Origin of the sequence: Syntrophomonas zehnderi OL-4, from assembly GCF_000983115.1 — a bacterium.
Classification (GTDB): domain Bacteria; phylum Bacillota; class Syntrophomonadia; order Syntrophomonadales; family Syntrophomonadaceae; genus Syntrophomonas_B; species Syntrophomonas_B zehnderi.
Genome location: NZ_CGIH01000039.1, coordinates 1 through 57,671 on the forward strand (window position 1 = coordinate 1; position 57,671 = coordinate 57,671).

Below are 57,671 nucleotides of genomic sequence, written 5' to 3' on the forward strand. Positions count from 1 at the left end.
GGTATTTATACACTGTTGTTCGGGATAGATCCAAACGCCGGGATATCTGACTTATGTTAAAATGTTTGGCTTTTAGGTCCTGGATATCTAAATACATATTCCACCCTTCTGCTACGTTCATTTCTTCCTCCTCTGCTATGATCAAAGCTGTTTTTATTTCCAGCTCAATCATAGCCTTTTTGGAGGATTGTGGTAAATACTGTTCATTCTTATTTGTTGTTTTCTGTCCAATTTAGTTTAGCGGTTACACGGGGAGCATTAAAGATCGGATTGCCATAAAAATGATTGAACAGGCGGAAGAAAACGGTACCCTCACTCCCGGAAAAACAATTATCGAGCCCACCTCCGGCAATACGGGGATAGGACTGGCCATGATAGGCGCCGTAAAAGGATATGAGGTGGAAATTGTCATGAGCGAAGCGGTCTCCGTGGAACGCCGTCAGATGATTGAAGCTTTCGGAGCCAGGACTACGCTTACGGATGCTTCCCAAGGCACGGACGGAGCCATCAGGAAAGCCCATGAGCTGTGCCTAAGCCATCCTGATAAATACTTTATGCCCAACCAGTTTTCCAATGAATACAACAAACTGGCCCATTATGAAACGACTGCCAATGAAATTTGGGAAGACACCGGCGGCCAGGTTACCCATTTCGTTTCCGCCCTGGGCACTTCCGGAACCATTATGGGAGTAGGAATGGGGCTGAAAGCCAAAAACCCCGCTATTCAGATCGTGGAAGCCCATCCTGTACAAGGCCATTACATCCAAGGCCTCAAAAATATGCAGGAGGCCATCGTCCCGGAAATCTACGACCCTTCCCAGATCGACAGAAGGGTCATGATCGAATCCGAGGATGCTTTTGCGATGGCCCGTAAGATCGTAGCGCAGGAAGGCATCTTTGTAGGTATGAGCAGCGGCGCAGCCATGATGGCTGCACTGGAATGTATCAAAGACATGGAAGAAGGCTTTGTCGTAGTAGTGTTTCCCGACCGGGGAGAAAAGTACTTAAGTATGGGTCTGTTTCAACAGCCTCCCGTTGATTAGCGAACCTTAAAAGTTCTCCGGCAGATTTCTGGGTTAATTTATTTTCGTTGAATAGGCCTGTTTTCGTTCCCGACGTTTACGATCAAGGCCAAAGCAATGGTTCCGTATGCCACGAAACTGCGGAAGTATTCGCCCAGAGCGGCATTGCGAAATAGATGCTGTCCAGCCTGGGGCGAGACGATAAACAGCGTGTGGAATAAAAAAATGCCCAGCAGCGCTTGTCTTACCTTGGCGCTCTTGATGCTTGCGCCGCCGGCCAAAAGCGCCGCGCAGGAGATTATGCCCGTGTTCAGATGAGCGGTGTAGACATCGAACATGCCGATATTCTGTAGGTATATGAATTGTCCCAGCGCCGCCAGCACAGTCGACAGGATCATAACCTTGATCCTGACCCTGTCCGTATCGATGCCTAGAACGGCGCAGGTCTCAGCGGCGGAACCCACTGCCTGAACCTGCCGGCCGAAGCGGGTATGCAAAATATAATAAATCCCCCCGGCGAACAAGAGCACTATCAGGATCATGAACAAGGGGATCTGAATTTCTCCGATGCTAAACAGCCAGAGCTTGTCGATGGTGTTTCGGTACATGCCCAGGTCAACCGTATTTCTCACTCCGATGCCTCGGGTGAGAATGATTTCCTGGTTGAAGACTGGAATGACCGTACCGAAACCCACCAGAAATATGAGCTGGTAGATGCTGTTGACAAAGAAACCGATTATGATCGTGGTGATCATTTCCTTCCCCTTGACCCGGTTCAGTATCCGGCCCAGAACATAGCCCAGCAGGACAGATAAAAATATGCCGATCACCATGACCAGCAAGATCCCCGGAACGCCTTCAATGTTGTAAGCGATCACCAGCAGTAACGAGGTCTGAATCGCCATGGCCCCCACCGTAATGGAAAAATTTAGGCCCATGCCGGCTACCACCGGGATAATTAGGGCCAGCACCAGCAGCCCGTCTCTGATAAACCTGGTGATCACCTGGTTCAAAACGAAGCTGCCGGTAAGCCCGGAAATTTGCCAGGCCAAGAAGGACAGTACCAAGAAAACGGCCGGAACGATACGTTCGTGGTTAAAATAGCAATTGAGCGGTGCTTTTGCTTTCAACGACAATCCCTCCGTGTTTCCCTTACCAACAAAGCATAAAGAATAATGCCGTAAGTAATAAAACTCCTTAGTATTTCGGTCAATTCAGGAATTAGAAGTTGGTTAGCAACGGGCACGGTCAAAAGGTATATGGACTGTAGCAGATAAGTGCCCAATACCGCCTCGAAGACAAAAGCCCTTTTGCCGGTGCTGCCGCCGATTAATATGGCAGAAATTGCTGGAAAAGCCATGGACAATGGCTCATCATAAAGCTGGATAAAGCCGTAGCTTTGTGTGTAAACGCAAATACCGACCCCGGCTATTACTGTGGAAATAATGACAGCTGTCAAGCGGGTTCTGGATATGTTTATCCCCGACAATTTTGAAAAAGCCTCGTTTTCCCCCGTGGCAATGATAGCGCGCCCGACTTTGGTGTGGAAATACCAATAAAGGAACAAACCAAGCAGCGCAAAAAAAGCGAGCAAGCCTGCCGGAATTTCCAAATCCCCTAACCTGATTACGCAGAAGTTGTCCAAAATATGATTAAAATAATTCTCCAGGCTGATTTTGGGTCTTAATCCCTGACCTCCGATGGGATAAAGCATTTCCCGGTTCTGAAAGGGCACCAGTGTCCAAAAAAAGTTCATAAATGGTATAAAGGAAAAGCCGATAAAAGTGCCGGCGATTTCTTCCCGGCCTTTAACTCGGTTTAAGATCAGTCCGTATATGAACCCTAGTGCCGCGCATATTGCCAGGCTAAACAGCAGCGCCATGCAAAAACCGTAAAACCCGGTCATCCTGAAATTCACCGCCAGGCACATGCCCAGCAGCCCACCGATGATCCCCACTGGAAGGCCAAAATTCAGCCCAACACCCGCATTCAGCATAGGGATAAGCGACATCACCAGCACGCCGTTCATGACCAGCTTCACCAGGGACTCGTTGAATAAGGTCGCCATATCCATCTGCAGCAGCCAAGCAACGGCGATCAAGACCAGTAAAAAGACGCTGATGATGAGCTGCGGCAGTTTTATCAGGTTATTAAACATCATCGTCCATCCCTGTTTCCCCTGACAGCGCCAGGGCAAAATCTACCTCCGGCGAGTCCGGAGAGAGGATTTTAAAAATCTTCCCCTGCACCATCACCGCAATCCGGTCGCATACCCGCTGCAATTCATCCAATTCGCTGGAAGCGAACACAATGGTCATATTCCGGGTGCGATTTATCTCGATCAGCATGCTCAGTATTTTCTCCCGGGCGGATATGTCCACCCCCCTGGTGGGTTCGGCCACAAACAGAAGCCGGGGCTCCGCCGTTAAAGCTCTGGCAATGCATACCTTCTGCTGGTTGCCTCCGCTTAGTTCTCTCACCTTTTGTTTAAAGGAGGCGCATTTTATGTCAAAATCCTGAACCATTTTTTCAACGTGCGGGACTGTCCGACGATGATCCAGCATGCTCAAAAAAGGGAAAAGGGATGACCGACTGAACATATTTTTAGCCTGGTTAGCAGTAAAGACGATATTGTTTTCCAGGGACTGATCCGCCAGGATGCCCAGACCCTGCCTGTCATCGGGCAATGCGTATATACCTTTGACAATATTGTCCATGGCATCCATACGGACTATTCTTTCATTGTTAAACCAGACTTCACCTGCGACCGGATACAGACCCATCATACCGTAGCCCAGGGCCAGCTTCCCATGTCCGGGCAAACTGGTCAGACCGATTATTTCACCTTCGTATACGTTCAAGTCCAGGTTTTTGATCTCTTCCCCCGGCATAGCCACGGAAAACTTCCGGAAAGTAATAAGAGGGCGTGCCTCGATTTTCCTCTTTCCGGCCGCTGCTTTTATAACGCTGTGACCGATCATATCCCGGGCAAGTTGGTTTATATGGATGTGATTCTTCTCATACCGGGCAACCAGCTCCCCGTCCCGCAGCACGCTTACCCGATCACAAACCGCCTGTATTTCTTCCAAACGGTGGGAAATAAACAGAATCCCAATCCCCCGCCCGGACATTTCCCGCAATATTTCCAATAACATCCAGCTATTGTCTTGGCTAAGAACCGCAGTGGGCTCGTCCAGAATCAGTAGCCGCAGATCAGTCCGGTCTATCTCCCGGGCAATTTCCACAAATTGCTTTAAGTTAATGGATAGATCCATGATCTTTATATCTGGATCAAGCTCAATACCGAGTTTCCTTAAGGCCTGCAACGAGCTGGCTCGGTCATGCCGGTTGTCTATATAGGAAAATTGACGACCCAGCAAACGATCCGTAAAGGCCAGGGTATGTTCACGTCCCAATTTGATATTTTCGGCCACTGTCAAATCAGGGATCAGGGCAAACTCCTGATGAACCATACCGATACCGCAGGAGATCGCCTGCGAACAGTTTTTGAACTCTATCCTGCGACCGGCAAAAGCAATTTCACCTTGATACCCGCCCGTCTCATGTATTACCGGTTGTCCGAACAAGATATTCATCAGGGTGGTTTTGCCTGAGCCGTTGGCCCCCACCAGACCGTGTATTTCCCCGGCCCTGACCGACAGGTTGACGTTTTTTAAAGCGGGAATACCATTATAGCTTTTATTCAGATGGCTGATTTGCAAAATGTTTTCCATTGCCTGCTCCATATCTCATTCAGGCAGTTCGCACAAGACAGCCTAAATGATCCGCGGGGAATATCTAATATAAAATCGTATCCATTATCATGACCGCATAATTGTCAAACTCAGACCCGTCCGCTTTGGCCTTAAATTTGCTGAAGCTAACCCCGCAGCCGAAGGTATCCTGGGCAAACTTGTTCAGGTTGTCAACCTTCTTGTAATCGAAGCCGGGATCTTCAATCATTTTCCTGGCCAGCTCGACCGCGTATTGCGGCATGAAAACCGTGGCTGGCATGGGCCATCCGCCCAGTCTGCCGGCCATGCCTTTTTCGGCAGCTTTTTTCGATATCATTCCGTTGACTTTGTCAAAATTCCAGGCGTCCGCTTCGGAAATTTCCAGGCCCAGTACCGTTGGGTACGCTTGCAAAGGCGTGGGACAACATTGTTCCGCTACCATATATTTTAATTTGAAAGCTTCATCAATGATGACATCGTACATAGGACAATTACTGCCAAATATATTTGTATCAGGCCCGTATTTACCGATCTGGCGGGGAATGTCCTCTCTCAGGAACTGTAGCATCGGTCCGGTACCATTGCCGGTCTGCGGATCAGGCGTAACCACCTCGACCCACTGCATGCCCAGTTCTTTACATGTCTTCTGCATGGCGTCTTTTCTCTGGGCAATGACTTCCTTAGCCAAATGGGTGGGGAACGAATAGTGAATCATGGTTTTGGCGCCCATGGCGTGCGCCTGGGTGGCGATGGCCTGACCTCTTTTTACCCAATCTGTATCCAGGTTGAAGTCAACGTATTTCGACATCAACGCCGGATCGTCCCAGATCGGGGCAGTCATGGTAATAATATCAGGTCTGGTTTCCTCCACCTTTTGCAGCGCCGGTAACAAGCCCGCCTGCCCGGATACCACAATAATAGCCTTCATTTGCGGATCATCCGCTAGGGAGGTAATCTGACTCAGCCCGGTTTCAATCTCGGTGGCAAAATTCTCCGGCAGGGTAATATGCTTGACCACCCCCGGGTACTGCTTGACCATCTTTTCCGCAGCTCTAAATTCATCTTCGCTGGTGGACAACGTTGGGGTCACGATGCCGATCTTGTAAATTTCAGCCTTATCCGAGGACTTCTTGCCCGAAGTAGCCTGACTCCCACAACCGCTTACACAGCCGGCCGTTAATATGACCGCCAGTAGCAATAAAATATACCTTTTCAATACAAATGCCTCCTCATCAACTTTAAATAATCTCTACTGATTTTTTCTTTTCTCCTCCTCCTGAGCTAACCTTTTCCATATTCCCCATATAAAATCAATTATATATTTATTTTTTTCATCCGTCTAATTACAAAATGTTATATATTAACAAGTTAATTTCCCTGAATTACCGCATTTTAAACGGGCAGTTAGAATTAGCGTTTAAAAAAACAGCACACATCACCTCTGTTCAAGATGATACAATTACCAGAACAAAAAACAAGGAGATGTTCAAGTGTTATCTAATCTGTCAACTCAACCCTATCACTTTCAGGGCATTGGATATCTTACCGCAAACAAAAAAAAGGGTTTCCCGACATTAACATCCTCGGCAAAGTAGCCGTGAGAAAAGTTCAATGTCAGGAAACCCTTTATTTATCAGTGTTTTGAATAGCCCTATTTCTCCACCCTTGACATCAATACCACGCACTCCACGTGGCACGAGCCGCTCGGATTGATGTCTTGGGCTGATTTTTTGCACCTTTCGTTTACGGGAACATGTCAATGGATTTTTAGCATTTTTTCTGAAAACCAACGTTCGCGGAAACATATCAATTTATTATCATAATGAACATTTTTATAAATACTCACTAGCAGTTTATTGTAAGAAAAGGAAAGTACACTGTCAAATCAGCGTACTCATAAATAAAATAGCCACTCTGTTTTTCAAAAGAAATCATCAACAAAATCATTCTTCAACCAATGCTTCTACGCTTAAACCCAATAACCCCTAACCATGTAAGTGCTGCTGCAATAACTGTTAACACAATCAGTGGTACGATTGATAGCTCATGGATTGGGATACTGTAATGGGCATAGGCAAAATATGTCCATTGCATTGCAGACCATCCAACGATTCCGACTTCCCAAAGCATTTCAATGAAGATAAATATACCCAATATAAGCCAATTGAGAATTGAACCGATACGAGGTATCCAACCGTATAGCAAAGCAGCAATGCCGATAATTGTCCAGACGGGAGGAATTTTTGAAAGACTCATACCTAACACGCGGAGAAAATGACTGAACTCTCCCGAGGCAACGCTCCATCCTAGTCCAGAAACCAAACCAAGGACAAGAAGTATTAATGCACTGCCTGCGAAAGCAACTGCCAGATAGCTTACCATCCAATTGGAACAGCTTACGGGTCTTGATAACACCATCTCGGCATAGTGCTCTTTTTCTTCCCGCCGCAGACGCTGTACCACCGTAATTGCAAAAACGGACAAGCCACCCATCAATCCCAACATGTAGATTAGAATGGCCATGAAACCTTCCTGATTTCCTAACTTTACTATAGCAGATGCCCATTCTGTATCCATATGAGCAAAGGAAGAACTGATAGCTTCGGATACATTAGGCGTACCCATACCCATAATTCCTCCAAGCCAAGCCATACCGATTGCCCAGACCAGAATACTGCCTTTTTGCTGCCGCCAGGCCAAGGCCATGGGAGAGTTGAAACGAGGAGGTGCGTCAGCCGAACCTTCTTTCCGTACGATAAGTCCGGCACCCATATCACGGCGAACAAGCAGCATATAGGAAAGCACCATCGGCAGAGCGGAGAGCACGATAAAAATCAACAATTTCCACGCATGATTTCCCCCAAAGGGAAGAGTGATACGGAACCATGCTTCGGGGGCAAACCAAGCCCAGCCGGTGTAACCGCCACCTATATTATTAAGAACCATGGCAACCATGGTCAACATATATACACCAAATACGCACCCTCTTGCGCTTCCACTGTGCTCAAAAATCTGTGAGCATAATCCGCCGATTCCGGCAAAGAAACATCCGGAGGCGGCAAGGGTCAGTCCAGCCAGTAGCGAACCGCTCCCTGCGAAGCCGTTACTCATCAAGAATACGGCAGTCAGTAAGCCAGCCAATAGACTTCCCCCACAGGAAAGAATCAGAGCTGCCGATAGATTGGCGTATCTTCCTACCGGTCTTCCAAGGATCAATTCATTTCTTCCAGATGCTTCCTCCGTACGGGTATGTCGAATCACCGTAAGCGACGCTCCGAACATAACTGTTATGATAGCCTGCAGCAGACCCCGCCACAGGATGGCACCTTCTATGCTTAAAGGAACAATAGGTCCAAGTATAGCAGAGGTAATGGGGCTTGCGGACAGTTCGTTGATAAACATCTGCCAATCCGGCATAGCTTTCGTAAAAGACACCTGACCGTTAATCAACATCAAGGCAAGCAATATCCATATAGGCAGAATAATTCTGTCTCGTCGCAGATAAAGCTTAAGCAGCTTGCCTGTACCGGCAAAATGATTTTGTTTCATGTCATTTCAACTCCTTTCCCTCAAACTTATCTCCGTAGTGACGCATGAACAGTTCTTCAAGGGTGGGAGGTTCCGCAGTAAGCGACTTGATACCCATTGGTGCAAGGGCATTCATCACTGTCTCCATAGCATTAGCATCAACCGAGAAGCGCCACTTGCCTTCTTTTTGAGATATATCGTGAACACCCTGAAGTTGGTCTAAGTTTACTGGCTTCGCAAGCTCTACGGTCACGGTTGTGCGTGTCAAATGACGCAGTTCTTCAAGAGTTCCCGATTCAACGATTTTCCCCTGCCTAATAATCCCAACCCGGTCACAGAGTGCTTCTACCTCAGCAAGAATATGGCTGGAAATAAAAACAGTTTTCCCCTGCTTCTTTGCTTCGAAAATACATTCCTGGAAAGTAAGCTCCATCAAAGGATCGAGGCCACTTGTAGGTTCGTCTAAAATCAACAGTTCCGCATCGGAAAGAAAGGCTGAGATCAAAGCCACCTTCTGACGGTTTCCTTTGGAATAATCGCGGCATTTTTTCTTCGGGTCAAGCTGAAATCTATCTAATAGTTCTTTGCGGCGTGCAGGATTTATTTTACCGTGCAAGCGGCCTAAAAAATCAATTACCTCACCGCCGGTTAAGTTAGACCACAAATTTACATCTCCCGGCACATAAGCAAGCCTCTTATGAAGAGCAACAGCATCCTGCCAAGGGTCACCACCCAGAAGTTTTACATCTCCGCCACTTTTACGCAGCATCCCTAAAAGAATTCGGATGGTTGTGGATTTTCCTGCTCCATTGGGGCCGATAAATCCATACACCTCGCCTTGTCTTACAGTCAAATCAACTCCGTGTAAAGCTTCCTGCTTGCCGTAGGACTTCGTAAGTTTTCTTGTTTCAATTACATTCATCACAATACCCTCCAATCATTTATAATAGGTTTTTCGTAACTCGTTAAGATAATCGTCAAACTCAGCACGAATTTTTTCAAAATCATAAGCGGGAGCATCGTTACTTCGAAACTGCTCAAGTATTTCACCCGCATATCCGCTTACTGCCCAGAAGATCAGTTGCTTTGCTTTCTCTACATCCAGCTCGCTGCGGAAGCGTGATGTATCTATATCACCATAAAACCGTTCAAAAATGCTGGCTTCTACCATTTTACGCCTTTTCTTCAGCTCATCCTTTACCTCATCGGAATCAGTAAAAACCACAACCCTTATAAAATCAAAAATCCACGGATATTTTTGCATTACCTGAATTTTAAGCAGACAAGTTTGCCGCAGCCGTTCAAAAATATCCTTCTCGTGCAAGTCAATCCGATCAAAATATTCTCTCTCCAGAATGTCCAAACAATAATCGTAAAGAAAGAGAAAGAAATCTTTTTTATTGTTTACATAATGGAACATTAACGGTTTCGAGATGCCAGACTCCTTAGCTATTACATTGGTCGACGCATCATCAAAACCCTTGCTGGCGAATTCCCTCAACGCTGCGTTTAAAATTGCGTTCCGCCTTTCAGGTTCTAAACTTAAAAATTTTGAAAACATTTCAATCACCTTCTTAATATTCTTTTGTCAGGTCATTTACCTATTAGGTCAATTTCATTATACACTTATTTACCTGATAGGTCAACACTCATTTGAAAAAACACCATCTCAAACCTAAAAAGAAAACCTGCCGTTTCTATAAAAATGGCAGGTTATACATATCAATATTATGACTATGCAGGAGTATAAAGACTTTTCTATTCCATCCCAACCTTCAACGCTTCACTCATTGGAATACGAGCAACTTTTTTTCTACACATTAGCTTTGCAACCTCATACGTTAGCATCACGATAACAAAACCTAAAAGCATATACCAGAAGTTAAGCTTAACAGGCAATACGACTTGCAGAGTGTCGGCGAGGGAGTTATACAGTGCTCCTACGGTTCCCAGCAAAGCAGGTATGCCAAGCAAATAACCTAATATTACAATAATTGTATTGCTGCTTAATATTAATCTGTTGATTTCCTTTTTCCTATAGCCAAATACTTTCATTAAAGAGATGTTGGCTCGGCTTTCTTCCACCACCAAGCCGGTCACAATGTATATGATAATCAGACCGACGATAAAAGCAGCGAAGATTAAGCCGTAAATCATCGGACCCATTTGGTCAATCAGGTGTCCAAAGCCTGCAACAATAGCATCTATAGATTTTGTACTCTGTACTTCTCCCTGTGGAAATGTCAGCGGTTCGTCACTCCAAATGCCGATGTAAGCATTCGTTGGTAGCCCAAACTCGGTATTAAATCGGTCTAGAGGCATAAACAAAAACTCACCGGCGTAAGTATCCGCCACTTGTTCAACGATAAACGTACGTTCTTTGCCGTCTTCGGTGTTAAATACCGTCACCCTATCGCCCGGTTTTAAATTTAACTTTTGCGCCAGCGGCAGAGTAACAATGTTTTGTTCCGGTTTGATTGGCCGTCCTGATGAGTCTTTCAGTCTTATCCTTTCCGTATCAGGTAATGTACCGACAACATAAAAGCTTGTATCATCGTTTTCCACAAGGCTCACATAGGCCGCATTAAACTGCTCGGTTCCTGTAGGCGGCACGCCGGTTTTGACCGACGTAAAAACGTATTCATATTTGAGATTGTACATCTCCTTTATGCCCTTATGGAGCATATAGTCCACAGAGCTTTTCATTGTAAAACCGTATAAAATAAGCATTGTGGCTACAACAACCCCAAACAACAGAAAGAAACTTCTGGATAAACTGCGGACCTGTTCCCTGATTTGAAATTTTGTATTAAATTTCAGTCGCTCAAGCCGCAGTTTCCGCTCGATGAGATTTATCTTCTTTTGGCTTTCTCTGCCTTTCATCAGGATTGCCGCAGGGATTCTCAATACTTTACTTATAATACCTAAAGTAACGCCACAAAGAACTGTAATTGGAAAGAGAACTGCGAATACAATCAGCCAATTATTGTATATCGTTTCCTGAACTGGCATTGGGAAAGCCGTCAGTAAAAATTTAAACATCAAGTCCGTCAGGAGTATCCCCAATACGGAACCGACCACTGCACCGATGGCAGATACTAAGAGTGGAAACATTAAATAATGGCGGCGTAAAGCCTTTCGACGATAGCCAAGTGCATAAAATGTCCCGATAAGAACCGATTCACCCTTGATCATTCGCCACATTAGCATCCCAAGTAAAACACAGGTAAGTAAAAGCATAACTAAAGGGACAGCGACGCTCACCTTGGAGAGTACACCGACTTCCATGGGCACGTAAGATACATTTATTTTTTTGTCGGTGCTCTGCCAACTGGTTATTGTTATTCCCTGGGAACGCAATTCGGTTTTTACTGCCGTTTCCTGAGTTTGAATATTATCTCTTTCGTTAAAACGAAGGGCATAAACATAATGGCGATCCGGCAAGGTATTGAATTCCGCTTTGCTGATTACACCTACGCCGAAGGTGCTGGGATCGTTCATCATAACTTCCTTTGATTCAACCACATAGATGAAATTAGGCAAAAGGCAGTAGCCCGAAACAGTAAATTCTTTACCCGCAACAGTAATGGTGTCGCCGATCCCATAACCGTTTGTTTCAGCAAATAAGCGGTTCAGCATGATTTCTGAAGCACCGGATAAAGACCCCTCTTCTACTGCGGGGATATTAACTTCATTCATCATAGCAAATACCCGTAGTTTTTGACCCGGTTTTACCTCACAATCCGCTGTACCTCCAAGTTCAACCTTCGCGTTGAATTTCTCACCGATCGCATTAGTGTCAATTTCGGTATCGACAGAGAATTCCGCATCGGATAAAACATTCTGTTCAGAAAATGTCTTAAACGCTTTTTCCAAATTAATAGACGTATTGCTCGCCATGACGAACATCATACTGCTGATCATAAGCAAAAGCATGGAGCCAATGTAACGTGCCTTATGCTCCAGCATAGATCGTATTACTTTTTTAAACAGCGCCATTACCATTCAATCCTTTCTGCTGCGACCGTCTCATCATGCCGGATGGTTTCTACGATCTCTCCGTCACGCAGCTTATAAACTTTGTTCGCCATGCCTGAGATGGCGGTATTGTGGGTGACCATCAGGATTGTCGTTCCAAAATCACTGTTTATTTTTTGCAGAAGGGAAAGCATACCGCGCGCCGTTTCATAATCCAACGCTCCGGTCGGCTCATCGCACAGCAGAAGCTTCGGATTTTTCACGATGGCTCGAGCGATAGATACGCGCTGCTGCTCTCCTCCGGAAAGCTGTTTGGGGAAGCTTCTTTTTTTCTCCTCCAGACCAACGGCCTCCAACACTGTATCTGTATTTAGCGCAGATTTTGATATGTTGGAAACCACCTCGATATTTTCCGCCACCGTCAGATTGGGAATGAGATTATAAAACTGAAAGACAAAACCAACCGAATTCCTACGGTAATCCGTCAGTGCATCGTCATCAAGAGCAGTAATCTCCACACCGTCCACATGGACACTGCCGCTGTCCGCATGGTCAACACCGCCGATAATGTTCATCAGCGTAGACTTCCCCGAACCTGACGGGCCGAGAATCACCCCGATTTCTCCTTTTTCAAGCGTAAGGCTGACACCCTTTAACACCTCGTTTTTGCTTTCGCCCATCAGATAACTTTTTTTCAGGTTTTCAACTGTAATAAACATTGTCAATTCCTCCCCATACCTTGTTTTAATAACAGAACCATGCTCTCAATCAGGCCTTTCATTTCCAAAAGCTGTTCTTCAGTAGGTTCATACTTAAAATTCTTAGCCATCTCCATAACACGCATGGTAAATTTCTCTGTTACCCCTTGAAAGAACAGCAAAAGCAATTTGTCGTCCATGTCGTCCCGAATCGTTCTTCTTTTTTTACCGTTTGCAATCAATTTAAGCTCATATTGCTCACCAACCTGTTTTAATTCCCTGCTTATTTCTTCAGCCAGACCGCCATACTTGCCTTGGGTAAAGTCAATGGCGAATGAAACCAATAAAGGTTCTTTTCTTATCATTTCAAAACGTTCGCGGCTCCCCGAAAGAAAATATTCATAGATATCCATGTCCTTAAGCGGAGTTTGCCTGTCGATCATCTTCATAAAATACTCTATCGTCCATGTCACGGAATATAAAAATAAATCTTTTTTGTCTTCGAAGTACTGATAAATGCTACCTTTAGCAACTCCTGCATTTTGCGCGATATCTTCTATTTTCGCATCTTCATAGCCTCGAGCTTGGAATTCCCCAATTGCTGCACGCATCACCCTTTCTTTTTTATCTTCGTCCAGACGGATAAAGGTTCTTTTAGGCAATGGTTACCCCTCCTGTACTATATATCGCAGATTATGACTTCATAGTCATATTTTATGACTTTGGAGTCATAATGTCAATAGGTATGGAAAAAATCTATAATCACTACTGTTTGCTATTATCTAATCACTTTCATTGCCTGTGGCATGCTACCAGATCAAGTCTTAAAAACAACATTTTATGATTCTGTCATATAGACACTGCTATATTTGTTTATACATTTGTATAAAATAAAATGCCGCCAATTAAGAAGATTTTCTTCTCAACTGGTGGCCATCTTATTACAAGCCTATAGTTTTGCTTCTATTTCTAACCCAGACTTAAACTCAGCCACTATCCTGTCATCATATACCGTTACTTTTTCAACCAGTTTTCTGACCAGTTTATCATCAAACTCCGTAATATCACCAGTTTGCGTGTTAAGGAAGTCCGTCATCTCATCAATCCGATCCCGCTTATCTTGGCGGAGAGCGTTTCTTGAAAGTGTTTCTTGCCTTAAATCTCGCAACCTATAAATTTCATTTACAATATTATTGTATTCTTCCTTTAAATTTGCCTTTTGGATCAACTCGGTTTGGAGTTCTTCCAGCCTTTTATCAATATCTGCTGTACTCTCATCCAAATCCTCGCTTAATACGGTTTCAATATTCTTCTTCAGTATGGCCAGAAAAGAGTTTTTTCCGCTGACCGCTACATTGATGGCTTCTACAATTTTCTCTTTTAGCGTATCTTCAAGTATAGTGGAAGCGGTACAAAATAAACCGGTGTTTTCCAATCTGCTGACGCATCTCCATACGATTGATTTCTTTCCTCGGTTATTCCAATGAACCCTTCGAAATATTTCATGACAGTTGCCGCAAAAGACCATCTGTGATAAAGGATGATTATTGCTATAGTTTCTCTTCTTTCCGTTCTTACTTATATGCACACATCTTCTTTTAACAAGCTGTTCCTGAACCTGCATAAAAATTTCACGCGGGATTATAGGCTCATGGCTGTTTTCTACATAGTATTGCGGAACAATACCGTTATTGGGTACCCTTTTCTTCGATAAAAAATCTACTGTATAGGTTTTCTGTAGCAGCGCATCACCGATATATTTTTCATTCCTCAAAATCTTATTGATGGTGCTGGTATGCCATCTTGGATTGCCTGCACCTGTCAATATTCCGTCAGCTTCCAAACCTCTTGCTATCTGTAGCATACTGGAACCTTCGAGGTATTCTCTGTAAATGCGTTTAACGATCTCCGCTTCTTCAGGTACGATAACTAAGTTACCATCCTTATCCTTTGTATAGCCAAGAAACCGGTTGTGATTGATATGAATTTTTCCTTGCTGATACCGGTACTGAATACCCAGTTTTACATTCTGGCTTAACGATTGGCTTTCTTGCTGCGCCAAAGAAGCCATAATGGTCAAAAGGATTTCCCCTTTGGAATCCAATGTGTTTATATTTTCCTTTTCAAAGTAAACCGGAATATTTTTTTCTTTAAGCTGCCTTATGTACTTTAGGCAGTCAAGCGTATTTCTTGCAAACCGGCTGATAGATTTTGTGATTATCATATCGATTTTACCCTGCATACATTCTTCTATCATCCGGTTAAACTCTTCACGCTTTTTTGTGTTAGTTCCGGTAATACCTTCATCTGCAAATATGCCTGCTAACTCCCATTCGGGATTGCTTTTGATGTAGTTTGTGTAGTGCTCAATTTGCGCTTCATAACTGGTTGCCTGTTCCTCGCTGTCCGTAGAAACACGACAGTAAGCTGCTACTCGAAGCTTAGGCATTTCCTCGGCCTTTGCACTATTTCCAATTCGCTTACGGGCGGGAATTACCGTAACATTCCTGTTTGTCATCTAAAATCACCTCGCTCTTAATAAGACTATAAGCATACTCTGCCTGCTGAAATGGATCATCGTATAGATTATCTGGCATTGAAGCATGAAACCTAAAATTCATGCATTTCTTTTCATTTCCTTTATGTTCATAAATCCTACCAAGTGCCTCTGCTCGCCTGCGTCTTTCCAGTTGTGCTTTTTCGAATGTGTCCTTGCTGATAATTGGCGGATAAAATTTGTCCTCAACATACCGTTTATCTGCCAGCATTCTTGCAACAGATGTGTGGTAACGCTTAATACCCGCTTTTTGTGCCGCTTCGCTTAAAGAAAGCCCGGAAAGATAAACTTCAAATAGTTTCTTAATCATAATCGCTTCCTTTTCATTAACGACAGCCCTGCCATTTTGAATGGTATATCCAAAAGGTATATGGCTCATTATTTCACCAGCCTTTCTCTTAAGTTCAACCCGCATTTCATTTTGAAACTTATTTCTTCTTGTGAAAACACAATGATTTCTTCAATAAAATCCTCAAATATTTCGATATCGAATGCATCAATCTGCTTTTCAGCTTTCGTTGCAAATTTAAGAAGCTTCTCAACCTCAACAAGGATAGTCTGACTCCCATCGATTGCGCGTTTTATGGCTTCTTTTTGTTCTTTTAATATGGCTGCTTCTTTGAGCAGCTCATTTTTCTGTGTATTAAAAAGAGCGGGTTCCAGGTATCCTTTGGCCATAAGACCCATAATCACCTGAACTCGCTCTGTATTTTCTTTGATTTTTGTTTCCATCTCCTGAATCTTTGTTATGTTATCTGAGTAATTTGTCTTCTTTAAGCTTTGTAGCAATGGTCTTAGAATGAACTTATGACCGAAAATAAGCTTATTGATCATTACAACGAAGGCCTGATGGATCGCATCCTCTCTGACAAACTTCATTGAACAGCTTGATGCGTCCTTTATATGCTTTGTGCAGCACCATGCAATATATTTACGGTCACCGCTGCCATGAATTCGACGCTTAAAACTGCTGCCACATTCTGCGCATTTGATTTTCCCAGAGAAAGGGTAGCGTTTTTGATACTTGCTGCTTCCCTTAATTACACCTTTTTCTTTTCCTCTTTGCTTTAATATCTCTTGGGCGGCTTCATATTCCTCATGGGATATAATGGCTTCATGATGATCTTTTATCATGTATTGATCTTTTTCCCCACGATTATAATGCCGCTTAAAATTCTCATCTGTATAGGTTTTTTGCAGAAGGACATCCCCAGTATATTTTTCATTGCTTAAAATGCCGCGGATAGTTGTCGCTGTCCAGTGTGAACCTCTCTTTGTTGGGATTTTATCCGAATTTAGCCCATCTGCAATTATCTGTGTGCCTTTACCGTCCAAAGCCTCGGAAAAAATCCGCTTTACGATTTCAGCCTGTTCTTTATTGATAAATAGCTTTCCATCCACATAATCGTAACCATAGGGAGGATACGAAATTTTGTATGTTCCGTTTTGGAACCTACGTCTGATAGACCACTTACTATTTTCTGCAATGGATAATGACTCGTTTTCTGCAAGACTGCTCAAAATTGTCAGCACCAATTCGCCTTCCATGCGCTGTGTGTTTATATTCTCTTTCTCGTAATAGATGAAAACACCGAGATCGGTAAGTTTTCTCACCATCTCAATACAGTCGGTTGTGTTTCTGGCAAATCTGCTGACTGACTTGGTTATAATAAAGTCAATTTTCATGTTTTCACAATCTGCAAGCAGTCTCAAAAGTCCAGTCCGATTCTCCTTTTTTTGTACCTGAAATGCCTTCATCATAGTAAATCCCTGCAAATTCCCAATCAGGATTTGCTTTTATATAGGATTCATAATGGTCCTTTTGTGCTTCCAGGCTTGCCATTTGCTCATCACTGTCGGTTGAAACCCTGCAATAAGCTGCCACTCTTACCTTTGGTTTGAAAGCTTGAAGAGCATTGTTCCCATCAATCCTTGTTACCTTTCTCACTGTTTTCACCTCCTTTGGGCATGTGACATGTTACCTCTGTGTGCCGCTAATAGCAAGCTAATTAGGCCATAAGCTGTGCGTACATTGGAGAAAAAGTTTTAAGATTTAACTTGTCGATTTTGTCGAATTCCTCCTCTGAAATCAGTCCCGCTTTAAGCATCTTTTGCAGGATTTTATATGCCCGCCAGTAATCTACCTCTCTTTGAATTTCCTCCTGCGTTATCTTTGTATAGTTCGTTTCCTGCGGGTTATATGGTAAATGATTAGCCGCTTCTATCATTCAAGCACCTCCTATAAAAACTTAGGACAGCCGCGATTGGCTGTCCTTTATCGTTATTCCGGCAATTTCAGAACTTGTCCGGGGTAAATAGTATCTGAAGTCAGGCCATTGAGTTTCTTAATCTCCGGATATCTTGTTCCTCTACCGAGTTCTTTTTCCGCTATTCTCCATAAGGTATCGCCTTTTTGCACTGTATAGGTTCTATTGCACTTGTTATCAGGAATGCTGTTTACAATTACAAGGTTTTCTTTTGCTACCCAAGTGTTTATGCCTGCAATCTCTTGACCGCCGGATTTCTTAACCTTTTTGCCAAGCAAAACACATTCTTTGCCGCCTTTTATGACCGGCTTGCCTTTGTATAAAGTCTGTGTGACCCTGTGGTAATAGTCATTTTTGACCCACGTTGGAACTTCCACACTGCCGGGGTAGTAATTCTTTACACTGACCTTAAACTCCACCATATCTCCAATTCCAATATCAGTATTGATATCTGTACTGTTCTCCAGCGCTTTTTTTACTGCTTTACGGAAAGTGTCCATATTCTCCCCATGCTTGGGAAACCAGTGCATCACATCAGCATGGTTGCTGGCAATACCGAGCTTATACCCTTCAGAGTGGCAGATGATGTCATTTTCATTAAGGCTGTACTTCCTGCAGAGCATAACGCAGAGTTCAACCGCGTTCTGCCACGCTTTACGGAAATAATCTTCCTGCTTTGCTGGATCATAACCCACCATTACCGACCCGGATTTATACGAAAACCCAGCAGGCTCACAGATTTCAAAGCCAATATGGGTATTGTTGGCTGCTCCTCCCGCATGCCACCCGCGATGATCCCAAGGCAGGTATTGCCAAACCTCTTTATCGTCTACAAAAGCGTGAACACATACCTGCCTATTTATTTCGCCGGCCTTGTAAGATTTGTTCCAACGGGAAAACCACTCAGCCGCCATTACACCCGGCACAGCCGTCGAATGTACCATGATTCCTTTAGGCGTTATTTTCCGGCCTGCCGTATAGCAGTCGTTTCGCGTCATGTATTTAGTAAAAAGCTTCATTTCTTTTCATCCTCCTCATTTGAGTGGCCATGCAGTTGTTCCAATGCGTTCTTCAGCTTTTCAGGAATGGGCAGTCCTATATGTGCTGCATTCTCAAGAATTGAAATTCCCTCGTTACTCAGGTAAAAGAAAATCACTGCTGTCCGGATTGCCCCGCCGTTGCCGAGCACCTGGCTGTCGATTATGTGTCCCACACCCACAAGTACAAAAATAAGTACCTTCTTAAAGATGCCCTTGGCTCCGACTTCACTCGAAAGCTTTTTGTCTACAATGGCACACATCACGCCGGTCACATAGTCAATGGCCACAAAAGCGATGAGTGCATATAAAAATCCATCCAGCCCTCCAAGAAACCAGCCAAGAAATCCGCCAATAGCAGTAAAAAGCGCCTGTACCCAGTTCCATACCGTTTTCATTGTCTTAACCCTCCGTTCAACTTGAATTTTGCATATAAAAAAGCGCCCTGCCTTAAAGCAAAGCGCTGAATATATAAAACTTTTAAACTACATTTGCTTCGGAAGCGCCTCCCACAGCCGCATATCCTCCTGCCCAAGCGACCAGATGGCTATACCTCGCAATTTCCATCGATAAGCCGCTTCGTTTGCCCAGTAAACAAGGCTATCCACATCCTGGTAATACAGAATAGAAAAACCATCCGCATCTCCGAGAAAAAGTCGGGATATCCAGATATTGATGTCTTTTGGTATAATTTTTACTTCATAGTCATTACCGCAGGAAAGCGTCAAAAGCTGCGAGTGGAAAAAATCATAGTCCATCGAAATGTCCTCATTGCGAGTTGCCGATTCCTCCACATCGCTATTTACTGAAAACACCTGAAATTCATCATCCCACGTGACACCAGTGCGAGCAAGCCTGCCAAAGCCGGTTATAGTTCCATCCGGAAGTTCCACATCAAAACGCTCGTATGGTTCATATACCCACGCATCGCCCAGCCGCAGCAGCTCGCATACCGTCCGGTTGTCCGAGCAGTACCCTGCATAACCACTACCACCGATTACATTCACTGTGAAACGCAGGGTTGAAGCTGCACCAGAATATACTCTTACCTTATTGCCGCGTTTTCGCATCTCTATAGTATACATATTCGGATTAGCACGAAGATCGGCATCTGCAGTTTTTGAGAAACTGGCGGAGTAGCTGCCAAGCAAGGAATTACCTTGATAAAGCTCGACTCTTTGCGTGTCATAATTTAAGCAGCAGAAAATATCCCCAAGGAACACCCCAGCCCGTCCACTGCTATTTTGAGGGAAAGCCAGCCTTGCCCGGATATGGATATCGGAAAACCCGTCGTATTTCCATGCAAGTTTGCCATATCCCTCGAGTTGGGAATATGGGCGACTTTCTGTGCTGTTTGGATCTTGCCAAACATCCCATTCGCCGTCCAACACAGTCCAGTAATTTTCAGGCAGGATGTTCCTGTCCCGAAAATCCTCATACCAAATAAGCGCCGAGTCGGGTTTTCTTCGCAACATTTCAAAGGTCAGTTTAAAACCTCGATCCGGCTCAACCATCACACCATTTACATCCTTGAACCGACGAGGAGAGAGCATAAAGCTGGCTTCACCGGCAAAGGGATACTCCGAAAATCCACTGCAAACCCTAAAACCGTAAAACTGGACTCCCGGCACACCACCGCTTATGCTGACAGCATGCGTTCCCTCTTGGAGAAATACACCTTTTGCAAGTGTCAACCAGCAAACTCTTCTCCAGTATGGCCACCATAAACGGTTCTCGCTGAAAGTCTTTGATTCACCATCAAGGGAAACGATAATCGCATTTTTGTCCCAGTAAGGAAAGCAAAGCTGTACTGCAATATCGTAATATCCCGCTTCTCTTATCTCAAAACGGTACTCTGCTGATGCCTGGTCATCTCCAAGTGAGGCCATCTCATAAGTAATAATGACATTTCCTTCGTATTCATCCGGAACTCCGTTCCTGTCAATATAAACGGTTCCGAACTCCGCTTTCTGCTCCTTGCCATAGCTTGTCAAATATCTTCGCCTGTTATAAACCCCTTTTAGCAGCGGATATTCCCAGGATACAGCATCCCATCCTTCCATATAGTCATATACATGAGGAAGAGCCCAAGGTACTTTGTTATAGTCATCCCAGTAAGCCACAATTGGAATAAACGGCTGGGGCGGTGCATCGCCTGTGAAATTGTAAACTCCAGTCATCCAGTATTTTGCCGCATAATAGGTATTAGACACTCCTCGATAGGTTATTCCAAGGTTTTCAGGTGTATCATGAATCCTCCAGTTCCAACCATAAGCAGGCAATCCCATGAATATCTTGTCGGGTGACATAACGGAAACAGCATAATCATATATGCCCTCAAGCCAGTCACGAGGAGATACCGGGCCGGGAGCAGAGCCCGCCCATGCCATGCCATAGCTCATGATGGCGGCGGTATCGCAATAGTCGTTAAGATCGGCATAAACACACCAGTTTTCACCGCCCACCGAGCCTTGAACGCCGGTCATACCCGGCAGGCAGATGTTGACAAGCTTTGTTGCATCATAAGATTTAACTGTATTGTATATATCCCTAAATAAAGCATTCGCCGCATCCTTATTTTCATAACCTCCACCGCGCTCAAGGTCAATATCTACCCCAGCGCACCATGGATACTTGTTCATTATTCGGATGATTTCAGTGAGAAACTTATCCTTTGCACCGTTTTCGTTGTTGCGAAGTGCAGTAAAAATATTGGCTATTCCATGATTCATAATAGTGAGCAGCCACTTAATATGAGACCATTTCTGAATATACGGAAGCATGCTGCTGATGCTGGTACCGGTTTCAGTAATTGTGCCTGTTGCGTCAACCTCAAAAGTAAAAATGCCTACCGTATCAAAGCGGTCACCATAGTCTCTAAGTGCTTCATACATTCGGGCATTTCCCATAAAACTCCACACCATGCACCGCTTACCTTTTAAAAAATCCCTCACAACCGGTCACCGCCTTCCTGCATCTCCTGAAATTCAAAGAGCACCCGCGCCGATTTTCTCTCTTCCAGTTTCACTGTATGTTTGCTGTCCCATGCCGCAGAATATTGATAAAACCCATCCTTAGGAGTCTGACTTCCGTTTTTTAGGCATTGGCGGGTGGAAGCCTTGAGTGTCAGCTCATCGCCTGCGTTAACCGAGTCAAGAAACCTTACCTTATGCGCGCCCATACCTTGGGATATTTCAATACTTCCTGCGGCCATATCCTGTATAGGATAGATATAGCAGTCAAGACCAGCAGAAGTTTTACCCAGGTTGAATAAAATTACAGTCTCCGCTGTTCGCACCACACCGTTATAATGCCGGGGCGGAACTGGCTGCCCGTTTTCCTGCATTTTCGTTAGCATTTTGCTCGTGTGGACGGTATAGCCTGTCAACTGATCTCCATCCTGAAGCTGCAGGTCGGTGAAATAGATAATTCCGTTACAGTCGGAAATCTTGAGTGTCACAGTTACGCTCACCACATGATTATTGTTTTTTAATTGTATGGTTTCTGCAAACCTTGAAAACTTCATAGTTTTTTCCTCCAAAACCATTTGACAAACATAGGCATTAATGCTAAACTATAATTTGATTTTATATTTGGAGGCTAGTATACACCTATGTATGGTATTTTTCGTATTCGTAAATAAAAGTGCACAGAAAGAAAGATAGCTCATAGCAGCATCTTTGTTTTTGTGCACCTTTTTCGATTACGAAAAAACGAAAGAGGTGTATTTTTATGCCCCAAAATAGAAAAAAAGGGACAACTCCGCCCATTTGGGTATCTCAAAACTTTTTAACAAGTTACAAAATTATCAACAGAATTATTCGCAGAACAACCCTTAACAAAAAAGATCATGTTATTGAAATTGGTCCGGGAAAGGGTCATATAACAGGTTTCTTGATAAAAAGATGCCGGAAAGTTTCGGCAATTGAAATTGACGGCCGTTTATATAATAAATTGACAGCAAAATTCAAGGACGTCAAAAATATCCGTATATATCATCAGGACTTTTTGAAATGGAAACTTCCTAATTATGAAGATTATAAAGTTTTTTCAAATATCCCTTTTTGCTTCACTACGGATATTATGCGAAAATTGACGGAATGCAAAAACGCACCTTCTGAAGCATGGCTTACCATGGAAAAAGGCGCAGCCAAACGTTTTATGGGTGAGCCTTCAGAATCATTGCGTTCTCTGCTTATAAAGCCCAAGTTCGATTTAGATATTGCTTACTATTTCAGCAGGGAGGATTTCCATCCCAAACCAAGCGTTGATGTAGTACTTCTTCACCTTAAGAAAAAGAGCCAACCGGACATACCCGCAAACCAGTGGTTTGCCTATGAACAATTTGTTTCAAAGGCACTAAAATATGGATTCCGCAGTCTTTTTACAAGCAAGCAGTTATCTAGGGCATTCCGTCAGGCTGGTGTGCAAAATAAAAATATTACTCCTACAGAGATTCTTTATGTTCAGTGGCTCTGCCTTTTCCGATGCTACTGGGAGCATGTGTTAGGCAGAAAATAATTTTAGCGGCTCATTACCCGTCCAATGTCCACCGGATTTCGCATACATGCCCGATCCATCCAGTGGAAACCGAACCGCCCTGAAGCAATAAGTCTGTAAAGTACACTGTGCCGATGCAGTCAGTGACGCACAGCCTGATGGTGATAGATTTGACTCTGCTGATACTTTTGGGAGAAATACTGTGTGCAATCTGATTGAAATATGCCATATCATCACCCTCAAATCAGGTCTATAAATCTTGTTTCTGTTGTACCGTCCTCGTATTCAATGACTATCTCAACACCAACTTGGCCGTTTTCGCCCTTTTCAAGGTTTTCGGAAGCAATTTGTGCTGAAAAAGTGTAGCTTTTACGCGTTGCTGGATATACCGTCTGTGACAGACTCTTTGTCATACCAGGTACACCAACAGCCTTGAAGGAAGCAGTTCCCGAAACACCATTCTCAGTGTCTACTTCAAAACCGGAATTGACCCAGTAGGCAAAACCATCATCCGCCCTGGAATTGCGCAGATGGTTGAATGGTACCATATCTTTAATTTCCTGACGGTTTACCAACTCTGCTGAGGACAGCGCATCTGCTGCCTTGTCCCACTGTGCTGAAGAATCGCCGAGTTCCCGCAGTTTAGTTGAAAGCTCGATCACTGTTTTCCAAGGCTCCTGCAAGTTATACTGCCTTCGCACAACACGTGTCTTTACCAAAAGGCCTAGTTCTTTATCGTCCACTGTAACAATATCACCCAGTTTCCATGCTTCGTGCTCATAACCGGTCAGTGCAGATAAATCCATTGCAGACAGTACATAAGAAACGCGAGGCTTCGAATATTCTGCAAGCCGCATTTTTGCATATTCCAGCATCTGATACGGATTTGTAAACGACGAACAATCAAGCGTCGACACCTTCACTTCACTGGAAAAAGTGTAATCTTCCACGTATTCCTTACCTCCATTAATTGAAGCGAAGGTCAATCCGTCCTTTCCATAAGCATAGAGCCTTGTCACTAATTCGCGTGTATCGACTACCCGCTGAATACTTTTCAGGTTCTTTCTATATGAAAAAAGCGCTCCGCTATCAGTACCACTAAAAGTCAAAAGGTGTACCTGGCGGTTGGCGCTGTCAAACACAAGGTCGCCGCCATAGATGTTCTGTACGGCTCGAAGGATGGATAAGGTGTTTTTTTCTGTACACTGCCATGTCCGTTTCGTAGTGACAGTAACATTTCCTACTGTCCAGCCTGTACCAAGGAGTGCATATTTCATTGGAACATCTGCAGTATCTGCATTGAATTCCATAGGTTCTTTTTCCGCACTGAAAGACAGATCGTAAAACACCGCTTCAGCATATACTTGCGTAATAACTCGCCCATCTTCGCTTTTATTGTCCGTCAAGGTACGGATCCGGTAAATGTCATTTACGATCTGCACTTGCTTTTCATTTTCCAGTGCGCTTCTTTTTGGATCATGGAACGGAAGTTTGAATTCCAGCGTGTCCGCACCGTTCACTTCGCCAGTGACAATAATATCAAAGGCATTTTCAAGAACAGCTTCCCATGCTCCACTTTTGTCCAAAATCACAGGACGGGCAAAGCCTAACTTCTCATATGGCGCTTTCGGTATGTCATGAAGCTGTATTTCCAGCAGTTTTGGCGTCTTCAATGGGTCGCTGCTGGTTAGGGTAACCCGAAACCTGATATATTGACGATTTGGAGATTGAAGCTCACCGCTGGTTCCCACAGCCTGCCATGCTGACCATTCTTCAAGATCATCGCTTGTGCTGGTCTCTACTAAAGACACTGACGTAACACCTGCAGTATATTCGCTTGTGACAGCTACACGACCGCTGCCTGATAAAGCACATGGAACTGCCTTTGTATAAAGTACGCCACTTGCAGGATACTCGCCATCTGTTGCTTTAAGGGTGACTGTGCCAGGCTCTGCCAAAGCATCTACATCCGAAGCCGCATCCCCACCGTTTGCATGTAAAGACGACTTAAAATATAACAGCAAATCATCAATTGTAAGCTGTGAGTCCGTTTCCAGAAACCAGTCATCAAAGCCTCCGGCATAGTAGTAGGTATTTGCATGCATCCCCATAATAATGTTTGCTATGCATTCCCGGTTCAATTCTCCCGAAAAGGAACGCACAGGCGACACCCAGGTTGCCCCGTCGCTGCGATCGCATATGATGTTCTGCACCTTTTTGTTGTTTACTTCAATGATGGAGGCGATAAAGTACCAGCCGCCATTTTTCAAGGTAATGGTAGACGTTTCACTCTGGTCGTAGATTAGTGTGCCGGAGGAGTTATACAACATCAGCCTAAGTCTTCCTTGATAAAGTGAAACATAAAAAATTGGCTGACCGGGTCCTTGGCGGGTATTGAATATGGGTATATATGTCTGGCCGACCGAATAGGTGGTAGGATTAATCCAACCGCCTACAACAATCTTTTCACCCAGATTGCTAAAGAAACTCCCATCATTTTCTGCTATAAGATGGGTCTTTTCAGAAGTCGGATTAACAATATTTTGCCTGAAGTATCTTCCGAATCTTCCAGCAATAAGGTTTGCTGATGTCCCTGACCAGCCGGAGATGGTAAAATGTCTGCCATGTCCCGATGAGTCCATAAGCTGAAGATTTTCGTCTGGCGTTTTTTCATTAAATCGCCATAAAGCAGACGTCCTTGAAGTTACAGAAAACTCACCGGTAAAATCCTCTTGGTTCGTTAGAATTGATTTTATCGCCATATCGTCGTCACAAACTCCTTTCCGCTGCGTCCGCCTGTTGGCGGACATTCGCTCCAATCCGTTGTTCCTCCTCTCCCCACAAAGTCTTAACGACTTTGCGTGGGCCCCGGAGTTTATCTCCATCTGCTTTTTGCCTGTATTTTTAACTCAGTAAAGGTCGCGTTTTCTGCAGCAATCTCAATATGATTAACACCTTTCCTGAGAATTGGAAAATTCAGATCCTGCAGGCTGGGAAGACCATTTCTCAAGGTTCCGCCTGTTTCATCAATAACCTTAGCTGTTACCATGCCGGAGTCGACAATCAGAGTTTCACCTTCAGATAATGAGCCAACAATTCTCAATTCCTCGCCGTTCGTAATAAGCGAAATATAGCTTGATGAGGACGTTGATATCAAACCCTTCAAGAGATAAACCGGATTGGAATCCGTATTTCCTTTAACCCTCTCCAACTCATGCAGACCTGTTTCAGAAAGAACAAATATCTCATCTTCCAACGCGTAAACATACGGGTCGGGACAAACAAACCGAAGTTCAAAGCTGCCCGCTGTCCGCAATATCCGCTCACAGTCAACCGCTTCTGATAAGCGAGCCATGAAATATCGGTCGGGCAAATCATCGAGAACAAGTTGTTTAAGACCGTTTTCCGGATTTAACCATTCAGCAACATTATCAAGAACCGATACAAGCTCGGCAAAACTGCGCTGGGGAAGCACACTACAGCTAATTATTATGTTTCGTTCTGATATGTCGCAGCCAAAATCTGCAATACCTGCTTTGCCCGGCACAGTTTCAAAGGAATTGCGCAGGGCAGGGGAGACCTGCCATTTGGTAAGTCTTGCTCGTATTTTCATACTTTGCGACGATATTCCATTGTAGATAAATCCCATATGCTTCCCTCCATTATGCTGTTATAAAACGTCCCTGCGCCCTTGAACCTGTCTGCATCAGGTTATATAACTCCTGTGAAATCCTGCGGATGTCTTCTTCACCACGAACAATCATCTGCTGCACCACAACAAGCGGCCCAGAAGCTAAACCGCTAAATCCACCTCGTCCACTTACATTAATATCAGGAGATATATTAAAATCTGTCGGCACTGCATTTTGCATATCGTCCGCCACTCTGGCCATAGCCTTGTCAAATCCCTCACCAATACCCAGTGCCATATTGCCGCCAATACCTTCAAAAACAGTGGACGGAGATCTGATTCCAAGAAAATTCTTTACTCCATCAACAATACCGGAAAAGAAACCGGAAACCTTATCCTTAATCCAGCTACCAAGGCTCTTAATACCTTCCCATATGCCTTTTACAATGTTCTTACCGATCTCAACCACCGAAACAACCGCCTTACCCAAACCTTCAATTATAGCCGCAATAATCTGAGGTAAGGACTTTACTAATTCTGGAATGGCTTTCACAAACCCGGCAGCAAGCTGTACGATAAGCGTAATTCCCAATTCTATGATCTTCGGCATATTGTTCGTCACAAAGTCAATGATTGTTGTAATTATCCTCGGCAGTGCTTCAATTAGTTCTGGCAATGCATTTAAAAGTCCCTGCGCCAGTCCCTGAATCAATGTAAAAGCAGCTTCAAGGATTTTGTCCATATTATCCAGCAGCCCTTGCACAATGGTGATCACTGCTTGAACCGCTGCTGGAATTAGCTCCGGTAATGCTTCTCCAAGCCCCATTACCAACGCTGTGATTAGCTGCACCGCTGCATCAATGAGTAAAGGTAGGTTATCAATAAGCGCTCCGACAATGGTCATGACCGCATCTACTGCTGCTGGAATCAGCTCCGGCAGCAGGCTCAAGAGAGTTTGAAGCACCTGAGAGAACAATTCAGTTACAGTTTGCAACAGCACGGGAAGCAGATCTTTGACTGCTGAGATAATCGCACCGGTTGCCTCCGGCAGAGCGGCCACTATATTTTCCAAAACCGGTACGATATTTTTAACTACAGCCTGAAAGGCATCCACAAGATTTTGTGTTAGGTTCGTCATATCAGCGTTCGCATTGCCAAGTCCTGCTATAAACGAACTTAGAGAGGCTTGCAAAAGACCAATAGAACCGCTGATGGTCTGGGTAGACTCTCTTGCGAAGTTGCCAGCATACTGTTCGGTTTTTTCAAAAAACATCTGCATGGCGATCTCGGCCTTTTCGGCATTGGTTGCGCTATTCCAGGCAAAATCCAGCCCTTTTGCAAGAGCATAAGCTTCGATGGTAGTGGCGTTCATGGCGACGCCCAGATTATCCATCATGGTGAAGTTACCCTTGGCTGCGCCAGCGATGGATTCCATGGCAGTCTGCATGTCAATGCCCATAACCGAAGCCATATCTGCCGCCCGTTGCATGGCCTTCTCAGTAAGCTCCAGACTTTTTTGCTGATCGACACCAGCACCCTGAAACAGTGCGCCCATTTTGTTGGCGGTGGCAAGGTACTCGGATTGGGACAAGCCCAGATTCTTGTAGGCTTCTTCTCCCGTTTTTTGGATACGTGCAGCATATTCTCCAAACACAGCTTCAGAACCGCCAAGGTTCTGCTCAAGCTCACCAAACTGCTCCACGACCTCTTTTCCCAGCTTGATGGCAGCCGCGCCCGCTGCGGCCGCTGCAGCACCCATGGCCGCGCCGACAGCTTTGAGGACACTGCCCAGCTTCTCAAATTTCGAGCTGGATTTTTCGGCATTGTCTCCACTTTCCTTTATTTCGTCCCCAAGCTCGTCTGCACTTTCAGCAGACTGTTCGATCTCGCGCTCCATTTTGTTCAGTTCGGCTTTTGCATTATTAAGCTGTATTTGCCACGACTGAGTACGTCTGTCGGTTTCTCCGAAAGATGAGGCGGCATTGGCAAGCGCTTTCTCCAAAGTAGCTATTTTTTCTTTCTGCAATTCGATCTCTTTGTTAAGCACCTTGTTTCTTGCAGTAACAGCTTCAACTGACTTATCCTGCTTGTCGAACTGAGATGCGACCAGGTTCATTTCGCTACCCAGTACCTTAAAACTTTGGTTGATCTCACGAATGGCGTTTTTAAATTCCTTTTCGCCTTCAATCCCGATCTTCAGGCCAAAATTGTCTGCCACATAACCGCCTCCTTTCCTGCAAAATTTTTAAATTCCGTAAGGTATCACATCATCAATGGTAAGCATACGCTTTGGTTTCGCCAGCCCTAAAAACTGCTTATGGCACTCCCATAAATCAAGCAGGTACCCAATAGGCATTAGCCATACTTCATCCTCTGAACGGTTGAGCTGGACAGTGCCGTAATATAGAAGCCGAGTGAACAATTCCTCATCGCTCACTCGGCCGGTGTGTTTTTTAAGTCATCCTCACTTTCAACGTTTCTTTTGGTACCCTTGAACATTGCTTCCATGATAGCGTCTTTATATGCTGCCAGTTCCAAGGGAGATGTGAGAAGTTCCACTGTCTCTTCAGTCAGGAGTTCACGCTTATCCTGATTTTTGAGGTTGTGTATCAAAATGCTCTGGTTAGCCAGCAGTGTAATCAGCCATACCACTTCGTCAAGAGCCATCTCGAAGTTCTCGGTTTTCATCAGTTTCGTGCCGAGGTTTTCAAGACCGCCGTACCTTTTTGCAATCTCCTTTGTCGCTTTAGTGGTTAGAATAAGCTGATATTCTTCATCGCCTATTTTGATAATTGCGCTTCTGTCATTATCCTGCATTATTCGCTGCCTCCTCCCACAGCAAATACCGGCTCATAAACTTCCGTATACCAGCCGGTAATAGTTTCAGGCGATACACCGGGATCGTCTTCGCTGACTTCTGCCTTCCAAGGGTGCTTTCCCTGGCCATCTGGTTTGTTACGTCTCATGACTGTCCCTTCAATGGTGGGTGTCGAAAAGGTAATGCTATCACCTTTCGTTTGGAGATTTGTAGCCGGAATTCCGAATTTAACCCTGTAAAGCCAAAAATACCTGTACTTGCCGTTAGCTTTCTTGGCTCTAAAGCCGATTGCCACAGGCGCGCCTCCATCCTCGCTGGTGGAAATCAGCACCTTATTGTCATCAAGGGTGGCTCCCGTCAAAACCTCAGCAGCGTCTACTCCGATATCTGCAACACCAAGAGTCAGTGTGCCGCTTTGAAATTCCTTGACCACTTCTGCCGCCCCGTCATCGGCATAAAGTGTCGCCTCTGCCAGCTCCACAGAAAGTTCTGCCGTAATAGCCTTAGCCAGCGGAACAGGCGTGTCGTATGTCTCTTCTCCGTTTTCATTCTCAGTTATTTTGGCATAATATAACCTGTCCAGTCCGATTGTGGCCATGTTTTTCATTCCTCCTTTACTTCATACTCTTTTGCCACATCAATGGCATAGTGGTGATAGCCGGTATCGTCCTCATGGCCTATATACCGCCTGTCGGTAATGGTAAAGCCTGCTTGAAGCAATGTGTTCACTATTTCGTTTTTACGGGCAGTGTAGTTTCCCTTTATAAATAAAGACAACCTTACCTCCTGGGTTTCTACCTGAGGCCGGTTGTCTGCAAAAACTTCAAATGTATCTGTCATAGGAGTAATGACAAGGTACTCATCTGGCGGTACACCGCTAAATACCCCGGTTTCAATGGGGATACCCAAACCATCCAATAACGAGTTTAATTCTGACAATATACTCATATATAACCCAGCTCCTGTTCCAGTCTTGACTTCATTACTTCGATGCAGGACTTCCTTGTAGCTGATTTTGCCGGTTTCAAAAAGGGCCTTGGAGGCTGCCCGGACTTGCCATACTCAATAATATTAGCAATCTTCGCATTGCTTTCCCCATCCTTCCTTGGTTCAGTAAAGCCGATTTTTATGTTGTGGTTTCCATCCCTGTCCTGTTTGGCAGGAGAGAGTCCCAAAGCATTTACCAATTCACCGGTTGCTCTGGACGGATATTTAGTGCCGCTCCCGATAACTGACTGAAGATTGGACTTCACTTTTGAAAGAACCACTTCCCCGCCTGCTTCCAGCACCTTAGGTATGATTTCGTCTGTTCTTTCTCCAAGTCTGGATAACTTGAGCAAGAACTCTTCCGGCATTTTAACTTCCACCTTAGCCACGTTGCAGCCCCTCCTTTTATGCTTTGCTTGATTTCACCCTTTCCGCAAGCACCTCAATATACATTCCGCGTCCTTTTACGTCCTCAACACTGATAATGTTGTACCGGCCATCGCTGCAAACGAGTACAAGATCTGTGGTAACTTCCAGGTTAGGTATCTTACGGAAGCGGAACAGGGCAGACGCCTGCGAAAACGCCGCCCTGTTTGCCCATTTTTCACTGCCATGCCTATCTTCCTTGTATGCCCTTACCGAAGCGAGAATGACATCACCTTTTTCAGTAAAACCCTCACTATCCTTAACCGGCTTGACTGAGATAATGTCCACGAAAGTTTTCATTTTCCCAAGGCCCATATTTACACCTTCCAATCCCGGTCAAGCCGCAGCAATAGATTAACTGTATTCCATACCTGCTGTCCTGCCTGCACACTATCCCCAAAAAAGCCAGCCGTCGAGCCATCCCTGCTTTCATAAAAATGGCTCGACAGCATAATGACAGCCTGCTCAGTAGTAGGCAGCATGGGGTTTTCGGCATAATATCCTTCCGGCTTTTTCTGGTAACTTTCCGCATAGGCCACTGCGGCTTTGATATACTCTTGTAAAAGTGCGTCATCTTCGCTGTGCTGCAATATGAGGTTTGCTTTAACCTTCTCCAAAAGTTCCATGCCGCAGCACCTCCGTTTTCATTAAGCTGATTTCTGCTGCAGTATCTTGACTGCTTCAGCCAGTACCAGCTTGCCATCTACACGCTGGGTTGCCATGAATCCAACTTGTCCGGTCGCAGCATACAACTCATTAAGCCGCTTAAAAACCCTGCCCTGACGGTCTGCCACCCAGTAATAAGAAAAATCGCCGAATACAATCGTTTTTGCTCCGGCGGCAATGGCTGGCATAAATGCAGAAGTTTTAACTGGACGATTGAGGATAGTATCCGGTGTTCCAGCAGTTACAGAAGGCTGCCAGAGATACTGACCGTTGTTGTCTTTGAGCTTCCTTATAGCTTTAATTGTCGAATCATTCATAATGAATACAGCGTTCCTGCGATACGGAGACTTTAGGCTGTAGAACAAGTCCATGATCTCGTCAAGGGTAATGGCTGTTGCACTCGCCGCAGTTACTCCTATCTCGCCACCGCCGTTATCCGCCAAGATACCGGTTGGCTTGCCAGATCCGTCGCCGATAAAAAATGCTTCCTCCTCTTTTGCTCCGATTCGGCGAGCGAATTCTTTGGCTATATACTGTTCAAGGTTAAATACACTATCGTTTAACAATTCCTCTGACACCTTGATCATAGTAGCCAGCTTATATGCGCCGATGGATACCTGAGCAAAGGAATCGTCGCTTTCGGGAATCTGGCCTTCCTCATCCACCCAGGATGCAGTACCCTTGCTTGCCACCACTGGAATTTTCTTGTCACCGCTGGACGTGGTAATAACATTGGCAATCTGCCTAAAGATATTCTCCTCCTCCAGTGCTTCCACAAGAGTACGCTCAAAGTCGTCGGGAACAAGATATCCTCCTTCGGTGTCCTCTCCAATCTGCAGCGCGTTGTGTACGTCATATTTGCGCCTGCCGCGCATCATGTTCCAGAAAGACTGCCTGTACTCATCGCTGGCACGTCCGGTTTTTTCATTGTTGCCAGATATGGAAGTGGGTTTGTCTGTAATAGGAATATTCAACGGTTTTGACAGTTCCAAATCTATGGCAGCCTGACGCTCAAGACGCTCTATTTCTTTGCCCAGCGCAATAACGTCGGCTTCCATTTTTTCATAAGTCGCGGTATCCTCCGGTGAAAGCAGTCCGTCGTTCCCGCGTTTGCTGTCGAGGAAAGCTTTAGCAGCTTCCCATACTTTAGCGCGTTTTTCACGCAGTTCCAGTATTTTGCTCATAATCAAATCCTCCTTAAGGTTTTAATAAAAAAAGCCGCTTTTCAAGCGACTCAATTGGTGTTCCTTTTGGTTTTTCTTTTGGTTTAAGCTTTTGCAGGATGGAATTTGTTACTGCCTGCCTGCTGAAGATCATTCCTCCTGATACTTCAAATTCGGATGGGAATGATTCATCCTCCATAAACAAGATTCCATCGGCAAAGCCAAGTTCCACCGCTTTTCTTGCGTTAAACCAGCTTTCTGCATCCATTAGGTGCGATATTTTTGCCCTGGAAAGTCCGGTTTTCAGCTCATAAGCGTTGATGATGGATTCCTTTATTTCTTCCAGCATTGCGATAGCTTTCTCCATTTCTTCCGTATCACCGATGGCTATTGTCATAGGGTTGTGAATCATCATCATGCTGACTGGTGACATAAAGACGTCACCTCCGGCCATAGCTATGACCGAAGCGGCGCTGGCTGCAATACCGTCAATCTTTACCGTCACTTTGCCTTTGTAATCCATAAGCATGTTGTAAATTTGATTAGCTGCAAATATATCTCCGCCAGGGCTGTTGATCCAGATCGTTATATCACCCTCTCCGGACAACAGCTCTGATTTGAACTGCTTGGGAGTTACTTCGTCTCCCAGCCAGCTTTCTTCAGCTATTGGGCCGTCAATATATAATGTCCGGCTGCCATCATCGTTTTGTATCCAGTTCCAGAAGCGGCGAACCGGTTTTGGTTTTTGTGATTTGTTCAACTTTTGATCCCTCCGTTTTAGCATTGTTTTTGCCTGCAAAGGCACCTGCATCGGCAAGCCTGGTCATGTTACCGTTAACAAGATACAGATCTCCACCCAACTCCGCCGGAATCCGGTTCATGTCCTCAAGCTCGCGGATATCGTTAGCAGACATCCAGCCGTTCTGTCGAGCTACAGCATAACCATTCATGCGGCTTGCATAATCACCGCGCAGAAGGCCATCTACATTGAATTTGACAAAGTATGCCCGCTTCTCTGATGGTAAAAGCAGCGCTTTTTGGAGAGCCTGTTCCCAACGCACCACCCACGGGTCAAGCGTGTATTTAACAAATTCCAGAGATTGCTGTTCGATGTTTGAAAAGCTTGACTTTTCAAGATCTCCAACCATATGGGGAGGTACTCGGAATATCCGAGCAATTTCATTTATCTGAAACTTTCTTGTCTCTAAAAACTGTGCCTGTTCGGGTGGAATGCCGATTGGTTGAAACTTCATTCCCTCTTCCAGAACTGCAATGCGATGAGCATTGGCACTTCCTTGATAAACAGCATTCCAGCTTTCTCGCACCTTTGCCGGATCCTTTAATACGCCGGGATGTTCCAGAACGCCACCCGGATTTGCTCCGTTGGCAAAAAAGGATGCACCATACTCCTCACAGGCAATAGCCATGCCTATGGCGTTCTTGGCCATAGCAATAGGGGAGTATCCGATCAGTCCATCAAAACCGAGTCCCGGGATGTGAAGAACCTCATCACTTCGTAGGTATATAAGGCCTGCTTTTGGATTAACCCTGCTCTCATCGCTGTCGCGCCGATAAGTGTAAAACAGTTCTCCGTTTGGAGCCCTGTCTACCGTCATTTTGTTTGGCAAAAGTGGATAAAGCGCCAGCACTCGTCCGGAACCGTCCCTAATAATTTGAGCGTAAGCATTTCCCCATAAAAGAAGATGACTCATCAGTGTTTCTCGGAACACGAATGAAGTCATCTCAGGGTTTGGTTCGTCATGGAGTAAATAATAGAGCGGGTGGGTCAACGCTTTTTCTTTGCCACCGTCTTCTTTATAGCGGTACACATGAAGCGGAAGCCCGGCGATGGCTTCTGCAAGTATCCTTACACAGGCATACACTGCAGTTGTCTGCATAGCAGTCCGCTCATTGACAGCTTTTCCACTGGATGTGCCGCCGAAGAAAAAGCTATATGCATTACCGAACAGGCTGTTTTTCGGCTTATCCCTCGCTTTAAACAGGTGTGAAAAAAACCTCATAGGCATCACTCTCCTAAAAATGGGCATGAAAAAAGCACCTACGAAAGTAGATGCTTGAAGTAAAAACTATTTTTTACATGTTATTTGATATCGAACTTTAAGGTCATTAAATCGGTTGTAAGGAACATAGTTCTCTTTCTGAAGGCGTCCTAAAACAATTCCAGGAGCAATTTCAATTTTACTTGCAAACTCAATAATGCAATCCCTAGTAAAGCAATTTGCTTTTATAAAAGCTTTGTATTGCTCTGGAGGTATAAGGATATCTCTTGCAAAAGCATCCGCCTCTTCTTCTTGTTTTTCACAGGTTCCACTTAGTTCACTAATATGGCCCCGAATAACGTGACACATTTCGTGAAACAAACTAAACCAAAATTTATCTGCATATTTACCCCGAACGGTTAGCCCCATAACAATGTGGTTGCCATCATAAAATGATGCTCCATGCAGAAAAGATCCGCCAATGTGGGGTAAGAACACCAAAGCAATACCGCACTCAGCAAATAAATCCGTAAGTTTGCTACAAAACTCTTCAGGATTCTTTACTGTCATTTCACGAATTCGAGGTATTTCCTGTTCAAGCTTGCTAATGTTAATCGGAGCAGTCTTATACTTTCTTGCTTCTATTCTTGCTTTCTGTGCCCAAGCTGCAAGGCTGTAGTCACTTGTTTCATTTGTGCCTGTTTTTCGGTAAGCAATACCGGGAATTCTCAATCTATCAAGTAAATCAAGCTTTGCAACTTCAAAAAAGCGTCTTAAATTAAGTGCCTTTTCTTCGGCTTTTCGTGTGGCCTCAACCCAACCCAAAGCAGCCATCTTTGAATAGGGGAATGCAGACGCAAGCTCAGCATCTCGTTCCAATTCATTCTCCGCAATTATTCGTGCCAATTTTTCACGATAAATGGCCTCAAGATTATTCCAAAAGCTTGCTGGCACACCGAGAACAGACTCAAGTCTCAAAGCGACATCCTGAGTAAGTTCAACCTGTCCGTTTATCAAACGACTAATATGTTTTTCTGATAATCCCATCCTGAGTGCGAACTCCTTTTGTTTCATACCACGATTCTCAAGCTGCTCTCGTATTGTCGCACCCGGTGGAATAGCAACTGCGTTTTTGCTATACATCATATAAAATCCTCCTTACCACATAACTACAACAAATTAGTGGTAGTCTTCAATATTAACAATTCTTACTACCTGGATATCCGTTTTGTTTTGTTCAAATATTAAGCGATATGGGTGTACTAAATCCATGGCATATTCACCTTTTCTATCGCCTTCAAGAGGATGACATCTGCCGATTGAGTATTGAATAAGCATCTCAACCGATACTGCGGATTTCAACTCATCAACTCGTTGATGTATAAGCCTGGCCATTCTCTCTCCATATTTTCGTTTCGCTATTGTATAATTTGTGCATATACGCTCTAAACTATTAGACTTGTAAATTATCTGAAGCAAAATGTCACCTCTTTACCTCCCAGGTAAATTTATCATAGCACTTTTGAATAACGTTGTCAATATACAATTTACCTCTTAGGTTAATTTTATATTGACAATAAACCCCGCAAATCATAGATAGAGCCGCCATTGCTATTGCCTCCACGAATTGCTCTATCCAATGCCATAATGAGCGCCACCGCGCCGTCTATCTTCTCGGTGGATTTCTCCTTGTCCGGCTTTATGTTTCCGGCCGGATCGGTTTTAACAAAGATATTGTCCATCATCCATCTGAGCACCGGATGTCCGCCGTGGGCGATGCGCTCCTCCAAAGTCAGCTTCATCAGTTCCTTGGTGGGGGGAGACATATCTTTAAAGCCCTGGCCGAATGGAACAACCGTAAAACCAAGCCCTTCAAGATTCTGTGTCATCTGAACAGCTCCCCACCGGTCAAAGGCAATTTCCTTGATGTTATATTTCATTCCGAGTTCCTCAATAAAGGTTTCGATAAAGCCATAATGCACGACGTTACCCTCAGTGGTATATAAAAAGCCTTGCCTCTCCCAGACATCATAAGGCACATGATCTCTCCGCACACGCTGATCAATATTCTCCTCCGGTATCCAGAAAAAAGGTAGAATCTGATATTTATCAGATTCATCAAGCGGTGGAAACACCAGCACAAAGGCGGTAATATCGGTAGTAGATGACAGGTCAAGTCCTCCGTAACAGGTTCTGCCGCGCAATTTTTCTGCATCAACAGGAAACGCACACTTATCCCATTTATCCATTGGCATCCAGCGCACCGATTGTTTCACCCACTGATTTAAGCGGAGCTGACGGAATAAATTTTCCTCTGCAGGATTTTGCTTGGCATTTTCACAAGCCACCCTCAATTTTTCGATGTCGACTGTAATGCCCAGTGACGGGTTAACCTTTCTCCATACCTTTTCACTTGTCCAGTCATCGGTATCGGATGCGCTGTAGATAACAGGGTAGAAAGTCGGATCTATCTTACGCCCTTGAAGAATATCCTCAGCCTTTTGATGTACTTCCCAGCAGATGGAATTGCGGTCTGTGCCAGCAGTTGTGATCAGGAAAAACAGCGGTTGTTTTCTTGCATCGCCAGATCCGTGAAGCATTACATCATAAAGATCCCTGTTTGGCTGAGCATGAAGTTCGTCAAATACCACACCATGGACGTTTAGGCCATGTTTTGTATATGCCTCCGCTGAAAGCACCTGATAAAAACTGCCTAACGGTTTATAAACCAGCCGCTTCTGTGACAGCATTGGTTTAATTCGAGATTTTAATGCCGGACACTGTTCCACCATATCTACTGCAACATCGAAAACAATGGATGCCTGCTGACGATCAGACGCACATCCATAAACCTCGCCACCATGCTCGAAATCACCACAGGTAAGATATAAAGCAATTGCCGCTGCAAGTTCGCTCTTACCCTGCTTTTTTGGGATTTCTATATAGGCAGTGTTAAACTGCCGGTATCCGTTAGGTTTCAAGATTCCGAATATGTCCCGGACAATTTGTTCCTGCCAGTCAATGAGTTCAAAAGGCATTCCATACCATTCGCCCTTGGTATGCTTCAAGCAGTTTATAAAAGTAACAGCGGCATCAGCCGCTTCCTTGTCATATCGAGAACCTTCCGCCATAAACTTGGTTGGTTTATATCGTTTTAACTTCCGCAGCTTTGCCGCCTCCTTTCCTAAAATTGAGCAAGAAAAAAGGAACCTCATGGATGAAGTTCCTCTCCTTAGTGGATTTCTATGAAACTTGTTACGTTATAAACGTTATCGTTTGCCTGTCAGGATAAACTCGGCATATTCTTTCTTGTGTTCATTAAGAAATACTACTAATTCATAAAACCCCATTTTATATGCCTCTTCCTGTACTCTTGGCAAGTCAAACATATTACAGGCACCGCTGTCCCGCATGGCCATAATCTGCCGATAAATCTTATCAGTTATCAGATTCTCGTTACCCATGTCCTACACCTCTGACTTCTCTGCCGCTGAAATTGAATCTCTTACCGCTTTATTGAGAAATGAAATATCAAAACCCGCATCTATATAGCCCTGCCGAATCACCTCGTAATAGTAACGACCCGGTGCTCCCAAAGGTCTACCTTCATTCATGATATACACCATTGCGGGTACCCACTGCCCTTTGAAACGTACCTTAACCGTTTCTTTCCGGTATAGATGCGGATAACCTTCATATCTGTCCAGCGCCTTCTCATCATTAGGCATGATTCTCCAAAGCAGTACTGGTACTCTTTCACCTTTTTGTTTTTCTATTGTCGCTACTGCGCCGCCATTCCCTCCTCTGAATAACAGCCGGTATCCTGTGAGTTTTGCACTCCCCAGCACTTTTGCCGTTGGGCAGCGGTATGCCATCTGCCTTAAGTTCAGATTGCTTCCGTATGCTAAATATATGGTTCCTTTTTCTTTGCTCATCGTATCATCCTCCTTGTATTTACCAAGGCAGAGGCGGAGATCCACCCCTGCGCTTGTCTATCTATGCTGCCCGAAACCGCCATGCTGCGTTACCATCAAGGTGTTTGCAAAGATGCTCCCGGCAGTTTTTGAACTCATCACCAATAAGTCCTATGCGGTTGAGATATGTCCGCATGGCAAACTTCTCATTTTCAACCTGTGGTTTCTTGCTGGAAGCGCATTTTTGCGTTAACGCCTGATGGTTTAACGCAAGGGCAAGCACTATGTAGCTTCTAATTTTTCCCGCATGAAGTTCGCTGTTAAAGCCTCGAAGCTCAATTGTCCCATTGCCATTAAAAAAGCTGTGCAGGTTCAAAAAGTGGTATCTGCTATTATGGTAATGGGTGCTTCGGCTTTCGCTGTAACCTTCGTACCAGATGCTCTCAATCGCCGCCATGGTTTTGGGCTTACGCCGATTCATCTTCTCAACCAGTGCCGCATCCATCTTTTTACAAAACCGCATCCTGTCCGGCTCAATCTGCAATGCTTTATAGAAAAGGTCATTCTTGCTGGCGATAATGTTGATAAAATTACGGATGCTTCGCGGTGTGTGGTCTGCACCGTCTATATGGATATGAATTCCACAGCTTGTGTTTGCAAAACCTCCAGCCTTGCGAAGCCTCCTTATCAATTCCTGCAGGGTTTCAATGTCTTCGCGGTATGTCAGTATCGGGCTTACCAACTCGACGCTATATTCCCGGCCAGTCGCCACAATCCTGCCGTTTTCCTTTTTCTGAGTCCGGATGCTCCCGTCGCTCATGAATTTCCATATCCGTCCATCCGGTGCAATAACCTTTTGGGTATCGTAATAATCTCCGCTGGATTCAACCCTCCCTCCAAGAAAAGCTGCTGCAGTTTTTGCCGCTTGTTTTCTTGTCATCCCCGTCAATTCTACCTCGATTCCAAATCTCGTTGTAAGCATTGCGCTTTCTCCTCGCTTTCTCTGTGTTTTTTGCCCTTTGGCAGTGTACATTAGGCCATTGAAAACACAGGATAGCAAGGCAATTCTGCGTGAGTTTCCACTGGATTTTGAACAATTTTACACATCTTGAATTGTGTACATTTACAGCTTTCTGATCACATCTATACCATAGGCTACACCCAAAGAAGAACCGCAGTCCCAGTTGATATGAACAGTTCCGATATCATCCACGAAAGATACTGTTCCTTGGTCTCCCGGTTTCAGCTTAGAATACGGATCATCCATGCAGATAAGCTCGACGCGTGTTCCCGGCGGATACTGCTCTTTAAGGCGGAGGACAGTTTCTTTTGAAGGATAATCTCTTACACTCATTGCTCGTCCTCCTTTCCAGGATAATATGCGGCGTACTTTGGATAATCCCTACCGTCCGGCATTACCAGCACTCCGTCAGACTGTCCCCGCCGCTTAACCAGCAAGCAAAGCCACACTCCATCCTCGTCAATGCGGCAAAGCCCTTTGTTTTCCTCAATAAATGTGCGGTCAACGTATAGGTCGGCAATGAAGTTGTCATAGTCAATCTTTGAAAGTTCGACAGTTTTCACAACTGCAAATCGTTTCCTCATCTCATACCGATGCGGCACCTTTAGATCCTCAATCCTAAACGGATGCTTGACAAAGAAGGCGGTGCTATGAAAATCGTTCATTTTCGTCCACCGCCTTTGCTCTGCCTTTCCGGTACGCCCCGTTGCCGGACAGCCTTGAAAGCAGCACCTTGCGTTCGGTTTTGAAATCATCTCCTATAAATCCTAACCGAAGCAGGAAACAGCGAAAAGCGTATTTTTCATTATCTGCCGGTTTTTCGGTGCGCAGCACACGCTTCTGAGCTTTTGCCTGTTCTGCCATCTGCTTTACAAGCGTGATATACGTCTGCACCTCGTCGGCATTTAGGTTCGCGTTCCAGAAAGGGAAGGCAATCTCGTCATTTTCAGCTAATACTTCAAGTTCCCGGTCAAGCGACAGTGCTTTCTTAATTAACGTCTCTTTGCTGGCCAGCATATTTCTAAGGTTTTCAAGGCTTGTCTCGCCAAAGCCCTCCAAAGAAAGAGTAATTGTCATGGTTCCCTCTGCAGATAAACCCGCCATATTCAGCGCGTCAATAACGGGACGGATGCTTTTGATTTCATCAAGACGGATTTCCGGCGAGTGAACCACACTGTCCCTGTCAACCGTCCAGCTACCAGCAGTGCTCCCGTCGTTTACCTCATACGCAAAACCCGGCGCTCCGGTATAGCGCACCTGGCCTTCAAGGGCTTCAGCAATGACTAAAGCAATGGCTTTCCTATCCTGACCGACAACCTTCTGTGAAAAACGAAAGCTGTTATTGCTCATGCCGTTCACCTCCCCTCAAATAAGCTAAACCATTTCTGATTCCCATAAAAAATCCCACCTTTCCTTTTTGGTGGGGTACATTAACGCTCTGTTTTGAGGGGAAAGCAAGGACATTTTTAAGTAATCTGTGTTTCCGCGTAAGGAATTTTTTCGCCACCTGACAGCAGGAATACTGAATCTGTTCCAAATTGTGAAACATAGCGCTTTACAATCACATCGCAGTATTTCGGGTCGAGCTCCATCATAAAACAAACCCGCCCGGTCTGCTGCGCTGCAATCATTGTCGTACCGGATCCGCCGAACAGGTCAAGGGCCAAATCTCCGGTATGGGAACTGTTGAGCATGGCCTTTGCCACAAGTGAAACCGGCTTCATGGTCGGGTGCTCTTCCGAAACTTTGGGGCGGGGTATCTCCCAAACATCCGACTGTTTGCGGTCTTTAAGCGGGCAAAGGCGCGTCCCCTCAAGCCAGCCGTACCAGATCGGCTCGTACTGGGTATGATAGTCCTTTCTGGATAGCACCAGGCTGTCCTTTTTCCATATAATTGTGCTTGACCAGTGATACCCTGCCTCCCGCATGACGTTCATCAAACTGCCCCATTCCTGGGCACTCATTACCACATAGGTCATGCATCCGGCTTCAGAAATCTCCCGCATACAGTTAAAAGCACGCAATAAAAAAGCGCCGAATTCCTCGGTGCTCATCTTGTCATTTAAAATTTGCCTCGGTTTCCAGCTCGGATGCCTGGTATCCGAACCGTAATCCACGTTCCAGGGCGGATCGGTGAAAACAAACCTCGCTTTTTTGCCAGCCATCAGCTTTTGCACATCCGAAAGCAAGGTACTGTCACCGCACATCAGACGGTGGCTGCCAAGTACCCATATATCGCCCCTTTTGGTAACCGGAGTTTTAATCTCTGCTGCTGCCTTTTCAGCATCGAAATTATCCTCTTTGACATTGGCAGCAGTTTTATCGCGGAACAACTCGTCGATTTCTGCAGCATCAAACCCGGTAAGAGAAACGTCAAAGCCATCTTCATTTAAGTCCATAAGCAGATCGGTCAAAAGCGGAATATCAAACTCGCCGCTGATTTTATTCAGAGCAACATTGAGCGCCTTTTCCCGCTGCTCATCCAAATCAACCACAACGCAGTCGATCTCCTTATATCCCAAGGCTGTCAGTACCTTATACCGCTGGTGCCCACCGACAATATTCCCGGTTCGTTTGTTCCATATGACCGGCTCTACATATCCAAACTCTTCAATAGACCGGCGTAGTTTTTCATATTCAGGATCACCCGGCTTTAAGTCCTTCCGCGGGTTATATTTCGAAGGTTTTAATTTTTCTGCTGGTATTTTCAGTATATCCATAAATCTTAACCCTCCAGTTTGACGGCTTTTTCGCCGGTGAAGTCCTCCCAGCGCTTAACAGCCAAATCACAGTAAACAGGGGATAACTCCATCGCATAGCATTTACGCTCAGTCTGTTCAGCCGCAATTATAGTGGTGCCGCTGCCGGAAAACGGTTCAAGCACAATACCGCCTTTGTCGCTGTGCATTTTGATGCATCGCCATGGAAGCTCCACAGGGAACATTGCCGGATGCTCCTTGTTTGCCCGTACAGTTGTCATCTCCCATATGCCAGCATAGCCCCACTTCTTGCGTTCTTCCTTTGTAAGCCGTTTTACAAATTTATAACTATGCCCTGCAAAAGCCGAAAGCCACACATACTCCTGATCGTTATATTCCTCTGCCTCGCCTTTATTGCTAAATGCTGAAATATACTCATACTGCTGAACCGGCTTGTTTGAAACAAGGTGATAGGGGCCTACGCCGAAGTTTTGTCCCTGCTTCTTCCAAATGCGTATCCAGATAGGTCGATAGCCATTGTCCAAAAACATATTCACGCTGTAAACGCTGGTAGGTTCAATAAACTGTGAACCGGTAGCATAGAGATCACCTAAGTTCCAGCAAACAATATCTGCATGCCTGCACAAATTTTTAATCACCGGGCGTACTGTTTCAAACCATGGCTCGATCCCGGCCTTCTCATATTCTTTGCCTACCCCGTAAGGCGGGGAAGTAACTGCCATCTGTGCGTGACTCCCATCCATTAACTTCTCAAAATCTTCATCGCTCGTAGAGTCACCACACATCAAACGGTGATTCCCAAGAAGCCAGATATCACCCCGCTTTGTTATCTGTTCGCGCTGCATGATTTCCTCATGCGCTTGGTCTATGTCAAAGCTGTCCTGCACTGCTTCTTTGGAATACCATCGGTTGAGCAGTTCGTCAATTTCAGAAGCGTCAAACCCTGTGAGCGAAACATCAAAGGCACCTGCGTCCAACTCAGCCATCAGTTCAGCCAGTTTATTCTCGTCCCACTCTCCCTGAATCTTATTAAGAGCAAGATTGAGCGCTTTTTCCCTCTGGGGGTCAAGATCTACAACGACGCAATCTATCTCTGTCTGTCCCAAGTCTAGCAAAACCTTTAAGCGTTGATGCCCGCCTACCACATTACCTGTTTTTTTGTTCCAGATAACAGGCTCCACATAGCCAAATTCCTCTATTGACCGTTTTAGCTTTTCATATTCCTTATCGCCAGGTTTTAAATTCTTGCGCGGGTTGTATGCTGCTGGATTAAGTTTTTCAACAGATATTTTTTGTATGTTCATCTTGCATTCTCCTGTTCAATATTTTCTTAAGACCCTTTTTTGCGCCCTCACAATCTCCGTTTATTACTTGTCCCCGCAGAGTCTTAAACTGCTGCTTCGTTAAATGGTCTTCATATTTTCTTAGTTCCCTAAGAAAGATTGAATTTGCTTTATGCATCAGCCACCCCTCCTGGCTGTCAGTAGTTTTTCCATCACATCATCGTGGGGAGTTGCCCCTTTGTATTCGGTAGCACAGTTTTCCCGCACAACTTGGTAAATCTGATACCACAGGTTATTGGCCTGTTTCATGAAGCTTTGACTCATGGCCACATAAGGTGACGGGATAGCATTGCCAGTTGTCGGATGTTTAGCAAGAAAGCCAAATTCAGTGATACATTCCTCGCACTGAATCCACCGCGCCACACTCTGGGCATATTGCTCTATAAGCTGCGCAGGGATAAGGTGAACACACCTGCGTTCCTTAAGCCACTGCCATGTTTTTTCGTATATTTCCACCGCCAGTGTTGTTTTTCCGTTCTTCTGCTTTGCAGCAAGATAATCCCTCGGTGGCGGCATGCTCTCTCCTTCCAGTTCCGCAGCATCCGTAAACTCCATTACCATGAGCTTTCGTCTGCCGGGATTTCCTTCCAAAATCTTATCCGCCAGAGGCTTTTTCTTCTGTCCTGCACCGATACGTGCCCCGCCGCGGTTGGTACCGTCCTTTGCCATACAAATCACCTCGATTCATGTAAAAATAAACAGGGGATATACCCCGTTTGAAACTGCGATTTTTCGCGCGTGACCCCCCGCCCGTTGCACAAAACTGCTTCACCAGAGATTTTGACCCCCCTACCGTCTTGCCCATCGCTCCCCTTCGCGGGCAGTGATCGAGGAGTGACATGGTTTGCACAGGCTCATAAGGTTATTGTCTGCATTGGTTCCGCCTTTGGATAAAGGGATAATATGATGTACCTCTTCGGCTGGTGTAAGCCTTCCGTACTTTTGGCACTCCTCGCAAAGCGGATGCTCTGAGATATATCTGTCCCTGATGCGTTTCCATCTCCGGCCATAGCGTTTTCTTGTTTGGGGATCTCGTTCGTATTTGTTGTAATAAGCATCCATTTGCCTTTGATGCATGTCACAGTACCTTCCGTCCGTCAGTTCAGGACAGCCAGGAAAGGAGCAAGGCCTTTTTGGTTTTCTTGGCATCTGGCCACCTCCTTTACGCGTATAAAAAAGCCCTCACAGGTTCATCCCATGAAGGCTTATCTATAATTTTTCACAATACCATTATATTTGGATTTATAATGAATTTCATCTCATAAAAATCTCATCTGGAATATTGAACAACACATTTGCTATTTGACCATGGCTTCTTGCCGTTATAATACTTATCTGAAATATATCTCTGCATATCGGGTGGTAAAGCTGCAAGCAAAAGATAAGCCTTTTTTCTATCTTCCTCTAACTCCTGGGTGCTTTTATAGAAGGAACATTTATCTTGCAAGCACTTGTGTACAGTCAGGATATTGCAGCCATTCCTTCCGTTACTGCCAAAACAATTATCGTACATCTTTCTTCACTCCCGTTTTATGTCATAAGAAAAAGCCCCGAAGGGCTTATGCGTTTTAATGTCATTTTTTCACGATATCATTATATATTGGATACCTGTGTTTTACATCTCATAAAAATCTCATTACTACTTCCCGTATAAAAGCAGTGCCAGATGATTAAGTGCCTTGTCCTTCCTACGGTACACCTGTGCTCTTTCAAGAAACAGCTTCTCTCCGATGTTTGCTACAGCTTCTGTCTTGCTCACATCATTAACAAAAAATTCTGTCAGTATAAACTGTTCTTCCTCCGACAGGGCTTCCCAAGCAGGCTTGAACCACTCCATATATTCTAATGCCCGTCTGTAACGTTCTTTCAACACATCAATCTCGTCAAGGCAAGCAGCAAGGCGTTCTTCGCCGCTTTTGGGATTGTGTTTGCCCGGAACTCCGGTAATCTTTGCACTGTGAGGGCTTGTCATACGGGTTTCAATTTCATATATATCCTCATCACTGTGTTCGATAATGTACTGCATGCTGTTATAATCTTTCAAAGCTTCAACAGCAGCCGCTTTTTTATCTAAATACTGCCATGCAATCAGCATATCGCACCTCCAAAAAATCAAGATAAAAAACCTTGATCTTTGAAGCAGTGTGCTTTTTTGCGTTGCTTTGCAGTGCTTTATTTCCTTGTTCGTTATGTCTTCGTTCTTTATAGAAGGCCATGCTTTTCCAGAATAGCCTTCACCTCATCTACCGAATGGACAACCGCTGCCACTCCTCCGGCATTGAGGATTTTCCTTATAGTTGCTTCCTGCAGTTTTGTTGTCTTTCCCGATGGGGTTTTTATTTCAAAAGCTATAAACCGTCCATTTACACAGGCAATAATGTCTGGTATCCCCGCTGTCCCGTACATACCACCATGTTCCTTCCAACAGAAACACCCCGGTACTGTCTTTAAGTACCGCAGTACTTTAGTCACAATACTTCTTTCAGACATAACCGCTCATCCTCCAAAAATGTTACCTTTTTCCCTCTTATAACCTCGTAACGTCCAAAAAAGGCATCTCATAAATCAGCTTCCCAAGCGCTTTTCAGGATTTTGTTACCTTGTTACCTCTTTTTGGGGTAGGTGTATACACAAATATTTTTATTTTTATATTTTTTAGTCTTAAAAAAGCAATGGTACTTTCGCGCGTATATATAAAGTTGAGGTAACAAAGGTAACATCGGTAACAAGTGGCTATTCATCAGCGTTTCTGGCGTTACCTTTTTGTTACCTTGTTACCTTTTTCAATACTAAAGAGGCTCAATATCTGTGATTTCAAAGCCGCTCACATCGCATCGCTCTTTCAGTATTGAGAAATCAAGAGCCCACGCTTTTTTTGTTTCATTCCCGAAACGCATCGTTTTATTGCTCTCTATAAAAAAGTCACTTTGCCTCAATTGCTTCAGAAACTGGTTATATGGAAGACATTCACCTGTGATTGCATAATCGCGTCTGTACTTGGTATAGCGGTCATATACATCACAGAAACGAATCCCGATAACCTTGCCATCTTTATCAAAAGTGTAGTCTTGATTCGGAGCCAGTTTCATCCGGGCCATGATTTCCAACGTCTGTTCTACAATGGTCTTGTTATTGCTGCCGCCATCCAGCAAGTACTCCTGCACACCGTTTTGAAGATATCGAATACATGCCCCTTTGTTAATGGGAAATACTTCAGCCCACGTTACATTAAGGAATTCACACAGTTTGTTTACTAGGCTCAATCCGGCATAGCAACAGGCGAGATTATTGACGATACGAGATGGAAACTCATCAGATATCTCTGACTTTGCTTCCTCATACCACTTCTCTGCCTCAGCAACCGATACTCTGAGTGCTATATCCAGCAGGCTCCGACCGAAGCTGCCAAGCAGATCCGCTTTTGCACACAGCTTATAAAATGCTTGTCTATGGCTGGCTGGTTTTAAGTCCTTCTTGCTGAATAGCAATTCTATGCTCCGTTCTCTGATGGCCGCTTCATCCGGCGATTCCTCACCAGCTACAATAATAGGTGCCAACAGTTCATAAGTAACAGCACTTTGATCCGCCCTACCGCGGACACCTTCATGGCCGTCATATGCATCTCGAAGATGGTTGTATAAGGCATTTAGCCTTAACTTATCTATCTTTGAAGGCTTAAACTCATCCATCAACTGTGGTATCAGATTCGATGATGCAGATTCCTTCATCAGCGTAAATGCAGTAACCTGTGTAGCCGCGCGGATTTTACTGCACGAAAATACCGGCAGAATAACCCGCTCCAATGTATTACTTTTTCCGCTGCCTTGTTCTCCGACAAGCAATAAATGAGGAAACTTGATGCCTGATTTTTTTAGATGCGGTTTGATAAAGCACCCGGCCACCCAGGCCATTACTGATACCGTTTTTATGGGCTCGTTATAGCTGAGGAGCCATTCACCAAGCATAATAAGCTGTTCCTTTGTCAATGGTTCAAAGATTAGGATATCGGTTGTTATGCTTTTATACTTATCAAGCTGCACGATATCTTCAACAATGTTGCCTCCGGCTTCAATGGCACCATCCGTTGAAACATATACCATCCGCCCGCCATGCTCATAAATCCCAAGAGCCTTGACCCCTGTTTTCCTTACCCACTCCATTTCGGATATATAACCTTTCAGCAGTTCCAAATCTCCTTCTGAGCCAAAATAGCCTAAGGATATCGTCCGGCGGTTCAAGATATTTTTAAATTTTTGGATGTTATTGAAGTCGGTAGTCATAAATGTCTGGCGGTATATTTCATCACGAATTGTAATAAGATCAGCAGTCATCTGCGTTTCATCTTCTGATACAATCATCTCCACCGGTTGAATGATAAAGTTTGTTATAGGATACACACTTTCGCCTCTGGTGCGGTAATACCTGCCCTCATGTTCAAAGATAACTGACTCGCTTTCGCGGCTGTATACGTTCTCTGTGACTTCAATGGCCTTATCCAGTGTCTCCTGCCCATATGTTGCTCCACTTGCATGATGTACCGTATCCCACTTTTCCCGGAATAACCTGGAATTTCTAAACAGCCTGTCCATCTGCTCTTTGTTTTTGCCTGACCAGAAAGCCAGCATACAGCAAAGAGCAAGGTCGGCTTCGGACTGGCTCGGATACCCTGCTTCCTGCCATTTTCCTTCCCATAGCAGATCAAATTCCTTATGGTTTTCGGCTGTCCGGGCTTTCTCCAGAATTTCTTCATCTGTAAGCGGCTCTAGCTTAACCACCTTACTGTCTTTCTTGCTTTTTCCTCCCCGCTTTTTACTTTTGATATAATTCTCATGTATCCAGGCCAGTGCCCCGTTATCTTCAGTAATGTAATCAGGAGTCCCTGGCAGTCGCTCGCCAGTCATTGTGAAGTATCTGCTGTGGGCATACATTTCAACTCCGGTTTTAGTGTTTTTATTGCCCTTAGCAGGCATCTCCCCTTTATAGAAAATATGAAGCCCAGTTCCTGAAGGGCTGATTTCCGTATAGGACGGAAACCGCTCAAGGATATCCTTGGCGGTATCGCTTAATTCCCCAGTGTTTTTGTCGCGGCAGTGATCTATGTCTATCCCCACTAAACCTCCGCTTTTTGCGAATACAAAACCTAATCCGGTATAGAGGTATTGTTCTTTTGCCGCAATCGCATCGTCAAGCGTCGACCAGTCGTTTGGGTTAGTGCTTGAGGCTTTTCTACCAGTTAAGGGGTTATAAGGAATTTTACTGTCTTTTCCGTCCTTTGTGTTTGGTTCCAGACGCCAGCAGATCCATTGCTTCCGGTTTGCCAATTCTTTAGGGAATGAGATGCTCATTTACACCGCACCTCCTCGCATCGTTCATTAAAATACCGGATCGGAATGCTGCGCTGCTTTGCCTTTTCAATCTCAATGGACATCCCTTTAGTAATTTTTCTGCCAAATACCCACACTTCTGAGCACTTTGACATCAATACCATGCCAAAGAACAAGCCCAGATTTCGCATTTGTTCATCATCGTCGTCCATAAACTGCGGAAACAAGAGGTGCGGAGCAATAGGTATGCAATTCCTGCTCACTGCAAAGCGGCAGTACCCCTGAGCCTTACGGATATTACGTTCTATATCACCAGCATATGGGCTGCAGATAAATACCATCGGTCTGTAAGGCGCTTTCCTGGCCTCTCGCTCAATCCTAAGCAATGCTTCATAAGGTGTTGGGTCGTAATATCCTTCCGCGTTAAACTTGCTGATACTCATGGTATTACCCCCTGCCTATGCGCTTTTTTGTTCACGTTCGATTACAGGCAATATACCTTTCTTGTTTTTAAGAAGGTCATAGATAAATAGCCTTCCTTTTTGTGTCCAATATGTGTGCATTACGCTTCTTTCTGCATCAATAGCATGAGTCTTGGACTGCGTGTATCCTTGATCGGCGTACTCCTGATATAAAAGCCAGCAGTTTCCCATTTTGTACTGTACTCCAAGCTCATGAAGCAGCTTATTGAAAGCGCGGCCAGACATTCCGTAATCCTTGGCAATCTTGCTGATCGGCACAAGGCTTTTATTTTGCAATATAAGATCATAATAACTCGCCTTGGGCTTTAACTCGCTGATAATCTGTTTATTCTTTGCATTTTCTATTTCCAAAGCTTTCCGTCTGTCGCGTTCTGCCTTTAGTTCGGAGAAAATCCTGATGCCATACTCCGGATTGGAAATCATCTCTTCGATAACTTTATCTGTAGCATAAACTCCATATTTTCTGATCGTGGGCAGCACTTCATCAAAGACCCATCTTTCAAAGCGTTCAGCAGCAGGAAGTTTGCTACGTATAATGAGACGATATAGATTTCCCTCTGTAATATAAGTCCGTTCAACATGCTGTTCAGTCGAGACACCATATTGATTTGTAGTTAAGGTGACCCCGTCGTGTTTCACGACCCCGTCTGGTTTGCAATGGCGTTGTATCGCATCACGAGGGTTACTATATCCTAGCATCCTTGCACAATCCGTTGCAGGAAAGTATTCCTTTCCATCAATAACGAGTACTTTAAGTTCTCCAAATTCTGTATTCTTAAAAACCTGTAAATTAGTCATAATATCAATCCTCCATTTCTTTCATTTCTCCAAAATTTCTTCCTACCGAAGCCTCTGCCACAATAGGTACATCAAATTCAGGGAAGGGTTGTGTTTCCATACACTCTTTTATAAAAACAACTGCTTCGTCCACCTTGTCTTCCGGTAATTCAAAAACCAGCTCGTCATGTATCTGCAGCATAGGTTTCAGCCAAGGCCTTTCGGGAAGTCCACTGATGATGCGCCCACAGGCAAGCTTTAGAATATCTGCCGCTGTACCTTGAATAGGTGTATTTAATGCGCACCGCTCGGCAAACGACTTCTTGCCCCAATCTGATGACCGAATTCCCAGCAAGTATCTTCGCCTGCCCAGCCATGTTTCTGAATAGCAGCTTACAGCAGCCCGCTTTTTTACCTCATCCTGCCATTTGGCAAGACCGGGGTATCCGGATTTCAAGTTTTGAATGATGGTCTCACATTCGGACAAAGTTGGGTTCAGCCCAGCTTTAAATTTAAGTGTTCTCTGTAAGCCAGTAGGAAACAGGCCATAGAACACACCGAAATTGCAGTTCTTTGCAATGGTCCTACGCTCTTTATAATGTGGAGCATTTTTGTCTGCTGCCTCCTCAAAAGGAATGCGGTAAATAACAGAAGTGGTCTGAGCATGGATATCACCGCCAGTACGATAGGTTTCCAGCATACGTTTGTCCCTGCAATAAAACGCTCCGACGCGCAGTTCTATCTGTGAAAAGTCAAGGGATAAAATAGCCTTTCCTTCCGGTGCAATGATAAATTTCCGTACGCCTATTGGGTCATTGTCTTTCTGCGGACAATTCTGCATATTCGGGTTTCTTGACGCAAATCTGCCTGTCTCTGTCCCCAATGGTATAAGGTCCGGATGAATCCTGCCGGTATCCTCATCAATAAATCGAAGATACCCGTCTATATAGGTGGATTTGAGTTTTCCCCACTTGCGGTATTCCTGCACCAGTTCAAATAAGCGAGCAAGTTCAGGCCTGTTGGATTCACACCATCCTTTTAATAGGATCATGGTTTCATCATCGGCAGCTTCCTGATGTTTTGCGGTCGTTTTCATTACCGGAAGACCGAGATCCACAAAAAGATATTTTTTAAATGCTGAAGTTGAAGCATTTGCCCCAATCTCTACATTGCCGATAATTCCGGCAATCTCTTTTCTGATACTGACAATCTTTTCTGCGGCTTCCGCTTGTTTCTTCAGCATGGCTGACTTATCCACCAATATGCCGTTATACTTCATTATCCCGACATATACTGATGTAGGCGATTCTACCTCTTCCACAATAGTTCTGTGTTTGGGTAAAAATCTATCAAACCACTGATTGAAAACATGATACAAGCGAAGAGTGTAGTCGCTGTCAGCACAAGCGTAGCGGACAGTCTTCTCATCCTGAGGGTTCAATTCATCGAAAAACCGACCTTTAGTAACCGTTGAGAATTCTGTCATTTCTGCTTTGCAGAGTGCAGGCGCAAGCGTTTTAAGTCCGCTGTCAGCAAGACTTCTGAACTCCCACTTGCTTTTTAATGTAAGTTGTGATGCTGCAATCGTGTCATAGCAAGGCTTTTGAAGGACGATACCTCTTGCGTAAAGGAACATAGACTCAAAAGCCAGATTATGAGCAACTTTTATTACATCTTTTGATTCGAATAGTAATTTCAGATAATCCCATATTGCCGCCTGGTTCTCTGCATTTCGCCCGCTACGATGTTTAAGTGGAACATATATAGCAGTCCCTTCTGATACTGAAAAACTGATTCCTGTAATATCTGCTTTATGAGCATCCAGAGCTGCACTTTTATCGTTCCTCCATTTATCGCGGGGTGACGTTTCAAAGTCGAAAGCAAATAGGACAGTGTTTTTCAGATACTCTTGTATTTCAGACAGCATATAAACACATTTGTATCCCATGCGGTTCTCCTTTCCGCCCTATCGGAGATAGAAGTTACTCTCCGATAGGGCCTTTGATCACTTAAGCGGCTCAGTAATTTCACCTGATTCAGGGTCTACATTTATTACCTCTTCACCGGCAGGTTCAGTGTCATGGCCGACTCGGGTACTGAATGCTTTGACCTGCTCGGAAAGCTTGGATATCAACGCATATTCGTCAGCGGTCAGATTCCGATCTACAGCAAACTGAGCCTGTGAATAGGTGATACCGCTTGAATTGGTCGCCTTTTTCAATGAAAAGCGGGTAACTACGCTGTTCGATTTTTTACCTTTAGAAAGCAGCCTTTTGATGTAGCGGGAAAACTCTTTCAACGATCCTGTTGGCAATGAGAGTATCAACGGGAAAATCTCCCCTTCACGCAGTACATATATCCTGCGGCGGTTCTTGCAAGCTTTGCTGCCGTTTTCCCCCGAACCGAACTGATTATATGGGCATTTGGCACAGCTTCCCCCGGGGTCTCCTTCGCCGGTTATACCATCAAAGCTTCCGCAATCCGGTGGGTTACTGCCTCCGGTATACTTGTCCTTGTAGTATGCATAAAGTGGATGATGATAAAGAATTACCGCTGAGAATTCTTTGACAGTATCAGGTTCTCCGGGATTCTCACCAGGCACTTCAAATACTGTGCTGCCTGCGGACGGGATTTTTATGCGTTCAAAAGTCATGTCAAGACCGTCAAGTTCTGATGCCATTGCCTCGTCAAGATTGAAATCAGCGAGCTGAAGAAAACCTGTATTTTCGTTAATAGTTACGAGTTCATTGTTTTTCATGCTTTTATACCTCCGTAAATATGAATTTGAAATGTAATCTATATCATTGTTCTTTGAAACTTTGATCTTAGAACCGTTATTCCTTGAGCATTGCGCAATGAAACTATTTACCTTGCCGCTTTTCGCATAGTTACTGTTGTCTTTTCGAAGACATTCACAAGGCCTTTCAACCAGTCGGGAATCTCGTCTCCATTCTCGGCAATCTGTTCTTTAACAAATGCCGACAGAGAGTTTGCATTGACTGTTTCATAGATCAATGAACTATATCCGTTTTGCCTCAATGCTTCATACAGCTGTTCCTTGCTAGCCCCTATCGCTGATGCATATATTTTGGTAGTTAGATAAAATGTAGTCCCCGATCTGTTGAAGGATTGTGTCTCTTCATTTACCATCATCGCCACCAGCTTAAGTTCCACCTGCTCAATCTCAGCATTGATGACCTTGAGTGCATCTTCTGCTTCCTTTTTGCTTTCTTTAAGGCTTTTTAGCCTGTCAGCCAGTTCAAACATATCGTTTTGCATATATCTTACCTCCTGAAGAAAGTATGCCAGTTATCGACTAGTAACTTGGCAACATCTTCCTTACGCTGTAGAGTTTTTAAGACTTTTTCATCAATTGTGTCCTTAGCTACTAAATGAATATATGTACAAGTGTTGCGTTGTCCGATTCTGTGGATGCGGGCCCGAGCCTGAGAATAGTTTGCATAGTTGAAGTCCATGCTGTAAAAAATTGCTGTATTGGCTGCTGTGAGTGTTAATCCAAGTCCTGTTGTTTGTATTTGACCCACAAACACCTTAACTTCCGGGTTTTCTTGAAACTGCTGCACCTGCTCTGACCGGTTTTTTATCTCTCCCGATATCACTGAGTGCTTAATACCCTTTTCCGCAAGCAGTTTAGATATAGCATCAATTTCAGGTACAAATCTCGCAAAAATTACCAGTTTTTTACCTTCACCCAACACATCATCGATGATTTCCTCAAGAGCCATTAGTTTTGCCTTTGATACCTGCTGCACCGGACCACCCTTATCATCGCGAATAAAGCCGCCTGTTACCTGCTGCAGGCGAAGCAACTGTGTAAGGATGTTTCTAACAACCACCTCACCTTTTAGCAGTTCTGCATATGATGAAGTTTCCAAGCTTTCATAGATTTTCATGCCCTGCGGGTCAAGGGTCACATACCTTACTTCATCTACCATTTCTGGCAAGTCCAGCGCTTCTTCCTTAGTCACCCGGTAAGCTACAGAGTGGGCCTTCTGAACCAATTCTTGTAAATTTTTATATCCAACAATTTGATGCTTTCCATAGCCGCCCATTGTGGCATACCTTGAACGAAAAGCATAATAGCTTGGGCCAAAAATGCTCTCATCCAGCACCTTGTACTGGCTGAAGAAGTCTAGTGGATTGTTCTGGATTGGCGTTCCAGTGAGAATCAGCCTATATTTTGCCTGTTTTGCCAACCGGTGCAGGGCCTTCGACTGCTTGGCGTTGGGGTTTTTGATACGGCTGGATTCGTCACAAACTATTACGTCCGGTTTCCATTTCTTCAGTTCCTCCTCAAGCCGCCAGGTGCTTTCATAATTCAGCACCACCACCTGCAGCCCTGTTCCTGTCATGTGTCTTAGGGTATCAGCCTTTTTGCCGCTGTCTCCCTCCAGTACTGCCAGCACATAGTCGAAGGCTGCAAACTTCTCAAATTCTTCTGCCCAGACATTTGCTACCGACAGCGGTGCTACTATAAGCGCCCGACGTATAAGACCGTTTAGAAACGCCCTGCCAAGTAAAGCGATTGTGGTAAGGGTTTTGCCCGTCCCCATTTCCATTAGAAGCGCTGCCCCACTAACACTAATCATGTAGAACCACCTGCAGTAAAGAAACCTAAGAGATTTCCTATAAAGTTATATGCCTGTACCTGGTGCTGATAAGGCTTCACTTTGATAGGCATTGGTTCTATGGCTTCAACTGGCAATTCTAGTTTGTCATTATTCTCTATAAGACTTGAAACCATATCAATAAGCGCCCCCTTGAACTCACATCCGATTATTCTAAGAGTCGATACACTTTCTGCATTGAAGGGTACAATCCAAACTTTGCGCACTGGATCCCAGTATCGCCCCTGAATTTCTTTTATGACTTCCCGATATAAATAGGAATTATAAATAGTGATCATACCATTCTCATAAAGTGCATGCATTCTCAATTACCTCCATGTTGCAGTATGTAAATGAATGCATTTTACAGATTCTATATTTATTACAGCGATCTAATATACGCTTACCCGCTTGTATGCTTTTTAGCTTACATTAAGACTAAAAAAATTGTCATTTGATTTGTAATCAAAATGACTTCTTTTTTGTAGAGTTATTATATCAAGCCCAAACTTTTTAATCTGATAGACATAGCCTGTTCTGAAACATCAAAAAAATCTGCTAATGCCTTGATAACAGCATTAATTGCAAATGGATAATCAGCATCATCCCTTTTGATCTTAGACACTATGTTTTTATATTGAATTTTATAATACTCTTTAACTGTAGGCAATGGCATTAATATTGATGCCCCCAGAAAATCTGCCTGCCATTCAAGCCATTCTTTCGGAGTTTTTCTTTTATTATTACTAAATGATTTTTCAACATCACGTTTTAAACACTTTACAGCATTAATTTCTTCCCGGTATGCATTCTGATTAAAATATATATTCTTATGCAAATCCCAATGTGATACCTCGTGGGCACAAGTAAATCTATATCGGCCATTTTGTTTTTGATCTTCTGCAATACTATTATCAATTAGAATAGTGCCACTTCTAACCTCTAAAGGATATGCTTTTTTGGCGTTCTTATCATAAACCTTAATATAACCTGTTTCAAAAGTAGTCAAGCCCAGGATATTACCATCCAAAGATAAATTTTGATAATCTAAAATTAGGTTATAATGATTTTCAATAATATTCTCTATAGGAATAGGTTGTGGTATTTTTAATAGTTCATAATTATATTCGCACAATATCTCAAGTGCTCTCTTTTCGAGGTCTTCTTTAGAATAATATGGATATTTAATATAATCATCATATCCTTCATTTTTAACCAGCCTTAACAAAATATATCACTTCCTCTTTAGCCTTTCGATAAAAGCTTTCCAATCCTCATCTGTTGCATTGTTCTGATTAGCCGTTCTTAATGCAACCTTTACAATTTCCCTATCCATAATGTATTCCGGAATATCTGGCGGCAATTCACCTTTACTCTTTCCAGCCAAATCAAACATAATATCAATTTCTTCTTTTGATAACATAAGTATTCTTGCGATTTCTAACAGTTTTTCTTTATCTGGTGCATAACGACGGTTTTTTTCAATATCACTCAAATATGCTGGCGTAATACCAAGCATTTCCGCCATTTTTCGTATACTTATTTGCTTTTGTTTTCTTCTCGTCTCAATGAAACTACCAAAAGTAGTATCATTGTTATTCATACTCATAATTATCCCTCCGCATGTAAGCATGTATGCTTACACTAATTCTACAGCTTTTATATTTGTTTGTCAATCCCTTTTTTAAATTTCTACATAAATTCGCTAATTCCGCTTAAACCGCTTTCATTAATTATTTTTCCTAATTCAATTAACCCAGCATTCATTAACAACTCGATTTGCCTATAAGGAGTCTGTATATCAGGAAATAAAGATATAATAAAGTTATAAAGGTATTTGTCTCCATCAAAAGTACCTACATTCCATGATGCTCCACGACCTTCGCCTATGTTAAACTCACTAATTCTTTTATCTAATTCGTTTTTAATTGCATAAGCAAAAGCAAATTTTGCAATATCAAATTTGTCCTCAAAACAGTCAAGTTCAGCAATTTTTTCGGCTACTTCGTTAGCCTCGTTTGTTAAACCAATATTAACCTTGTCTTCTGCCATTAGTTATCACTCCCAATCATTTTTTTAATTTCAGTATGCATAGCACTAATTCTACAAAGTTCATATTCATGTTTTAGCGTGCTTCCCAGTATTTTTCTTGCCAACTGCTCATCTATTTCGTCTATGTAAACTAAGAGTATGACTTGTTCAGAAAGTATGGGTAAAGAAGCTGTAATTTTTCTTTTGTGTTCTGGATCTAAACGTCCAAAAGGCGAATCCATTATAACCGGGCCTTGCAAAGGAGCATTTTTATGGAGTGCACCAATTAATGATAAAGCTACAATATGTTCATACCCTGAAGATCTAATTTCTATTATTCGGCCACTTTTATGTGCTATATATAACCCATAATTTTCATTTATTTTCAAGCCACTATAATCAGGTTCATTAGAAATATT

60 protein-coding genes and 1 pseudogene (1 of these 61 running past the window's edge) are annotated in these 57,671 nt (G+C 44.1%); 2 read left to right on the forward strand and 59 right to left on the reverse strand.

Annotated elements, in window-relative coordinates; all coding sequences use genetic code 11:
• Positions 1-248: 248 nt before the first annotated feature.
• Positions 249-1,043: pseudogene (locus tag AAV90_RS11140) on the forward strand (PLP-dependent cysteine synthase family protein); the annotation flags it as partial.
• Positions 1,044-1,081: 38 nt separating this feature from the next.
• Here the strand turns inward: AAV90_RS11140 and AAV90_RS11145 are convergent.
• From AAV90_RS11145 to AAV90_RS11230, 19 genes are all read right to left on the reverse strand, one after another.
• Positions 1,082-2,152: an ABC transporter permease subunit gene (locus AAV90_RS11145; RefSeq protein WP_242847551.1), complete on the reverse strand. Its 1,071-nt coding sequence runs from the start codon at positions 2,150-2,152 to the stop codon at positions 1,082-1,084.
• Positions 2,149-3,180: an ABC transporter permease subunit gene (locus tag AAV90_RS11150; protein ID WP_046499092.1), complete on the reverse strand. Its 1,032-nt coding sequence runs from the start codon at positions 3,178-3,180 to the stop codon at positions 2,149-2,151. Before AAV90_RS11150 ends, AAV90_RS11145 begins: the two co-directional genes overlap by 4 nt.
• On the reverse strand, positions 3,173-4,756 hold the full coding sequence (locus AAV90_RS11155; protein WP_046499094.1) for a sugar ABC transporter ATP-binding protein: 1,584 nt from the start codon (positions 4,754-4,756) through the stop codon (positions 3,173-3,175). Before AAV90_RS11155 ends, AAV90_RS11150 begins: the two co-directional genes overlap by 8 nt.
• 64 nt (positions 4,757-4,820) lie before the next feature.
• Complete coding sequence (locus AAV90_RS11160) at positions 4,821-5,972, reverse strand: DUF3798 domain-containing protein (RefSeq protein ID WP_046499096.1); 1,152 nt, start codon at positions 5,970-5,972, stop codon at positions 4,821-4,823.
• Between the two features lie 734 nt (positions 5,973-6,706).
• Complete coding sequence (locus AAV90_RS11165; protein WP_046499098.1) at positions 6,707-8,305, reverse strand: ABC transporter permease; 1,599 nt, start codon at positions 8,303-8,305, stop codon at positions 6,707-6,709.
• Position 8,306: 1 nt separating this feature from the next.
• Positions 8,307-9,206: an ABC transporter ATP-binding protein gene (locus tag AAV90_RS11170; protein WP_046499100.1), complete on the reverse strand. Its 900-nt coding sequence runs from the start codon at positions 9,204-9,206 to the stop codon at positions 8,307-8,309.
• Between the two features lie 15 nt (positions 9,207-9,221).
• Positions 9,222-9,845: a TetR/AcrR family transcriptional regulator gene (locus tag AAV90_RS11175; RefSeq protein ID WP_046499102.1), complete on the reverse strand. Its 624-nt coding sequence runs from the start codon at positions 9,843-9,845 to the stop codon at positions 9,222-9,224.
• A 197-nt stretch (positions 9,846-10,042) separates the two neighbouring features.
• Complete coding sequence (locus AAV90_RS11180; RefSeq protein ID WP_242847552.1) at positions 10,043-12,253, reverse strand: ABC transporter permease; 2,211 nt, start codon at positions 12,251-12,253, stop codon at positions 10,043-10,045.
• Between the two features lie 29 nt (positions 12,254-12,282).
• The gene (locus tag AAV90_RS11185; RefSeq protein ID WP_046499105.1) at positions 12,283-12,981 is read right to left on the reverse strand and encodes an ABC transporter ATP-binding protein; all 699 of its coding nucleotides are present in this window, start codon (positions 12,979-12,981) and stop codon (positions 12,283-12,285) included.
• 2 nt (positions 12,982-12,983) lie between these two features.
• A complete protein-coding gene (locus AAV90_RS11190; protein WP_046499107.1) occupies positions 12,984-13,622 on the reverse strand; it encodes a TetR/AcrR family transcriptional regulator in 639 nt (212 codons plus the stop codon).
• 287 nt (positions 13,623-13,909) lie between these two features.
• Complete coding sequence (locus AAV90_RS11195; protein WP_046499109.1) at positions 13,910-15,478, reverse strand: recombinase family protein; 1,569 nt, start codon at positions 15,476-15,478, stop codon at positions 13,910-13,912.
• Positions 15,441-15,896, reverse strand: coding sequence for a recombinase family protein (locus AAV90_RS11200; RefSeq protein WP_046499112.1), 456 nt, complete (start codon positions 15,894-15,896; stop codon positions 15,441-15,443). Before AAV90_RS11200 ends, AAV90_RS11195 begins: the two co-directional genes overlap by 38 nt.
• The gene (locus AAV90_RS11205; RefSeq protein WP_479725405.1) at positions 15,896-17,203 is read right to left on the reverse strand and encodes a recombinase family protein; all 1,308 of its coding nucleotides are present in this window, start codon (positions 17,201-17,203) and stop codon (positions 15,896-15,898) included. The genes AAV90_RS11200 and AAV90_RS11205 overlap by 1 nt, the downstream gene beginning before the upstream one ends.
• 4 nt (positions 17,204-17,207) lie before the next feature.
• Positions 17,208-17,465: a recombinase family protein gene (locus tag AAV90_RS15805; RefSeq protein WP_479725406.1), complete on the reverse strand. Its 258-nt coding sequence runs from the start codon at positions 17,463-17,465 to the stop codon at positions 17,208-17,210.
• Positions 17,466-17,526: 61 nt separating this feature from the next.
• Entirely contained in the window at positions 17,527-17,745 is a 219-nt protein-coding gene (locus AAV90_RS11210; protein WP_014256645.1) for an SHOCT domain-containing protein, read from the reverse strand.
• Between the two features lie 53 nt (positions 17,746-17,798).
• Positions 17,799-18,803: an N-acetylmuramoyl-L-alanine amidase gene (locus tag AAV90_RS15625; RefSeq protein WP_046499118.1), complete on the reverse strand. Its 1,005-nt coding sequence runs from the start codon at positions 18,801-18,803 to the stop codon at positions 17,799-17,801.
• Positions 18,800-19,219 carry a phage holin family protein gene (locus AAV90_RS11220; protein ID WP_046499120.1) on the reverse strand — a complete coding sequence of 140 codons (420 nt, stop codon included), beginning with the start codon at positions 19,217-19,219 and terminating at the stop codon, positions 18,800-18,802. Before AAV90_RS11220 ends, AAV90_RS15625 begins: the two co-directional genes overlap by 4 nt.
• Before the next feature lie 87 nt (positions 19,220-19,306).
• Positions 19,307-21,775: a glycosyl hydrolase family 18 protein gene (locus AAV90_RS11225; protein WP_046499122.1), complete on the reverse strand. Its 2,469-nt coding sequence runs from the start codon at positions 21,773-21,775 to the stop codon at positions 19,307-19,309.
• Positions 21,772-22,347, reverse strand: coding sequence for a hypothetical protein (locus tag AAV90_RS11230; protein ID WP_046499123.1), 576 nt, complete (start codon positions 22,345-22,347; stop codon positions 21,772-21,774). The genes AAV90_RS11225 and AAV90_RS11230 overlap by 4 nt, the downstream gene beginning before the upstream one ends.
• Before the next feature lie 206 nt (positions 22,348-22,553).
• Between AAV90_RS11230 and erm the strand changes: the two genes are divergently transcribed.
• A complete protein-coding gene (erm, locus tag AAV90_RS11235; protein WP_046499124.1) occupies positions 22,554-23,342 on the forward strand; it encodes a 23S ribosomal RNA methyltransferase Erm in 789 nt (262 codons plus the stop codon).
• 218 nt (positions 23,343-23,560) lie between these two features.
• On the opposite strand, the gene AAV90_RS11240 is transcribed toward erm, so the two are convergent.
• From AAV90_RS11240 to AAV90_RS11445, 40 genes are all read right to left on the reverse strand, one after another.
• The gene (locus AAV90_RS11240) at positions 23,561-26,131 is read right to left on the reverse strand and encodes a phage tail spike protein (RefSeq protein WP_479725407.1); all 2,571 of its coding nucleotides are present in this window, start codon (positions 26,129-26,131) and stop codon (positions 23,561-23,563) included.
• A gap of 65 nt (positions 26,132-26,196) precedes the next feature.
• On the reverse strand, positions 26,197-26,970 hold the full coding sequence (locus AAV90_RS11245) for a distal tail protein Dit (RefSeq protein ID WP_046499126.1): 774 nt from the start codon (positions 26,968-26,970) through the stop codon (positions 26,197-26,199).
• Positions 26,971-26,983: 13 nt separating this feature from the next.
• The gene (locus tag AAV90_RS11250) at positions 26,984-29,170 is read right to left on the reverse strand and encodes a phage tail protein (RefSeq protein ID WP_046499128.1); all 2,187 of its coding nucleotides are present in this window, start codon (positions 29,168-29,170) and stop codon (positions 26,984-26,986) included.
• Positions 29,171-29,197: 27 nt separating this feature from the next.
• Entirely contained in the window at positions 29,198-29,389 is a 192-nt protein-coding gene (locus AAV90_RS15480) for a hypothetical protein (RefSeq protein WP_003520671.1), read from the reverse strand.
• On the reverse strand, positions 29,386-29,769 hold the full coding sequence (locus AAV90_RS11260; RefSeq protein WP_003516030.1) for a hypothetical protein: 384 nt from the start codon (positions 29,767-29,769) through the stop codon (positions 29,386-29,388). The genes AAV90_RS15480 and AAV90_RS11260 overlap by 4 nt, the downstream gene beginning before the upstream one ends.
• Positions 29,769-30,368, reverse strand: coding sequence for a major tail protein (locus AAV90_RS11265; RefSeq protein WP_004464008.1), 600 nt, complete (start codon positions 30,366-30,368; stop codon positions 29,769-29,771). Before AAV90_RS11265 ends, AAV90_RS11260 begins: the two co-directional genes overlap by 1 nt.
• A 5-nt stretch (positions 30,369-30,373) precedes the next feature.
• The gene (locus AAV90_RS11270) at positions 30,374-30,718 is read right to left on the reverse strand and encodes a hypothetical protein (protein WP_003516028.1); all 345 of its coding nucleotides are present in this window, start codon (positions 30,716-30,718) and stop codon (positions 30,374-30,376) included.
• The gene (locus AAV90_RS11275; protein ID WP_046499144.1) at positions 30,715-31,146 is read right to left on the reverse strand and encodes an HK97-gp10 family putative phage morphogenesis protein; all 432 of its coding nucleotides are present in this window, start codon (positions 31,144-31,146) and stop codon (positions 30,715-30,717) included. The genes AAV90_RS11270 and AAV90_RS11275 overlap by 4 nt, the downstream gene beginning before the upstream one ends.
• Before the next feature lie 16 nt (positions 31,147-31,162).
• Positions 31,163-31,498, reverse strand: coding sequence for a head-tail adaptor protein (locus tag AAV90_RS11280; RefSeq protein WP_046499147.1), 336 nt, complete (start codon positions 31,496-31,498; stop codon positions 31,163-31,165).
• A 2-nt stretch (positions 31,499-31,500) separates the two neighbouring features.
• Entirely contained in the window at positions 31,501-31,809 is a 309-nt protein-coding gene (locus AAV90_RS11285; protein WP_046499149.1) for a head-tail connector protein, read from the reverse strand.
• Between the two features lie 21 nt (positions 31,810-31,830).
• On the reverse strand, positions 31,831-33,033 hold the full coding sequence (locus AAV90_RS11290) for a phage major capsid protein (RefSeq protein ID WP_046499151.1): 1,203 nt from the start codon (positions 33,031-33,033) through the stop codon (positions 31,831-31,833).
• Positions 33,034-33,046: 13 nt separating this feature from the next.
• Entirely contained in the window at positions 33,047-33,772 is a 726-nt protein-coding gene (locus AAV90_RS11295; protein ID WP_003516023.1) for a head maturation protease, ClpP-related, read from the reverse strand.
• A complete protein-coding gene (locus AAV90_RS11300; protein ID WP_046499154.1) occupies positions 33,711-35,033 on the reverse strand; it encodes a phage portal protein in 1,323 nt (440 codons plus the stop codon). Before AAV90_RS11300 ends, AAV90_RS11295 begins: the two co-directional genes overlap by 62 nt.
• 66 nt (positions 35,034-35,099) lie before the next feature.
• The gene (locus tag AAV90_RS11305; protein ID WP_046499156.1) at positions 35,100-36,158 is read right to left on the reverse strand and encodes a helix-turn-helix domain-containing protein; all 1,059 of its coding nucleotides are present in this window, start codon (positions 36,156-36,158) and stop codon (positions 35,100-35,102) included.
• Between the two features lie 33 nt (positions 36,159-36,191).
• A complete protein-coding gene (locus AAV90_RS11310) occupies positions 36,192-36,491 on the reverse strand; it encodes a type II toxin-antitoxin system RelE/ParE family toxin (protein ID WP_046499158.1) in 300 nt (99 codons plus the stop codon).
• An 86-nt stretch (positions 36,492-36,577) separates the two neighbouring features.
• A complete protein-coding gene (locus AAV90_RS11315; protein ID WP_479725408.1) occupies positions 36,578-38,179 on the reverse strand; it encodes a terminase large subunit in 1,602 nt (533 codons plus the stop codon).
• Positions 38,180-38,281: 102 nt separating this feature from the next.
• Complete coding sequence (locus AAV90_RS11320; protein ID WP_028992635.1) at positions 38,282-38,476, reverse strand: DUF5049 domain-containing protein; 195 nt, start codon at positions 38,474-38,476, stop codon at positions 38,282-38,284.
• A 3-nt stretch (positions 38,477-38,479) separates the two neighbouring features.
• Positions 38,480-38,947, reverse strand: a complete 468-nt coding sequence (locus AAV90_RS11325; protein ID WP_004400073.1) for a gamma-glutamylcyclotransferase family protein — start codon at positions 38,945-38,947, stop codon at positions 38,480-38,482.
• 61 nt (positions 38,948-39,008) lie between these two features.
• A complete protein-coding gene (locus tag AAV90_RS11330) occupies positions 39,009-39,908 on the reverse strand; it encodes an amidoligase family protein (protein ID WP_046499168.1) in 900 nt (299 codons plus the stop codon).
• A 141-nt stretch (positions 39,909-40,049) separates the two neighbouring features.
• The gene (locus AAV90_RS11335; RefSeq protein ID WP_046499170.1) at positions 40,050-40,280 is read right to left on the reverse strand and encodes a DUF4314 domain-containing protein; all 231 of its coding nucleotides are present in this window, start codon (positions 40,278-40,280) and stop codon (positions 40,050-40,052) included.
• Positions 40,277-40,612, reverse strand: a complete 336-nt coding sequence (locus tag AAV90_RS11340) for a DUF6329 domain-containing protein (RefSeq protein WP_046499172.1) — start codon at positions 40,610-40,612, stop codon at positions 40,277-40,279. The genes AAV90_RS11335 and AAV90_RS11340 overlap by 4 nt, the downstream gene beginning before the upstream one ends.
• A complete protein-coding gene (locus tag AAV90_RS11345; RefSeq protein WP_046499175.1) occupies positions 40,596-41,297 on the reverse strand; it encodes a virulence factor in 702 nt (233 codons plus the stop codon). The genes AAV90_RS11340 and AAV90_RS11345 overlap by 17 nt, the downstream gene beginning before the upstream one ends.
• 116 nt (positions 41,298-41,413) lie before the next feature.
• Positions 41,414-42,667: a site-specific DNA-methyltransferase gene (locus tag AAV90_RS11350; RefSeq protein WP_046499176.1), complete on the reverse strand. Its 1,254-nt coding sequence runs from the start codon at positions 42,665-42,667 to the stop codon at positions 41,414-41,416.
• A 5-nt stretch (positions 42,668-42,672) separates the two neighbouring features.
• Positions 42,673-43,971 (reverse strand): site-specific DNA-methyltransferase, encoded by a 1,299-nt coding sequence (locus tag AAV90_RS11355; protein WP_046499178.1) that lies wholly within the window; start codon positions 43,969-43,971, stop codon positions 42,673-42,675.
• A 156-nt stretch (positions 43,972-44,127) separates the two neighbouring features.
• Positions 44,128-44,679, reverse strand: a complete 552-nt coding sequence (locus tag AAV90_RS11365) for a P27 family phage terminase small subunit (RefSeq protein ID WP_003515999.1) — start codon at positions 44,677-44,679, stop codon at positions 44,128-44,130.
• Between the two features lie 120 nt (positions 44,680-44,799).
• A complete protein-coding gene (locus AAV90_RS11370; RefSeq protein WP_046499183.1) occupies positions 44,800-45,159 on the reverse strand; it encodes an HNH endonuclease in 360 nt (119 codons plus the stop codon).
• A gap of 490 nt (positions 45,160-45,649) precedes the next feature.
• Positions 45,650-46,105: a hypothetical protein gene (locus tag AAV90_RS11380; RefSeq protein ID WP_046499189.1), complete on the reverse strand. Its 456-nt coding sequence runs from the start codon at positions 46,103-46,105 to the stop codon at positions 45,650-45,652.
• Positions 46,106-46,212: 107 nt separating this feature from the next.
• Positions 46,213-46,500, reverse strand: coding sequence for a VRR-NUC domain-containing protein (locus tag AAV90_RS11385; RefSeq protein ID WP_014256603.1), 288 nt, complete (start codon positions 46,498-46,500; stop codon positions 46,213-46,215).
• A 299-nt stretch (positions 46,501-46,799) separates the two neighbouring features.
• Positions 46,800-49,355 carry a phage NrS-1 polymerase family protein gene (locus AAV90_RS11390; RefSeq protein WP_046499192.1) on the reverse strand — a complete coding sequence of 852 codons (2,556 nt, stop codon included), beginning with the start codon at positions 49,353-49,355 and terminating at the stop codon, positions 46,800-46,802.
• Positions 49,352-49,777 (reverse strand): DUF7768 domain-containing protein, encoded by a 426-nt coding sequence (locus AAV90_RS11395; protein WP_028992625.1) that lies wholly within the window; start codon positions 49,775-49,777, stop codon positions 49,352-49,354. The genes AAV90_RS11390 and AAV90_RS11395 overlap by 4 nt, the downstream gene beginning before the upstream one ends.
• Before the next feature lie 15 nt (positions 49,778-49,792).
• Positions 49,793-50,614 (reverse strand): phage antirepressor, encoded by an 822-nt coding sequence (locus AAV90_RS11400; protein WP_028306839.1) that lies wholly within the window; start codon positions 50,612-50,614, stop codon positions 49,793-49,795.
• 4 nt (positions 50,615-50,618) lie between these two features.
• The gene (locus tag AAV90_RS11405) at positions 50,619-52,541 is read right to left on the reverse strand and encodes a bifunctional 3'-5' exonuclease/DNA polymerase (RefSeq protein ID WP_046499198.1); all 1,923 of its coding nucleotides are present in this window, start codon (positions 52,539-52,541) and stop codon (positions 50,619-50,621) included.
• Between the two features lie 57 nt (positions 52,542-52,598).
• Positions 52,599-53,351, reverse strand: a complete 753-nt coding sequence (locus AAV90_RS11410; RefSeq protein ID WP_046499199.1) for a hypothetical protein — start codon at positions 53,349-53,351, stop codon at positions 52,599-52,601.
• A gap of 107 nt (positions 53,352-53,458) precedes the next feature.
• Positions 53,459-53,872 (reverse strand): gp33 family protein, encoded by a 414-nt coding sequence (locus AAV90_RS11415; RefSeq protein WP_046499202.1) that lies wholly within the window; start codon positions 53,870-53,872, stop codon positions 53,459-53,461.
• Between the two features lie 5 nt (positions 53,873-53,877).
• The gene (locus AAV90_RS11420; RefSeq protein WP_076982651.1) at positions 53,878-55,203 is read right to left on the reverse strand and encodes a DEAD/DEAH box helicase; all 1,326 of its coding nucleotides are present in this window, start codon (positions 55,201-55,203) and stop codon (positions 53,878-53,880) included.
• Positions 55,200-55,544: a hypothetical protein gene (locus tag AAV90_RS11425; RefSeq protein WP_046499205.1), complete on the reverse strand. Its 345-nt coding sequence runs from the start codon at positions 55,542-55,544 to the stop codon at positions 55,200-55,202. The genes AAV90_RS11420 and AAV90_RS11425 overlap by 4 nt, the downstream gene beginning before the upstream one ends.
• A gap of 170 nt (positions 55,545-55,714) precedes the next feature.
• A complete protein-coding gene (locus AAV90_RS11430) occupies positions 55,715-56,449 on the reverse strand; it encodes an ImmA/IrrE family metallo-endopeptidase (protein WP_046499207.1) in 735 nt (244 codons plus the stop codon).
• Between the two features lie 6 nt (positions 56,450-56,455).
• Positions 56,456-56,830, reverse strand: a complete 375-nt coding sequence (locus AAV90_RS11435; RefSeq protein ID WP_242847553.1) for a helix-turn-helix domain-containing protein — start codon at positions 56,828-56,830, stop codon at positions 56,456-56,458.
• An 83-nt stretch (positions 56,831-56,913) separates the two neighbouring features.
• The gene (locus AAV90_RS11440) at positions 56,914-57,273 is read right to left on the reverse strand and encodes a hypothetical protein (RefSeq protein WP_046499209.1); all 360 of its coding nucleotides are present in this window, start codon (positions 57,271-57,273) and stop codon (positions 56,914-56,916) included.
• On the reverse strand, positions 57,273-57,671 hold the end of the coding sequence (locus tag AAV90_RS11445; RefSeq protein WP_046499211.1) for an AAA family ATPase. The gene runs 1,605 nt beyond the window's last position; only the last 399 of its 2,004 coding nucleotides appear in the window; the start codon falls outside the window, past its right edge; its stop codon occupies positions 57,273-57,275. The genes AAV90_RS11440 and AAV90_RS11445 overlap by 1 nt, the downstream gene beginning before the upstream one ends.

Bases quoted from the DNA above. Each gene is read 5' to 3' on its own strand.
- AAV90_RS11150 (WP_046499092.1), bottom strand. From the start codon at position 3,180: ATGTTTAATAACCTGATAAAACTGCCGCAGCTCATCATCAGCGTCTTT.
- AAV90_RS11155 (WP_046499094.1), bottom strand. From the start codon at position 4,756: ATGGAAAACATTTTGCAAATCAGCCATCTGAATAAAAGCTATAATGGT.
- AAV90_RS11165 (WP_046499098.1), bottom strand. From the start codon at position 8,305: ATGAAACAAAATCATTTTGCCGGTACAGGCAAGCTGCTTAAGCTTTAT.
- AAV90_RS11170 (WP_046499100.1), bottom strand. From the start codon at position 9,206: ATGAATGTAATTGAAACAAGAAAACTTACGAAGTCCTACGGCAAGCAG.
- AAV90_RS11175 (WP_046499102.1), bottom strand. From the start codon at position 9,845: ATGTTTTCAAAATTTTTAAGTTTAGAACCTGAAAGGCGGAACGCAATT.
- AAV90_RS11180 (WP_242847552.1), bottom strand. From the start codon at position 12,253: ATGCTGGAGCATAAGGCACGTTACATTGGCTCCATGCTTTTGCTTATG.
- AAV90_RS11185 (WP_046499105.1), bottom strand. From the start codon at position 12,981: ATGTTTATTACAGTTGAAAACCTGAAAAAAAGTTATCTGATGGGCGAA.
- AAV90_RS11195 (WP_046499109.1), bottom strand. From the start codon at position 15,478: ATGACAAACAGGAATGTTACGGTAATTCCCGCCCGTAAGCGAATTGGA.
- AAV90_RS11200 (WP_046499112.1), bottom strand. From the start codon at position 15,896: ATGAGCCATATACCTTTTGGATATACCATTCAAAATGGCAGGGCTGTC.
- AAV90_RS11205 (WP_479725405.1), bottom strand. From the start codon at position 17,203: ATGAAAATTGACTTTATTATAACCAAGTCAGTCAGCAGATTTGCCAGA.
- AAV90_RS11210 (WP_014256645.1), bottom strand. From the start codon at position 17,745: ATGATAGAAGCGGCTAATCATTTACCATATAACCCGCAGGAAACGAAC.
- AAV90_RS15625 (WP_046499118.1), bottom strand. From the start codon at position 18,803: ATGAAGCTTTTTACTAAATACATGACGCGAAACGACTGCTATACGGCA.
- AAV90_RS11220 (WP_046499120.1), bottom strand. From the start codon at position 19,219: ATGAAAACGGTATGGAACTGGGTACAGGCGCTTTTTACTGCTATTGGC.
- AAV90_RS11230 (WP_046499123.1), bottom strand. From the start codon at position 22,347: ATGAAGTTTTCAAGGTTTGCAGAAACCATACAATTAAAAAACAATAAT.
- erm (WP_046499124.1), top strand. From the start codon at position 22,554: ATGCCCCAAAATAGAAAAAAAGGGACAACTCCGCCCATTTGGGTATCT.
- AAV90_RS11240 (WP_479725407.1), bottom strand. From the start codon at position 26,131: ATGTCCGCCAACAGGCGGACGCAGCGGAAAGGAGTTTGTGACGACGAT.
- AAV90_RS11245 (WP_046499126.1), bottom strand. From the start codon at position 26,970: ATGGGATTTATCTACAATGGAATATCGTCGCAAAGTATGAAAATACGA.
- AAV90_RS11260 (WP_003516030.1), bottom strand. From the start codon at position 29,769: ATGCAGGATAATGACAGAAGCGCAATTATCAAAATAGGCGATGAAGAA.
- AAV90_RS11265 (WP_004464008.1), bottom strand. From the start codon at position 30,368: ATGGCCACAATCGGACTGGACAGGTTATATTATGCCAAAATAACTGAG.
- AAV90_RS11270 (WP_003516028.1), bottom strand. From the start codon at position 30,718: ATGAGTATATTGTCAGAATTAAACTCGTTATTGGATGGTTTGGGTATC.
- AAV90_RS11280 (WP_046499147.1), bottom strand. From the start codon at position 31,498: ATGGGCCTTGGGAAAATGAAAACTTTCGTGGACATTATCTCAGTCAAG.
- AAV90_RS11285 (WP_046499149.1), bottom strand. From the start codon at position 31,809: ATGGAACTTTTGGAGAAGGTTAAAGCAAACCTCATATTGCAGCACAGC.
- AAV90_RS11290 (WP_046499151.1), bottom strand. From the start codon at position 33,033: ATGAGCAAAATACTGGAACTGCGTGAAAAACGCGCTAAAGTATGGGAA.
- AAV90_RS11300 (WP_046499154.1), bottom strand. From the start codon at position 35,033: ATGAGGTTTTTTTCACACCTGTTTAAAGCGAGGGATAAGCCGAAAAAC.
- AAV90_RS11305 (WP_046499156.1), bottom strand. From the start codon at position 36,158: ATGATGTATAGCAAAAACGCAGTTGCTATTCCACCGGGTGCGACAATA.
- AAV90_RS11320 (WP_028992635.1), bottom strand. From the start codon at position 38,476: ATGGGTAACGAGAATCTGATAACTGATAAGATTTATCGGCAGATTATG.
- AAV90_RS11325 (WP_004400073.1), bottom strand. From the start codon at position 38,947: ATGAGCAAAGAAAAAGGAACCATATATTTAGCATACGGAAGCAATCTG.
- AAV90_RS11330 (WP_046499168.1), bottom strand. From the start codon at position 39,908: ATGCTTACAACGAGATTTGGAATCGAGGTAGAATTGACGGGGATGACA.
- AAV90_RS11335 (WP_046499170.1), bottom strand. From the start codon at position 40,280: ATGAGTGTAAGAGATTATCCTTCAAAAGAAACTGTCCTCCGCCTTAAA.
- AAV90_RS11340 (WP_046499172.1), bottom strand. From the start codon at position 40,612: ATGAACGATTTTCATAGCACCGCCTTCTTTGTCAAGCATCCGTTTAGG.
- AAV90_RS11345 (WP_046499175.1), bottom strand. From the start codon at position 41,297: ATGAGCAATAACAGCTTTCGTTTTTCACAGAAGGTTGTCGGTCAGGAT.
- AAV90_RS11350 (WP_046499176.1), bottom strand. From the start codon at position 42,667: ATGGATATACTGAAAATACCAGCAGAAAAATTAAAACCTTCGAAATAT.
- AAV90_RS11355 (WP_046499178.1), bottom strand. From the start codon at position 43,971: ATGAACATACAAAAAATATCTGTTGAAAAACTTAATCCAGCAGCATAC.
- AAV90_RS11365 (WP_003515999.1), bottom strand. From the start codon at position 44,679: ATGGCAAAGGACGGTACCAACCGCGGCGGGGCACGTATCGGTGCAGGA.
- AAV90_RS11370 (WP_046499183.1), bottom strand. From the start codon at position 45,159: ATGCCAAGAAAACCAAAAAGGCCTTGCTCCTTTCCTGGCTGTCCTGAA.
- AAV90_RS11380 (WP_046499189.1), bottom strand. From the start codon at position 46,105: ATGCTGATTGCATGGCAGTATTTAGATAAAAAAGCGGCTGCTGTTGAA.
- AAV90_RS11385 (WP_014256603.1), bottom strand. From the start codon at position 46,500: ATGTCTGAAAGAAGTATTGTGACTAAAGTACTGCGGTACTTAAAGACA.
- AAV90_RS11390 (WP_046499192.1), bottom strand. From the start codon at position 49,355: ATGAGCATCTCATTCCCTAAAGAATTGGCAAACCGGAAGCAATGGATC.
- AAV90_RS11395 (WP_028992625.1), bottom strand. From the start codon at position 49,777: ATGAGTATCAGCAAGTTTAACGCGGAAGGATATTACGACCCAACACCT.
- AAV90_RS11400 (WP_028306839.1), bottom strand. From the start codon at position 50,614: ATGACTAATTTACAGGTTTTTAAGAATACAGAATTTGGAGAACTTAAA.
- AAV90_RS11405 (WP_046499198.1), bottom strand. From the start codon at position 52,541: ATGGGATACAAATGTGTTTATATGCTGTCTGAAATACAAGAGTATCTG.
- AAV90_RS11410 (WP_046499199.1), bottom strand. From the start codon at position 53,351: ATGAAAAACAATGAACTCGTAACTATTAACGAAAATACAGGTTTTCTT.
- AAV90_RS11415 (WP_046499202.1), bottom strand. From the start codon at position 53,872: ATGCAAAACGATATGTTTGAACTGGCTGACAGGCTAAAAAGCCTTAAA.
- AAV90_RS11420 (WP_076982651.1), bottom strand. From the start codon at position 55,203: ATGATTAGTGTTAGTGGGGCAGCGCTTCTAATGGAAATGGGGACGGGC.
- AAV90_RS11425 (WP_046499205.1), bottom strand. From the start codon at position 55,544: ATGCATGCACTTTATGAGAATGGTATGATCACTATTTATAATTCCTAT.
- AAV90_RS11435 (WP_242847553.1), bottom strand. From the start codon at position 56,830: ATGAGTATGAATAACAATGATACTACTTTTGGTAGTTTCATTGAGACG.
- AAV90_RS11440 (WP_046499209.1), bottom strand. From the start codon at position 57,273: ATGGCAGAAGACAAGGTTAATATTGGTTTAACAAACGAGGCTAACGAA.